This window comes from Inquilinus limosus, from assembly GCF_051487185.1.
Lineage (GTDB): Bacteria > Pseudomonadota > Alphaproteobacteria > DSM-16000 > Inquilinaceae > Inquilinus > Inquilinus limosus_F.
On the sequence record NZ_JAHVDK010000039.1, the window covers coordinates 1 to 53,877 of the forward strand.

Consider the following 53,877-nt stretch of genomic DNA (forward strand, 5'->3'; position numbering starts at 1 on the left):
TCGTCGGCATGGGCCGAACCGACCACGTTCTCGAAGCCGTTGACCAGCACGTCGCCGTCGGCGTCGCCGCCCCAGGCGCCGAGCAGGCCGAGCAGCAGATTGCCGAGATTGATGTGCACCCCGACATCGGATTCCGAGTAGCCGACGGTATCGGTACCGGTGCCGCCGGTGAGCAGGTCGAGCCCGCCCTTGCCTTCGACATAGTCGTTGCCGGCGCCGCCGCCGATGGTGCCGAGCAGGAAGTCGTCACCATACAGCACCTCGTCCTCTCCGTTCGAGGTGTCGATCCCCAGCAATTCCAGGAGTTCCGGAGACACAGCCATGGTGCTCCCCCTTTCCGAGAAGGAAATTGGCGCGTCATCGATGAAATCACGGTCTCTAAGCAATCATTCGCGATGCAGTCGTCGGATTCAAGAAGATAAATACCATGATATGGCGAATTCATCTCAACAGATGAAATGAAATTCAATTATTTCCTGATTTTTATATCCATTTACCTCAAATTTATTACTGCTAATCTGACTTGGGTTGGATGGGCGCCCAGGGGTGACCAGGGCGGCGAAAGGTGGCTTCGTCACGCTGACCATCGAGGCGGGGAATTTGGGGGAGGGGCCGGGTCACTCCTGATCCTCATGGCGCGCCCCTCGGACCTGGCCGAGGGGCGTGGCCATCCCGCGGCATCGCCCGGAATGCCGCTGTGTCCCGTCCATGGCGCTGCCGTCACCCCTCGGTCGCGGTGGCTACGAATGCGGCGAGCTCCCGTCCGAACCGGGACGGCTCCTCATAGAAGGGGCTGTGGCCGCTCTCCGCGTAGACCGAGAGGCGGCTGCCCGGATGCAGCGCCTTGATCCGCTCCGACATGGCCAGGCGGACCAGCCGGTCATGCGCCCCGTGCGTCAGCAGGATCGGGCCGGCATAGGCCTGGAAGACGGGCTCGAGATCCGTGGTCGCGGTCCGGACGAAGCCCTCGTTCACGGCGCGCGCCGTCATGCCGTTGACGACTAGCATGCGCTGCAGCTCGATCTCCGTCGGCGGCTGGTGGAAGCAGGCGGCGAGGAACTCGGCCGTGGCCGCAACCCGTTCCGCCAGATCATGCGAGGTGGTGGTGCGGGTGAAGGTGCCCGCCAATGGGGTGAGCAGATCGGGCGACAGCCTGGTGACGGCGTCCACCAGGTTGATCCCCGCGACCCGCGATCCTCCATGTTTCCGGAGATACGCGCCGGCCACATAGCCGCCGAGCGACCAGCCCACCAGCACGGGACGGCGGAGCTTGGCGCCGGCGATCACGGCGGCGACGTCGTCGGCCCATTGGTCGGCGTCGGAATAGGTGTCGAGCGCGGCGGGCTTGTCCGAATCCCCGTGGCCGCGAAGGTCGAACCGGACCATGCGGAAGCCCGCCAGGGCCGGGTCGGCGAACTGCTTGTCCCAGCTCAGCCGGCTCTGGCGCAGGCCGTGGATGAACAGGATCTCCGGCGCCTGTGGGTCGCCTTGGGCCTCGCCCGCCAGCATCGTGCCGTCGGCCGACCGGACGAAGAACGGCTCGCGTGTTGCCGTGGGGCCTCCGGCCGCAACCGGGCCGGTTCCTGCCGCGCCGGCAAAGGCGGTTCTCGCCTGGACGGCCAGGGCGGTGAGGCCGACCGCGCCGGCCAGGAATCTGCGTCGTGAGCGATCCATGAGCACCATCCATGTTGATTAGCGATCACTAATCAACCGGCTTGACGCCGCCTGTCAAGCCGTTGTTTAGTGACTGCTATGGAACTGGATGAGAAATCGCGCGGCGGGCGGCCGTGGAGCTTCGATCGGGACAAGGCGGTCGAAATCGCCATGCGGCTGTTCTGGCGGCACGGCTATGAAGGGGTGTCGGTCGGCGATCTGACCAAGGCGATCGGGATCGCGCCGCCGAGCCTGTACGCCGCCTTCGGCAGCAAGGCCGGGCTCTATCGCGAAGCGCTGGCCCGTTACGAGCAGGGGATCGGCGCTCTCGACGCGACCCCTGTCGACTCGGCGGCCTCGCTGGCGGAGGCGGTACGGCTGCTACTCGAGGCGGCGGTCCGGGCCGTCACCCATCCCGACCGTGAGCGGGGCTGCATGATCTCCAGCGGCATGATCGCCTGCCATCCGGAGCACGCCGGGCTCGCCCGCGTTCTGGCCGCGCGGCGCGACGCCATGCGCGAGAGGATCGCGCACACCCTCCAGCCCTTTGCCGACGCAGACGAGGTGCGCCGCCTGGCCCGGCATCTGGCGGCCGTCATGCAGGGCGTCTCGATCCAGGCCCGGGACGGGGCGAGCCCGGCGGAGCTGCAGGAGATCGTCGGCGACGTCGTCTCGGGGGTCGCGGCGCGGCTTCCGCAGCGGATCGGCTAGGCTGCGCCCTCGTCATTCCGGCCGATCTCGGCCTGACCGATCTGCTCGGCTGCCAGCGCGATGAACGCCCTGACCAGGGGCGAGAGGTGCTGGCCGCTCGGATAGACGGCATGGATTCCGCCGGCCGGCATCATGTGGTCGGCCAGCACGCGGCGCAGCCGCCCGTCTCGGATCGGGGTCTCGGCGATCCCGAAGGGCAGCCGGGCGATGCCGTAGCCCGCGATCGCGGCGGCGAGCACCGCCTGCATCTCATTCGCGGCGAAGCGTCCGGACACGGTGACCGTCTCCCGGCCGTCCGGCCCGTCCAGCACCCAGGACGCGCCGGCGGCTGACGGACCGGCGATGACGCAGTCATGGCCGGCGAGATCCGCCGGCGAGGCTGGCTCGCCCCGGCGCGCGAGATAGTCCGGGCTGGCGCACAGGATCCGGTGCGTGGTGCCGAGCCTGCGGGCGATCAGCGTGGAATCCGGCAGGACCCCGGTCCGGAAGGCGAGGTCGATGCCGTTCTCGACCAGGTTCAGCCTTTCATCGGTGAGGCGCAGCTCGACCTTGGCCTTCGGATAGGCCGCCAGGAAGTCGAACACCATGGCCGCCAGAGGGCCGCCGAAGCCGACGGGGGCCGAGATGCGGATCGTCCCCGACGGCTCTGCCCTCGCTTCCGCCAGCTTGAGATTCGCGTCCTCGATCGTCCGCAGGGCCCGGCTGCTCTGCTCATAGTAGAGACGCCCTGCATCCGTCAGGCCGAGGCTGCGCGTCGTCCGCTGCAGCAGCCGCGCGCCGACGGCCTGCTCCAACACGGCGATGCGGCGGCTGACCGTCGTCTTGGGCATGCCCAGCAGCCGCGCGGCCGCGGTGAAGCTGCCGGATTCCACGACGCGGGCGAACACCAGGATGTCGTTGAGGTCGAGCATTGTATTCGCTTGCGGGACAGCATTTCCCGATTATCGCCCATAATGGGCCAATGCGGAAACCCCCAACTCTGCTTCGTTGCAGACCAAGGGAGCAGACCCATGACCATCAAGCGAAGCGTGCTGGTGACCGGCGCCACGGGCCAGCAGGGAGGTGCCGTCGCGCGCGCCCTGCTGTCGCGGGGCCACCGCGTCAGGGCGTTGACCCGCAAGCCGGATGGCGATGCCGCGCGGAGCCTGGCGTCGGCCGGTGCCGAGGTCGTGGCCGGCGACCTCGGCGATGCGGCCTCCATTCGGCAGGCCGCCGGCGGCGTCGACACGATGTTCCTGATGACCAACACCTACGAGGCCGGGGCGGAGGAGGAGACGCGCCAGGGCATCCTGGCCGCCGATGCGGCGAAGGCCGCCGGAATAGGGCATCTGATCTACTCCTCGGTCGCCAGTGCCGACCGGAAGACCGGCGTTCCGCATTTCGAGGGCAAGCATCTGGTCGAGCGGCACATTGCCGGGCTCGGCATCCCCTACACCGTCAGCGCGCCGGTCGCGTTCATGGAGAATGCCGTCGCGCCATGGGCGATCGGCGGGCTGCGCCAGGGGGCGCACGCCTTTGCCCTGCCGCCCGGGCGCGAGATCCAGCTGGTGGCCGTCGCGGATATCGGGACTTTCGTCGCGGCTCTGGCAGAGCGGCGCGAGCAGGTGTTCGGAAAACGTTTCGACATCGCCGGTGACGAGCTGACCGGCGAGGCGCAGGCGAAGATCCTGTCGCAGGCCATCGGCCGCCCGGTCGCGTATCGGGAAATCCCGGTCGCCGTGATGCGCCAGCAGAGCGAGGATGCGGCGCTCATGTTCGAATGGTTCGATCGGGTCGGCTATTCCGCCGACATCGCCGCGCTGCGGCGGGACTTCCCCGAGATCCGCTGGCACAGCTTCGCCGATTGGGCGCGCGCATTCGACTGGAGCGTGCTGGATCGGACGCCATCCGCCTGAGGGGAGCCCCCAGCCGCCCCACCGTCATGCGAGGAGGCGAGGCCGACGAGGCGATCCATCGACCGCATGATCCGCGCCACGATGGCTTCGCCGCGCTCGCAATGACGGTTTGGGGGAGCGGCCCTCGCCACCTTCACCGTCATCGCGAGCCCCCGCAGGGCGTGGCGATCCAGCCCGTGGCCGCCCGCGCCGGCTGGGGGCGGGAGCCGGTATCACCCGCTCGCTGCGGCTGACCCTGCTGCTGGAGGATAGGCTCTCGCGCCCGCCCGCGGAGCCGCCGCAGGAGGCGCGATCGGTCGAGACGGCCGGCAAGGCGTGGCCGGAGCTGCGGGTGAGGCTGGCCATGGCGGCCGCGGCCTACGACGGCGCCGAGACCGAGGACGAAGAGGCAGAGGCCGGCCGGCTCTTCGGCGAGATCGGCGAACGGCTGGAGCGGCCGGAGCTGGCGGAGATGGTCGAGACCTGCCCGGCGCCGGCGGCCGTGGCCCGGCTGTGCCCGCGATTCGGCCTGCCGCCGGAGGAGGCGGAGCGCTGGGTCGCGGAGTCGGACCGGTTCCTGGCGACGCTGGACCCGCCGCCGGTGGACGACCCGCCGGACACAGGGTGAGGCCGTCGGTTGGGCTCGCCCCCGGGCGAACCCGACCTGCCGCCGCCCTCGCGGCTCCGATCCTGTTGGGTTCGCGTGCCGCGAACCCAGCCTACGAGACCGGCTGACGCAGCCTCCCCACTCTCCCTCCCTCGCCGGAGGGCAGAGGGGGCTGCGCGTCCGCGCGTTTGGCGTGATCTTGACCTCCGCCCACTCGGCTATGCCGAGCAAGGACTGGACGTCCGCGCCGGGCTGTCATCTGGCCCGGCCTTTTGTAGGATGTAAGAAAGCGCGGCCGAATCCCGGCCCCGCCGCGACGGGAGGACAGAGACATGGCCGATATCGCCTATCTCGGCCTCGGCCTGATGGGCCGGGGCATGGTGCGCAACCTGCTGCGGGCGGGGCATCGCGTCCACGCCTGGAACCGCAGCCCGGTCGAGCTGCCGGAGGAGATCACCGACCATCCCGGCTATGCCCGCGCCGCCTCGGTGGCGGCGGCGGTGTCGGGCCGCGACCGGGTCATGCTCTGCGTCACCGGGCCGGATGCCCAGCGCGCCGTGCTGCTCGGCCCCGAAGGTGCCTTCGCCCATGCGGCCAAGGGCGCGGTGGTCGTCGACAGCACCACCACCGACCCGGCGGTGTCGCGCGGCCTGGCCGCGGCGGCGGCTGAGGCCGGCCACGCCTATCTCGACGCCCCGGTCTATGGCAGCAAGGACCAGGCCTGGGACGGCAGCATCGGCTTCATCGTCGGCGGCGACGCGGCGGTGCTGCAGGCGGTGCGGCCGATCCTGGAGGCGGTCTCCGGCGGCGTGCATCATCTCGGGCCCAGCGGCGCCGGCGCGGTGATGAAGCTGGTCGGCAACCTGCTGTCGGCGGCGCAGATCGCGGCGCTCGGCGAGGGCCTGGCCCTGGCCCGCCGAAACGGCCTCGCCGCCGAGGGGGTGATCGAGGTGCTGGACCGCTTCGGCGGCTCCTCCGGCGTCATCCGCGGCGCCGCGCGCAAGACGCTCGCGAACGATTTCGAGCCGGCTTTTCACCTCAAGAACATGGCCAAGGACATCGGGTTGATGCTCGATCTCGGCCGCGCCGGCGGCGTGCCGATGCCCGGCACGGCGTTGACGGCGGAGCTGTACCGCGCCGCCCTGACCGCCGGCCATGGCGAGCTGCACGCCAACGCCGTCCACAAGGTGCAGCTCCGCCTCGCTGGCGTCGAGGAATGAGCTTCTCCGGCCCGTCGCATCCGGCCACGGCCGGCGGCGTCCGCACCGAGCAGGCGTTGCTGGCCGACGGCCGCCCGATCCGCTACCGCCGCATGGGCGCAGGCCGCGCCATCCCGATCGTGATGGTGCACGGCTTTGCCGGCGAGCTGCTGACCTGGGCCGCCAACCAGGTGCCGCTCTCTGCCGGGCGCCCCGTCTATGCGCTCGACCTGCCCGGCCATGGCGGCTCCTCGAAGGATCTTGGCGCGGGCGGCGTGCCCGGCCTGGCCGAGGCGCTGCTGGCCTTCCTCGACGCGGTCGGCGTCAGCCGCGCCCATCTGGTCGGCCATTCCCTGGGCGGGGCGGTGGTGTTGCAGGCGGCCCTGTCCCGCCCGGACCGCGCCGCTTCCCTGACCTTGATCGCCCCGGGCGGCCTCGGCGCCGAGGCCGACACCGGCTTCATCGACCGGCTGCTCGGCGCCAATGATCCGGCGGTCCTGGCGGCGGCGCTGCGGCCGCTCTACGCCGATCCCCGGCTGGTCACCCCGGCGCTGGGCGGGCTGGTGCTGGCGGCCCTGTCCGCCCCGGGCGCGCGCGAGACGCTGCGCCGCCTGGCCGACCAGTGCTTCGCCCCGGGTCGCCAGCGCCTGGTGCTGCGCGACCGGCTGGCGGAGCTGGCCATGCCGGTGCAGGTGCTGTGGGGCACGGATGATGCCATCGTGCCGGCTGCCCATGGCCGGGGCCTGCCGGCGGGGGTGGCGCTGCACCTGTTCCCCGGCCAAGGTCACATGCTGCCGATCGAGGCACCGACCGAGGTCAACCGTCTGATCGAAGGAATCGCGTCCGCTGGGTGACTCTGTCGCGGCCGGCGATGCTTGCCCCCGGCCGGGTGAACGGGATTGAGTGCGACGGCAGGCGCGACGCGGCGGAGGCCGATGGACACTCTCGAGCAAGCAAGCGATCTGATCGGCCGCATCTACGACGCCGGGACCGATCCCGCGGCGTGGCAGCCGATCCTCGTCGACATCTGCCGCTGGACCAATGGCGAGGTGGCCCAGATCCTGGTCCTGGAATCCGCCGCCCCGGCGCCCTTCTTCAACGTCGCCGTCGGCTACGACGCGGCCGTCCACGCCCGCTATCTGCGCGAATACGCGCTCGAGGATCCACGCCTGCCGCCCTGGCGGCGCCTGCCGCCGACCGTCCATCTCTGTCACCAGGTGGTCGACCCCGCCTGGTTCGACCGCCAGGATTTCGGCGCGTTCCTGGACGAGAACGGCTGCCGCTGGACCATGGCGGCGATCGACCCGGGCTTTGACGGGGTTTCGGGGATGAGCGTGCGCCGCCCGCGTCGGGCCGGGCCGTTCACGCCGGAGGAGGGGCGGCGCTTCGACCTTCTGGTGCCGCATATCCGCCGCTCGCTGGCGCTCGCCCAGCGGCTCGAAGGGCTGGCCGGCCGCGCCCGCCTGGCCGAGGACGTGCTCGACCGGCTCGATCGGGCCGTGGTCCTGCTGGCTGCCGGTGGCCGGGTGGTGCATGTCAACGCGGCGGCGGTCCGGCTGTTCGAGAGCGGCCGGCTGCTGTTGCGGAGCAACCGTCTGGATTCGGCCGATCCGGCCGAGGCCGCGGCGCTGCGCGGGCTGATCGCGGCGGTGCTGGACCCGGCCCCCCGCGCCGGCCTGGCCCGACTGTTGTCCGGCTCCGCCGGGGCGGCACTGATCGCCAGCGGCTGCCGCCTGCCGGACCGGCGGCCGGCCGCCGTGGCCGAGCCGCAGGCGGTGGCGGCGCTGTTCCTGACCCCGATCGGGTCGAGCCGGGACGATCTTGGCCAGGTGCTGCCAGCGCTGTTCGGCCTCAGCCGGGCGGAGGTGCGGCTGGCCATGGCGCTGCATGAAGGCTTCTCCCTGTCCGAGATCGCGGAGACGCTGCAGCTCAGCCGCGAGACGCTGCGCAGCCAGCTCCGCTCCGTCTTCGACAAGACCGGGACACGGCGGCAGGGGGCCCTGATCCGCCTGCTGGCCGACCTGGCCCGGGAGAGCCGGCTGATGCGACGGAAGACGTAGGCCGCGGGTGTGATGGCGGACACGGCGCGGCCACAATGATGCGGTTAGCATGCTGCCATTGTGACAGCACAAGCGAACCGTTTCATGTCCTCCACCATGGTCGTACGCAACACCGAGCGCAATTCAGGGCTCGACCTCGTCCAGCTCGCCGGCCGCCTCTGCCTGGCGCTGGTCTTCTTCGCCGCTGGCATCTCCAAGATCCCGGAATGGGCATCGATGCTGGCGATGATGCGCAGCCGCGGCCTGCCGGAGCCCGAGCTGCTGCTGGGCGCCGCCGCGGCGCTGCAGATCATCGCCGGCGCTCTGCTGCTGCTCGGCTGGCACACCCGGCTCGCGGCGCTGGCGCTGGCTGGCTTCACCGTCGTCGCCACCGTCCTGTTCCACGGCTTCTGGGACTCTCCGCCGAACCGGTTCGAGCTGGATTTTGCGATCTTCATGAGCAACCTCGCCGTGCTTGGCGGCCTGCTCTTCATCGCCGGCACCGGCGGCGGCCGCCACTCGCTCGACAGCGGCCCGGGCGACTGACCGGCCCACCAAGAAAAAGGCGCGTGACCCGCGGGTCACGCGCCCTCTGCCTGTCGGGGGCTTGCTCTTACCAGCCGGCGACGACCGCGCCCTTGAACCGGGTCGCGATGAACTGCTTCACCGCGTCGGTGTGGTAGCTGTCGACCAGGGTCTTGACCCAGGGCTCGTCCTTGCGCGCCGTCTGTACCGCGATGATGTTGACATAGGGGCCATCCGCCGCCTCGCGCAGGATCGCGTCCTTGGCTGGGTCCAGGCCGGCCTCGATCGCGTAGTTGGTGTTGATCGCCGAGATGTCGGTGTCGTCCAGCGACCGCGGCAGCTGCGCCGCGTCCAGCTCGATGATCTGCAGGTCCTTCGGGTTCGCAATAATATCGGCCACGCTGGGCTTCAGCCCGACGCCGTCGGCCAGCTTGATCAGGCCCGCCGACTGCAGCAGCAGGAGGACGCGGCCGCCATTGGTCGGGTCGTTCGGGATGCCGACGGTGGCGCCATCCTTCAGATCCTCGATCTTCTGGATCTTCCTGGAGTAGATGCCGATCGGGAAGGTGACGGTGTTGGCCACCTTGCTGATCTTGTAGCCGCGCTTCTCGATCTCGTTCACGAGGTACGGCTCGTGCTGGAAGGAGTTGGCGTCGAGCTCACCGGAATCGAGCGCCGCGTTGGGCACGACATAGTCCGAGAATTCGACGATCTCGATGTCCAGGCCCTTCTCATGCGCGATCGGCTTCACCTGTTCCAGGATCTCGGCATGCGGCCCCGGCGTGACCCCGATCTTCACGGTCTCGGCCACGGCCGGCTGCACGGCCAGGGCGAACACCGCCGCGGCCAGAATCGTCTTCAGGCTCATCACATCCCCCTCGGGTGGAAAGGCTCAGGCGGCGCGCTGCCGCTTGTTGACGCGGCGGGCCAGCCGGTCGCCGGCCATCTGCACCGCCTGCACGAACAGGATCAGCACGATCACGACCGCGGCCATCATCTCCGGCATGAAGCGCTGATAGCCGTAGCGGATGCCGAGGTCGCCCAAGCCCCCGCCGCCGACCGCGCCGACCATCGCGGAATAGCCGATCAGGCTGACCACGGTCAGGGTCAGGCCGGCCACGATCGCCGGCATCGCTTCGGGCACCAGCACCTTGCGCACGATCTGCAGCGACGAGGCACCCATCGCCTTCGCCGCCTCGACCAGGCTCTGGTCGACTTCGCGCACCGCCGTCTCGATGATCCGGGCGATGAAGGGGATGCAGGCGATGGTCAGCGGCACGATCGCCGCGGTGGTGCCGATCGAGGTGCCGGCGATCAGCCGGGTGAAGGGGATGATCGCCACCACCAGGATGATGAAGGGGGTGGAGCGGGTGGCGTTGACCACCAGGCCGACGATGCGGTTGGCGGCCGGCGCCGCGAACAGCTCGCCCTTGCCGCTGGTCGCCAGCCAGATGCCGATCGGGCCGCCCACCAGCGTGCCGATCGCGGCCGAGACCGCGACCATGTAGAGCGTCGCCCAGGCGGCGTCAGCCAGCAGCGCGAAGAGTTGCGGGGACATGGCCCAGGACCTCGACGGAAAGCTTGAGGGAGGAGAGGAAGTCGATCGCCGACCGCGCCGTGTCCGGCCCGCCCGGGATGGCGACGATCAGGGTGCCGAAGGGCGCACCTTGCACGCTGTCGACCCGGCCGTGCAGCAGCGCCGCGTCGATGCCGAGCCGGCGGGCCAGCTGGCCCAGCGCGGTGGTGCCGGTCTGCGATCCGGCGAAGACGAGGCGCAGCACGGTCTCGCCGCCGGCCAGGGGCTGTTCGGACAGCTTGGCGGCCAGCGCCTCCGGCAGCTCGGCGCCGGTGACGCTGGCGACGAAGGCGCGGGCCGTCGCCGTCTGCGGCCGGGTGAACAGGTCGAACACCCGCGCCTCCTCGATCACGCGGCCCTGCTCCAGCACCGCGACGCGGTGGCAGATCGCCTTGATCACCGCCATCTCGTGGGTGATCAGCACGATGGTGAGACCGAGTTCGCGGTTGATCTTCGCCAGCAGCTGCAGGATCGAGGCCGTGGTCTCGGGGTCGAGGGCGGAGGTCGCCTCGTCGCACAACAGCACGCTGGGCTCGCTGGCCAGCGCCCGGGCGATGCCGACGCGCTGCTTCTGCCCGCCCGACAGCTCGGCCGGGTAGCGGTCGCGCTTGTCGGCCAGGCCGACCATCTCCAGCAGCCGGTCGACCCGTGCGGCGATGCCGCGGCGGTCGAGGCCCGCCAGCTCCAGCGGCAGCGCGACATTGTCGAAGACGGTGCGGGAGGAGAGCAGGGCGAAATGCTGGAAGATCATGCCGATCTTCCGCCGCTCGGCCCTGAGATCCGCCTCCGGCAGCGCCGTCAGCTCGGTGCCGTCGACGGTGACGGTGCCGCTGGTCGGCCGCTCCAAGAGGTTGATCGCGCGGATCAGGGTCGATTTGCCGGCGCCGCTTGGCCCGATCACGCCGAAGATCTCGCCGCGCTCGATGGTCAGGGACACGTCGGACAGCGCCGCGACCTGGGCCTGGCCCGCGCGGGTGAAGGTCTTGGAGACGGAATCGAGGCGGATCATGGACGGGGCCGGATCAGTGGATCGGTGCGGGGACGAAGATGGCCGCCGCGGGCAGGGCGGCAGGGCCTGGAGCCCGGGTCAGGCGCGGCGACAGCGCATCGGCACCGCGGCCATGGGCCGGTGCGCGAAAGGGCTGTGGTGGGCCGTCCTGGTCATCGTCGCGTCCTCGTCTCTTCCGAGGGAACCACGACCTGCATCGTGGCGCTTTAGCGGTTGGTGATGCGGGCGCAAGCTGCTTCCCATCAAATCGCCGCGGGCCCGTCACGGTGGGCCGGTCCGTCGCCCTTTAGATATCGCGGCGCCCCGGGCAGGTCAATCAATCGCGGCATGCGGCCTGTGGATTGCTGAGTTTCACAACCGGATTGTGAGTTTTTGAGCCCGCATCTCCGGCCGTCTGGGCGGGGATCGTGGCAAATCCATGTCATGCATGCTTACCATTGCTGCGCTGCAAAAAGACCGATCCTGTCGCGGCGCGGACGTCCTACATTGGAGGGGCACAAGGGAAAACATGAGAGGCCGGTCTCGCCGGCAGTTGAGGTAAGCATGCATATCGACGTTCTGGACTTCGCTCCCGCCCCCGCCCGCCGCGCCGGCATCTTCGCCCGGATGCGCGACGCCGTCGCGCGCCGCGTCGCCGAGCGCCGCGAATACAACCGGATTTATGACGAGCTGCTGAAGCTCGACCGGCGCGAGATGGACGAGCTGGGCATCGGCCCGGCCGATTTCGACGCCATCGCCCGCGGCACCTATCGCCGCTGAGCCCGGCGCGGCCGCCTGTCGCAGGATCGGCCGCCGAACAGGACAGGGCGCCCGCCCGCCGCAGCCGGACGAACCGGCCAGCGGCGGGCCGGGGCGCCCTGTTTTCGTTTGGATCGACGCGCGTGTCATTTGGCGGATCGGCCGGACGGCGCTATATGAGCACCCCATGAGCAAGAGACCACGGGCCCACGGCCAGCCGACGGACTGGCGGATCGCGAAACGGATGATGCGCGAGCACATGAAGGGCCATTTCTGGCGCTTCATGCTGGCCTTCGTGTGCCTCTGGGCGACTGCTGCCGCGAGTTCCGCCATTCCGTTCGTGAGCCAGCATATCCTGGATGGCATCTTCACCGACCGGCGCGCGGACCTTCTGGTGCCGATCTCGCTGCTGGTGATCGGCGTCTTCTTCGTGCGTGGCGCCGCGAGCTATGGCTTCAGCGTGGTGATGAACAGCATCGGCCGGCGCATCGTCGCCGAGCTGCAGATGCGCATGTTCAGCAGAAAGATCTGGGACGATCTCGCCAGCTTCCACGCCGTCGCCTCCGGCCATCTGGTCAGCACCTTCACCTTCAACGTCCAGGCGGTGCTCGGCGCCGTCTCGACCAGCGCGGCGGCGATCGGCCGCGACGCGATGACCCTGGTCGGCCTCGTCGCCGCCATGTTCTACCAGGACTGGAAGCTGGCCCTCGTCGCCTCCATCACCTTTCCGCTCTCGGTCGTCCCTCTGATCAAGGTGGGCCGCGACCTGCGCAAGGTGACCCGCAAATCGCAGTTCGGCATGGGTGAGCTGACCAGCTATCTGACTCAGGTCTTCCAGGGCATCCGGCACGTCAAGGCCTATAACGCCGAGCAGCGCACGATCAAGGCGACCGAGACCTTCGTCCAGGCGGTCTCGAAGCTGTCGCAGCGGATGACCCGGATCAAATCCTACAACGCCCCCTTCATGGAGGCGCTTTCCGGCGTGGCGATCGCGCTGGTGATCTTCTACGGCGGGTCCGAGGTGATCAACGGCAACCGGACCACCGGCTCGTTTTTCGCCTTCGTCCTGGCCCTGATGCTGACCTACGACCCCCTGAAGCGGATCGTGAACACCTGGGGATCGATCCAGCAGGGGCTGACCGCGGCGGAAGGCATCTTCGCCATGATCGACAAGCAGCCGATGATCACCGACCGGCCCGGCGCCGCCGTGCTGGACCGGGTGACGGGCGCGATCCGGTTCGAGGACGTGCATTTCTCTTACGGCCCGGCCATCCCGGCGCTGCGCGGCATCACGGTCGAGATCCCGGCCGGCAAGACGGTGGCGCTGGTCGGCCCCTCGGGCGCCGGCAAGTCGACGCTGCTGAACCTGATACCGCGCTTCTACGACCCGTCCTCGGGCGCGGTCCGGATCGACGGCCACGACATCCGCGATGTTACCCAGCACTCGCTGCGCGAGCAGATCGGCCTAGTCAGCCAGGAGACGACGCTGTTCGATGCCACGGTGCGCGACAACATCGCCTATGCCCGGCCGGGGGCGGGCCAGGAGGAGATCGAGGCCGCGGCCCGCGCCGCGGCGGCGCACGACTTCATCCTCGCCCTGCCGCAAGGCTACGACACCCAGATCGGCGAGCATGGCGTGCGCCTCTCGGGTGGCCAGCGGCAGCGCCTCTCGATCGCCCGGGCCATGCTGAAGAACGCGCCGATCCTGCTGCTGGACGAGGCGACCTCGGCCCTCGACACCGAAAGCGAGCGCCAGGTGCAGGACGCGCTGAACCGCCTGATGGTCGGCCGCACCACGCTGATGATCGCGCACCGCCTGTCGACCGTGCGCGGCGCCGACCTGATCTACGTCATGGATCAGGGCCAGATCGTCGAGGCCGGCAGCCATGCCGAGCTGCTGCAGCACGGCGGCCTCTACGCCCGGCTGTGGGCGATGCAGACGGCCGAGGACGAGCAGCGGGCCGAGGCGCAGCCCGCCGTGGCGGTGGCGGGGTAGGATGGGCCTTGAGGGCCAATCGGCGGGAGGGCGGCCGCCGCGTCTGTTCTGCGACGTGACGCCGATCCTGGCGCATGCGCGCGGCCATACCACGGTGACCGGCGTGCAGCGCGTGGTGTTGCGCGTGGTCGGGCACCTGGTGGCGACGCACGGGCCGGACGCGATCCGCGGCATCGCCTGGCATCCGAAGCTGCGGCAGGTGGTCGAGATCGACCTGTCCTTTCTCGGGCCGGATTACCGCTTCGAGGCGCACCACGCCGAGTTCGTCCGCGACATGGCGATCCCCTATGACGCAGGGGGTGGGGATCGAGCGCCGCTGCGCCGGCTGGCGGCGAAGCTGGGCCGGTTGCGCTGGCGGCTGGGGAGCCGATCAGGCTTCGGCCGGCGCCTGTCGCGGCCTGCCCTCATGCCGGCGGATCGGATCTTCCTGCCAGTGCCGACGCTGCGCAACGATCCCTACATCGCCTTCCTCGCCGGCCGAAAGGCGGCGGGCAATGCCGTCTTCCAGCTGATTCACGACGTCATTCCGGTGAAGCTTCCGGCGTTAGCCAAGCCGGGGCACGAGCCCGAGTTCCGCCGCTTCCTTGGCCGCGCGCCGGAGTATGTCTCGAGCTTTCTCTGCGTCTCGGATCAGACGGAGGCGGATCTCCGGGAGGTGATGCCGGCCGCCGGGACGAAGATTCCCACCCGCGTCGTCCCGCTGGCCCATGAATTCGCCGGCGACCCGGCGGATGATGCAGCGGTAGGGCCGGCTGTGCGGGCGCTTGCCGAGTCGCCCTTCGTCCTGTGCGTCGGCACGATCGAGGTGCGTAAGAACGCCTATGCCCTCGTCCGGGTCTGGGACCGGTTGCGGTCGGAACTCGGTGAACGGATGCCCCGGCTGGTCCTGGCCGGCCAGCGCGGTTGGCGGACCGAGGATCTGTTCGACCTCCTGGCGCGGACGGCCAATCTCGGTGGCACGGTCGCGGTGGCCGAGACGCCGACGGATGCCGAACTGGCCTTCCTCTACCGGCACTGCCTCTTCACCGTGTTCCCCAGCCTTTACGAGGGCTGGGGCCTGCCGATCGGCGAAAGCTTGTGGTTCGGCAAGCTCTGCATCGCCTCGAAGACATCCTCCATGCCGCAGGTGGGGGGCGAGCTGGCCGAGTACGTCGATCCGAAAGACGATGACAGTCTACAGCGCACCGTCCTACAGACATTCCGGGAACCGAACTATGTCTCAGTGAAGGAGCATCGGATTCGGCAGGCGGAGCTCCGGCTTTGGTCCGATGTGGCCCGGGACATCTATGGGGCAGTGATGGCTGACGCATCGGCAGGCCGCCTCGCCCATGCCGCGAGCCGACGTTATCTCAGGCCAGTGCCAGGATAAGGGCGTGGTTCAGCAGGCATCATCGCGTCGCCCACATCTTGCCGCCTGTGCAGGGTTCGAGATGTACTCGTTCTGCTTGGGCACGGATGAATGCTAGGTCTCGGGGAATAAATGAAGGTCGCCATTGTTGCGCCAAGTTCGGTTCCATTCACTATCGGTGGAGCCGAAAACTTGTGGCTTGGCTTGTTGAGTCATATTAATAGGGAGACTCCGCATGATGCGGAGCTCATCAAATTGCCAAGTCCCGAACGTAACTTTCCGGAGCTCATTTCGAGTTACGAAAATTTCTCTCGTTTGGATCTGAGTCACTTTGATCTGGTCATCTCAACCAAATATCCGGCGTGGATGATAAAGCATGTCAATCATGTTTGCTATCTGCAGCATAGATTGCGGGGGCTGTACGACACGTATCCCGAGAGTCGATTTGATCGGCTGCCGGACTACGCGGATGCGGAGGTCACCTCACTGCAGCGGTTCATGCAGAAATGGCACGGGCAACGGGATGCGCTGCCCGAATTCTTTAGCAGGATCCGTGCCGTTATAGACCGGGGGGGAGAGGCTCTGGCATTTCCGGGGCCTTTCGCCCGAGAGGTCGTCCATTGGCTGGACGGGATTGGCCTGTCCCGTGACGCCGTCAGAAAATTCGCTGCGATCTCCGAGACCGTCGCCAGCCGTCAGGACTATTTCCCGGCCGGCGTGACCGTTGAAGCTATTCATCATCCCACGTCTCTCGGCGGCCTACACACGGGCAGTTACGATTACCTGTTCACGTGCAGCCGTCTCGATAGGCCCAAGCGCATCGACTTGATAATCAATGCGATGCGGCGAGCAAACACACGCATGCATCTGAAGATCGCCGGCATTGGCCCGGAAGAAGATCGGTTGCGAGATCTTGCCGGCAATGATCCGCGGATCGAATTTCTCGGCTTCGTGAGAGACGCCGAACTCGCCGAACTTTACGCGGGGGCGCGCGCCGTTGTGTTTGTGCCAAAGGACGAAGACTATGGGCTGATCACGGTCGAGGCAATGATGTGTGGAAAGCCCGTGATCACTACCGAAGATTCGGGTGGGCCGAATGAGTTGATCGAGTCAGGTCAGACTGGTTACTCGACGAAAGCCGACCCGAGGGAGCTTGCCAAGGCCATGACGGCTTTGGCGCAATCTCCTGATCTAGCGATGCAGATGGGGGCGGCTGCGAAGCAGCGCGTCAGTCGGATCACCTGGGAGAAAACGGTCGCCCCGCTTCTCGTACCACCGACCGTCTCGTCGCCGCGGAAAGTCCACCGGCCGAAGCTTTGTGTGGCTGTAACGTTCCCTATCTTTCCTCCCCGAGGAGGAGGGCAGAGTCGCGTATTCCATCTCTATCGGCATCTGGCGCAAAGCTGTGATGTCGATGTCGTATGCATTACAAACGCGAACGATCTTCCGTCCGATCGGCTGGTGGCGCCGGGGCTGAGGGAAATCCGAATCCCGAAATCGAGCGCGCACCGAGACGCGGAACTCGCGCTTACACGTGAAGTCGGAGCAGTGCCCATAACCGATGTGGCGATGCCGCGGCTCGTGCATTTGACTCCGGAATACCGGGAAGCCCTGTCCGGCTCCATGGCTGAGGCTGACGTCGTCATCGCGTCTCACCCCTATCTGTTTCCCTTGATCCGAGAGGTGAGTAGACAGCCGATCTGGTACGAGGCTCACAATGTCGAGATCGATCTTAAGCGTGCCATGCTGCCGGATACGGCGACCGCGCGAGACCTCCTCACAGATGCGGAAAGGGTAGAGCACGAGTGTTGTGATGCTGCCGAGCTCGTAGTCGTCTGCACGAGGACCGATCAGGAGGTGTTCGAGAGCAAGTTCGGAGTGCCGGCCGGGAAGTTTGTTGAGGTCCCGAACGGGGTCGATCTCCAATCAGTTTCCTATACAGGGCCGAAATCCCGTGCAGCTAACAAGGGGCGCCTGGGTATTGGAGACTGCTTCACGGTACTTTTCATGGGCAGTCGGCATCAACCAAACAATGAAGCCGTGGAGGAAATTCTTCGGTTTGCGCCCCAGTGCCCCGACATGAGATTCTTGCTTCTCGGAAGCGTGGCAGGACACTTCGCCGGCCGCGCGGTGCCAGAGAATGTGGGCTTCATGGGTGAGGTCGACGACGAAACGAAGGATGTGGTGCTGAGTTCGGTCGACTGTGCGATCAACCCGATGGCGACGGGATCGGGGACCAACCTGAAGATGCTTGATTACTTCGCGAGCGGGGTTCCCGTAATCTCGACTCCGCATGGTGCGCGAGGGATCGCTGTCGTTGACGGTGTTCACCTCCAATTGGCCAAGATCTCCCAGTTCCCTCACGCCCTGGCTCAGTTGAAAGGTGAAGTCGGCACTGCTGCGCTGGCCAAGCGCATCATCGCAGCCCGGCTTCTTGTACAAGAGCAGTACGATTGGTCTGTCATCGCCCGCAATTTCCTGTCACGAATCCATATTGAAGGCCTGGTGAGGGAAGGATGATGTCTGACCAAGCACTCGAACAGGGGGCTCTGTGATGGCATCTCCCGCCCATTTGCCCTCGGTCGACGAGATCATCACCCGCGTCAATGCGGAGGCGGAGCGACGGCGGCGGCAATCGCCAGGCGTCTCGACTCATCCCGGTGGATCGGCTTCCGTTCATTCGGGTGCCACTTCGGCATGGTCGTCCTCACCCGCGCCGATACAGGCTATTCCGGCCAAGAAGAAATATGCGCTTGATGAGTTTCTCCGGCTTGGCGACGAGACGTTTGTCCGTGCCGCCTATCAGGGATTGCTGCGTCGCGAACCCGACCCACAGGGGCTGGCACAATATCTTCGGCGTCTCAGGTCCGGTCGAGCGTCGAAGACGGATATTCTGATCAGCTTGCGATGGTCATCGGAGGGGCGGAGACACGGCGTCAAAGTCTCGGGCCTCAAGCGGTTGCGCAGATGGCGGTCTATCAGCCGGGTGCCGATTCTCGGCCCGGCTATACGATGGCTGTATATGCTCGGGCGTTTGCCGAAGTTGTGGCGTGAGGTCCTCCGTCAGGGGGCGCAAACCGAGCAAATGAGCTTGTCCTGGCAGCAGCTTGCAAGCCTGCTGCAGCAACGCAGCCAGAGTCAGGAGGATTCGATTCTGGCTCTTCGGGACCGTATCGAAGGGCTTCAGATGGCCTCGACGTCCGCAATCTCGGAGCTCCGGCGGCAGAATGCGGAAATCCTGAGACAATTTAAAGATCTTGCGGATCGCCAGATCATCGAACGGGATAAATCGAAGTACAGCGACAAACTCTAGACAAGAAAGCTCAGGAGACCAGGAGCCTACAGGAGCGGGAGAGGAGCTTCGGGCTGCCCACCTCCGACGCTGATTGGCTGTCGCCCAAAAAGATCTCCGACGGCATCCAGTAATGGCGATCCGGTCAGCCGGCCGGCTTTAGCTCCTCGGGCAACTCCACGCCATATTTTTCGGCGCCGCGGCGAAGATAGGCCCAGAAGAAGGGGTTGTGGCGCCACTGGCACTCCCGCCGGAACAACTGCAGATATCGGCTGGGATGCTTGCGGTACAGCAGCGCGTCTTTCTCGAAGAAGCGCGACCTCTCGGCAAGGGACTCGCGTTCAATGGACCGGGGATGGGGAGGATGAAACACCCAAGCCTCGTGCGAGAAGGGAATTCGCCCCAGTTCCAGAGCCCGCCAGCCGAGATCGGTATCTTCGCGGAAATGCGGGTTGTCGAACATGGGATCGAACCCGTTGAGGGCGTGGAACGTCTCGGTCCGGATAAAAAAGTTGGCCGTCATGAAGGCCATACCCTCGAAGCCTTCATTGGTGACCGGCCGCCACTCAGGGTCGTCCACCCTGTCGGACAGGATAAGCCCCTCCACGCCGACGACGCCGGGATCATCGAACAAGGGCCGTGCCGAGGCGAGCCAGTCCTGGCCAGGCTCGCAGTCATCGTCGGTGAAGGCGATGACATTTCCGATCGCCAGGTCGGCGCCGGCGTTTCGCGCGGGCACGGCGCCGCGGATGTCTGTGTGCACATATGTCAGGCGGAAGCCAAAGCGCTTGTCCCTGTCGGGCCACGGCTCCGCGCTCTGATCGATGACGATGACTTCGAAATCATCGCAGCTCTGGCTCTCCAGCCGCGCCATCAGCCGCGACAAATGCTCGTGTCGTTCATAGGTTGGAACGACGATCGAGAAGAAGACGGGGCGGCCCAGGACCTGATGGCGGTGCTGGAGCAGACGGCCGAGATCGCTTGAGATGCGTTCCCAGGAATAGCGCCGGTCAGCTTCCATCCTCGCGGCTTCCGACAGATCCTCTCGGGCTGTCGCATCAGCGGCTAGCCGCGATACCGCCGTCGAGAAATCGTCGGCCTCGGCGACGAGAAAGGCCGTGCCTGCCGTCTCGATGCCTCGCGCGCCCACCTTCGTGGTCACGATCGGTAGGCCCCAGGCCATGAACTCCAGCATCTTGATATTGGTGCCAGAGCCGCTGAACATCGGATTGATGCCGATATCGGCAACCGAAAGCCATTCCCGTTTGTCGTCCTCCGACAATCCGCCGGTGACGACGAGATTGGGGGCCTCGGGGCCGGACTTCCTGACCTCGTCGCCGGCGCCGCCGCCGATCACGAACAGAACCTGCGGAACCTGCCGCGCGAGCGTGGACGCGATGAACTGCGCCGCCTCGAGATTGGGGGTGTAGTGGCTGCCGAGGAAGAAGGCGATCGGGCGGTCTCCAGCGTTCAGCCGCTGCTTGATCTCCCGCCTCTCGGCGGCCGCGGGACGATGGATCTGTCGAGTGAAGGCACCGTTCGCAGCCACCCGGATCTTGTCTGGGGAGATATCATAGAGACGGGAGAACAGCAGCCGATCCTCATGTGAGCAGGCCAGGATCAGATCTGCCGCACGACACAGTCGGACCTCGACGTCCACCACGCCTCGGGCGATTTGCGTACCGGCGCCCTGGTCATCGAGCAGCTCCGTTCGCAGCAGGCCTTCGACATTGTGGGCATCGTAGACGATCGTCTGGCGCGACGGATCGAGGACGCCGCGCACGAGCGGGTAGACCCAGGGGTGCGAGAACACGACGACGTCCGCCTCTGCCGCGGCCCGGCAGGCTGCCGCGACGTAGTCCGGTGAGAGATGGGCCGTGGTGTGGAACGTGCTGTCGATGACGGTCTTTCCCCGGGCGGCTCTCCTCTGCCGCTTCGCCTCAGCGAAGTGGGCGTCGCTCAGCGGCACCATGATCTCGCGCAGCGTCGGCGAGAGCATCTGGTCGCGAAAGCCGGGGCCCGGCCAGTCGTAGCTGCCGACATAGGTCGCGGCGTGCTCGGCTCCGAGGCCGTGATAGAGCCCCAGAAGTCGCAGCCGTCCCCCGCCTACCGGAGGGTCTATCGGCTGCATGTCGAGGATCGTTATGCGCATGTCGGGTTCTGGTGACAGGATATTCAGTGCGAGAAAGGGGGAGTGATAAAGCCGAGAGCTCTGGCCAAACTATGGCCGATGCGCTCCCAGGTGATGTGCGCGACGGAGGATCGGCCGCGGCTGCCCATCGCCATCGCCATCCCAGGATCCTCGACCAGTCGTTCGAACCAGCCCGCGAGGGCCGAAGATTCGGGCTGGCTCACGAAGCCGGTCTCGCCATGCCGGACCAGACGCGACGGTTCGCCGGAATCGGTGCAGGTGACGACCGGCTTGCCGCTGCCGAATGCCTCGAGAGTGATCAGGCCGAGATCCTCCCGTTTGGGGACGAAGGCGACCGCCAGCGCGTCGGCGTAGAGGGCGCGCAACTCGTCCTCGCTCACACGCCCCAGGAAGCGGATCCGGGGATCACCATCGGCGATGGCCTCGAAATAGGCCCGGTCCTCGCCAGTCCCGGTGATCAGAAGCTGAACGGGCCGACGGACCAGCTTGATCGCGGAGATCACCAGGTCGACGCGCTTCCAGCGGTGGAGACGCCCCGGAAGGAGGATGTATTCGTATCTGCCCTGTCTGAGGCCGTCGAGAGTGCTCGGATGATGCAGCACCTCGGCATCGATGCCGTTGTAGTGCTTCAGCCTCTCCTTGACTTCGTGGCCGATTGTATAGAGTTGCCTCAGTCGCCGTGGTGTGAGGGCCGCCGTGTCCAGTTGATGGATCAGCTGGCGCTGTTCCAGCAGCGCGCCGGAAGGGTTCGGGAACTCGGCCTCGAACATGTCGTAGAAGACGCGCATCGTGTGCACCAGATACCCGACATGGTTCCGGTGGCGGATGGCGTAGCTGGGCGCTTTGGTGGAGACGACGCCGTCGAACGCATCGAGGTTCAGGTCATAGAAGCGAAGATAGCTTCTCTTGATCTGCTCGAAATTGCTCTCGTCGCTGACCTGCGACACGATCTCCGCCTGCAGCCCGGCATTCTCCAATGCGGCTTGGAGCCCGATATAGAGCCGCTCCACGCCGCCCACTTCGCCGGTCCCGGATCCGGCCGCGACGATCGCGACTTTCGCTCTGGTCATAAGGCGCAACCGATTCCGGAGACCGACAGCGCCCGGCGGATCCACGGCGACGTGATCACGATTCCTTCCACCCGATGATGCTGTAGTCCTGCGGACCGAACAGCTTGCGCTGCAGCAGGGCGAGCATCGGATCGTCGTAGTCCCGGTGCGCCCAATCCATCGGGTGCAGGTCCAGCACCTCGACCTTGCTGAACCCTCTGGCTGTCGCGATGAACGAGATCAGGTCCGACGGCAGCGGATTCAGATGGGTGGGATCCATGTAGAACCGTTCGGCCGCCACCTGCAGATTCGCGGGATTCGGCGTCTCGAAGATCACCATGCCGCCCGGCTTGAGCACGCGCAGCACCTCGTCGAACAAGGTGACGAGAACGTCGAACGGAAGGTGCTCGATGATGTGGAAGCCCGTGACCGCGCTGAGGCTGCGCTCCGGCAGCGACCGCAGGATCTCCAGCGCGTCCCCCAGCGTGGCCTTGAGGCCGCGGGCATGACATTCCTCCACCATGACCCGATTGAGGTCGATCCCCGAGGCGGCGAGGCCGTTCTCGCCGAGCAACTCGAGCCACTCGCCTCGCCCGCAGCCGATATCGATCAGCTCGCCCCCGGTGGCCTCCGCTGCCTTCCTGGCATGCGGAACATAGATCTTCTGGCGGTTTTTGATATCGTCCCGCGTGCCTCGGTAGCGGTCCTCGAACGAGACGTAGAAGGCATCGAGCAGATGGCTCCGCTCATCTGCGATCGTCTGGATCTGCGCGGCGTCGAAGGGCTCCGGCAACCGCTTGCGCGCTTCGGTGAGCAGCAATTCGAGCCGCAGCTTCTGGTCGACGACATTGCGCCAGTGGCTGTTGAGCCGGCCGCGCAACTCCTCGATCTCGGCCTGCAAGCGGCCCAGATCGGGGGTGACATCTCTGAGGCCGGACAGATTCGCCGCCAGCGAGGCGATCTTCTCTTTCAGCTCCGCGGAGGTCGCCTCCGCCTGCTCGAGCCGGTCCTTGCTGCCCGCGACAGTCGCGGCAACTGCGTCGATGCGCCTCGCGAGATCGGATGGAGCGCTGGCGAGCGGCTCGATCTGCCGGCGCAGCTTCTCGATCGAGGCTTTCATCGGTCCGGCCACTGCCTGCTGCTCGACACGCGCCTCGGCGGCGACCTGCTGGGCCGTCAGGGTCGCCAGCGCCTCGAAATTGCGGACCTCCCGCGCGATGCGCGGCAGTCGCGACAGATAGCGGATGCCGGTGCAGAAATTGACGATCGAGCGCAGGGGGGGTCTCCGCGCGGCCTTGTTCCAAGCCATCCGCCACCGGAGCCCACGGACACGGACTCCGCGCGCCCGCGCTTCCTCGGAATTGACCAGGCGCCGCAGCACGACCACGCGGTCCAGCCGTCCGTGGTTGAGGTGCTTCAGATAGTGTGCAAGACCGACGGGGTCCGGCTCCCGGCCCAGGATCTTCAGATAGGCCGAGCGGATGAAGCCCTCATGCCGCTTTCCCCGCAGCAGCTCCCGAGCGGTAAAGCTCCGGCGCCCGGACCCGGAGGGCGGCATCGGTTCAGAGGGCCGCGCTCCGTCCGCCGCCCGTTTCGCCGGCGTTCCGTCGGCGGGCGGTGCCGCCTTTGCTGCAATCTCGGCGCGGATGCGCTTCATCAACTCGTCGAGATCTGGAGTGTCCGTCATGGGCGCGTGTCGATATGAGGGGCGGGTTGATCCGAGCCAAACACCCGGAACCGGGCTGCGTTCCGGCGGAGATCTCGATCCGCGCGATCGCCCGCCTTGTCCTGTCAGTGTGCGATGGGCTTGACCGTCATGCTCGTCGTGGAGGCGACGCTTCGCTGCTCACCGCCGCGTCCCGACGGTCGACAAGACCGCAGAACTGCCTTGAAGCCGTGTCCTCGGCCGTTCCGAGTCCGAGCGGGACCATGCTTGCCTTAGCCGTTGGAAAACCATTAGGGTGCGGCCTCTTACCATAGGAATTCCGTTTGATGAAATCGGATTCGGCTGCCGTCAAGATGACAGCCTCTCAGAGTCAGGCTGAGAGGCCTGGTTCGCGACTCAAGTTTCTGGATGGCCTCAGGGCTATTGCCGCGTTGTTTGTCGTCGGGCAGCACGCGGGTGAGCTCCTCTCTCCGCAGTTTTTCGGATGGAGCATCACGGTGTGGCGGCCCGGCCAATTCGGGGTCTTCCTGTTCTTCATCATTAGCGGCTTTGTCATTCCATACACGATCGGCCGTTATCGGAGCGCGCTGTCCTTTGCGTTCGGTCGGTTCTTTCGAATTTTCCCGCTTCTGGCTGTGGCGACCGCTTTTGTCCTGCTCACGTCGAGGCAGGAATATTCTCTTGAGGTGATTGCGGCAAATTTATTTGCGGTGCATTTGTTTTTCACTAATATCAATATTGTCGGCTCATCTTGGACGCTCTACTATGAGTTGATCTTCTACATCCTCATCGGTGTGGCCTTTTTTTCAAACAGGCTTCCGAATGCGTTGCGTGTTGTCAGCGTTGTTCCGCTGCTTCCGCTGCTGTTGAACGGCAGCATCTCCGGTGATCTGCTGTTCGGCAGCGCGACGAAATTCATCCATAGCTGGGAGGCCCTCGCGGTCGTGCTCGCCTTCTCGATCATTCTGGCGATGGCGATAGCGGGCAATGCTTTGCCCAGCCTGTTGAAGGCGCTTCCTTTTACTATTATTGCTGGATTTTTGCTTTTTCACAACTATAGGGGCATATTTTATAATTTGACTCTCGTTCAATTTTTTGCGATCGGCGTGCTGTATTATTTTCATTATACAGGCCATCTCGCAACTAAGCATCTACTTATGCTTCTGTTTGCCAATGCGGTTATGATTCTGATCAATTTTCGGATCTTCTATTATCCTTTCGAATGGCCGGCTCCGCAGCCTTTGCACGACTGGTTGGCCCCGTATTTCGTCGATGCCGACAAGGTCGGACGTCTGGCGCCTTGGTGGACCGATCCGGTGACATATATCTGCGCGATCGGGGTGTTCAGCTTCGGTTATTTCTTCCGCTACGGCCTGGAAGGGCGAGTGATCACCTGGCTGGGGATGATCAGCTATTCGATCTACATCGTGCACTCGGTGATCATCCACCACCTGCCGCAGATCACCGGGTCGCGTATCGTCACGTTTTTCGGCTGGATGGCGATCAGCATCGCCGTATCCTGGGCGACCTACCGTTTGATCGAGGATCCGTTTCATCGGCTCGGGCGCTTGGCCGCGCGTTGGGCCGACACTCTGTCGGACCGTGCCTCGCGACACGAAGCTGTGGCGGAGATGACTGCACGGTGACGAGACTCGGATAGCGTCCGGAAAAGCCGTTCCTGCTTGCAACCATCAGCACCCCGGAGCCCCCATGAAAGGCATCATCCTCGCCGGCGGCAGCGGCACCCGGCTTCACCCGCTGACGCTCGCCACCTCCAAGCAGCTGATGCCGGTCTATGACAAGCCGATGGTCTATTACCCGCTCAGCGTGCTGATGCTGGCCGGGATCCGGGAGGTGCTGGTCATCTCCACCCCGCACGACATGCCGCAGTTCCAGCGGCTGCTCGGCGACGGCTCACAATGGGGCATGGCCTTCGACTATGCGGTACAGCCCAGCCCGGACGGGCTGGCCCAGGCCTATATCATCGGCGCCGACTTCGTCGCTGGCGGCCCCTCCGCCCTGATCCTCGGCGACAATATCTATCACGGCCACGGCCTGCCGGAGCTGCTGGCCTCGGCCTCCGGGCGGCCCTCCGGCGCCTCGGTCTTCGCCTATCACGTCGACGATCCTGAGCGCTACGGCGTGGTCAATTTCGGCGCCGACGGCCGGGCGGCGGCGATCGAGGAGAAGCCGCGCAACCCGACCTCCAACTGGGCGGTCACCGGCCTCTATTTCTACGACGCGGAGGTGGTCGACATCGCCGCGAACCTGAAGCCCTCCGCCCGCGGCGAGCTCGAGATCACCGACGTCAACCGCGCCTATCTCGAACGCGGCCGGCTGCATGTCGAGAAGATGGGCCGCGGCTTCGCCTGGTTCGACATGGGCACGCATGACAGCCTGCTCGAGGCCGCGAGCTACGTGCAGACGCTGGAGCGGCGCCAGGGCCTGCGCGTCGCCTGCCCGGAGGAGATCGCCTATCTCCAGGGCTTCATCGACCGCGAGCAACTCCTCGCCCAGGGCCGCAAGCTGGAGAAGAGCGGCTACGGCAAGTATCTGCTCAAGGTCGCGGAGATCGAGGAGCCCGGGGCGCTCGCCCACAGCCGCTCGGTCGGATGACACCGCGCTCCGCCTCGGTCACGCCCCGATCAGCTGCGCCGTGAGCAGGGCGGCGAGGTAGAGGCCGATCCCGAACGCCGCATGGGTCATCAGGCTGCGCAGCCGCGCGGCGGTCGGGTTCGGCGTCTTCGAGGCCGCGATGCCGATGCCCAGGGCCGGCTGCATCAGCAGGAACGGCGCGGCCACGGTGACGAGGCCGAAGGCCAGGGCCGGCGGCAGGGTCGGGTCGCGCGCCCAGCCCAGGCCGCAGATCGCCAGCAGCAGGGCGGCGAAGACGATGCCGGTGCCGTAATGGACGATCCAGCCGAGGGCGCGCTCGCCCGCGATCGGCTCCGCCCTGCCGATGCCGTCATGCATGAAGCGGCCGCGCGGGAAATGCCCGACCCAGCGGCCGACCATGGCCCAGTCCAGCCCCCGCACGCCGGTCAGCCGCGCCAGCAGCGCCGTCCACAGATCGGCGACGACCGTGGCGCCGGCCCCGATCGCGACCGCGCGCAGCCCGAATTCCAGCCCCTCATCCATTGGTCGGCTCCTTCGGCATCGGGTTCATTCAATGAATTGCTTGATTGATGAAGCGATGCTAGCCTCCTGTCAATGACCGACGCCCAGACCCTGATCTTCACCGAGCTGGCGGAGCTCGCCCGCACCCTCGGCCATGCCCACCGGCTGATGCTCCTGGAGCAGATCGGCCAGGGCGAGCGGCCGGTGGAGCGCCTGGCCGAGCTCTCCGGCCTCTCCGTCGCCAATGCCTCGCAGCATCTGCAGCATCTGCGGCGCGCCGGGCTGGTCGAATCGCGGCGCGACGGCAAGCGCGTGCTGTACCGGTTGGGCGGCGGCCCGATCGTGCCGCTGCTCGCCGCCCTGCGCCGCCAGGCCGAGCATCGGCGGGCGGAGATCCGGGACGTGCTCGCCGACAGCCTCGGCCGGCCGGAACGGCTGGAGGGCATCTCGCGCGAGGAGCTGCTGGAGCGGCTGCGCGAGAGCGGGGTGACGCTGCTCGATGTGCGGCCGGAGGAGGAGTTCGCGCTGGGCCACCTGCCCGGTGCCGTGAACATCCCGGTCGAGACGCTGGAGCGCCGCCTGGCCGAGCTGCCTCCGGGTCAGGAGATCGTCGCCTATTGCCGCGGCCCCTACTGCGTCCTCTCGGTCGAGGCGGTCGCCGCCCTGCGCGCCCGCGGCCTGAAGGCGCGGCGGCTGCGCGACGGCTTTCTCGACTGGAAGGCGGCGGGGCTGGAGGTGGAGACGGCGGGGCAGGGATAAAGGACGGTGTAAAATCGGGGAACGGACAAATTCATTTTCTCCCATTAAAAATAGATCTGATTGACAATTTCTGGAAATTTGCCGCTCTTGTCGTGTCGCCTCGATGAAATTGGAGATGGCGACGACCATGACGCACTTCCCCTATATCGGCTCCGGCCCCTATTGCTATGCGAATTCCTTCGCGATGATGTTCGGCGACCGCGCGCCGTCCGCCGCGGTGGTCGAATTCGCCACCGCCAGCCCCTTCGGCATGCAGCTGGTCGGCGGCACCCTGCCGTTCTTCGACCCCTATGGCTGGATGCCGGAGGCCGGCTTCGACGGCGCCCTGGACGCTCTGGGCTGGACCTCCTCGGTGCATCGCGGCGGCACGGCGGAGCAGGCGCTGGCCGCCCTTGAGGCGGCGCTGGCGGATGGACCCGTCTGGGTGGGGCCGGTGGAGATGGGGCATCTGCGTCACCAGCCGGAGATGACCGGGCCGATCGGCGCCGACCATTACGTCGTCGTGCTCGGCCTGGAGGAGGGGCGGGTGCTGATGCACGACCCGCAGGGCCATCCCTATGCCACGCTGCCGCACGACGACTTTCTCGCCGCCTGGCAGGCCGAGACGGTCGACTATGCCACGCCCTTCACCTTCCGCACCGGCTTCCGGCAGCTGCGGACGGTGGCGGAGGAGGAGGCGATCCGGGCCTCGCTCCCTGCCGCGGTGCGCTGGTTGTCGATGGCGGGCGGCGGCCATCCGCCCGCCGGCACCCTCGGCAACGGCGCGGCGGCGGAGCGCCTGGCCGAGCTGGTCGAGGCTGGCGGCGATCCCGGGCTGCGCGATCACCTGATCCATTTCGCCGTCCGGGTGGGCGCCCGCCGCGCGGACGATGCGGCCGTCTGCCTGGCGCGGATCGGCTGGGACGCGGCGGCGCGGATCATGGACCGCCAGGCCCGCCTGATCGGCGCGCTGCAGCACCCGCTGGTGGTTGGCGACGACGCCGTGGCCGCCGGCCTGCTGCGGCGTCTGGCTCCGAGCTATGCCGAGCTGCTGGCGGCGCTGGAGCATGAGGGCTGAGCCGCTACCGGAAGCCGCCGACGCCGGCTTGGCGGCGGCGCTCCGGAAACGATCCGCGCGGGCAGCACCCTGTCTGGCACGGCCGCTTCCGCGGCGGCGAGGGCCGCGGCCTCGCGGAATAGCCGGCGCCCAGCGTATCAGGCCTGTTCGGTCGGATCGGTTAAGGCAACCGCCGCACTGGCGCATGACGCCCGCCCGGCCGCGGCGGCACGGTCCTGCTGGCCCCGGGTTGGGCCACCGCCTGGCGGAATGGCCGAGCCCTATCCAGGCGGTCGGCCCAGGAAGGCGAAGAGCCCGGACGCCAGCACGAGGCCGATGCCGGCGAGCGCGACGCCGTCTGGAATCTCGGCGAAGAACACCGCGCCGATCACCACCGCCCAGACGATCTGGCTGTACTGCGCGGGACCGACGCGGTGCGCCGGGGCGAAGCGGGTCGCCTGGATCAGCCCGATCTGGGCGGCGGCCGCCAGCAGGCCGGCCAACGCCAGGAACCCGAACTCGATCGGCTCCGGCCAGCGGAAATCCAGCAGCATCAAGGGGCCGGTCACGAGCTTACCGGTCAGGATCGGATAGGCGAGGAGCGTCACCCGGCTCTCGACTGGTGCGATCACCCTCAGCACCAGCACGGTCGTCGCCATCGCCAACGCCGTGCCCAGGGCGGCCAGATGCGCCGGATGCAGGTCCTGGAAGCCGGGGCGGACGACCAGGAGTACCCCGCCGAAGCCGAGGGCGATGGCGACTAGGCGCTGCCAGGCCACATACTCCTTCAGAATGAGGATGGAGAGGATCGTGACGAAGGACGGCGCCAGGAAGATGATGGCATAGGCCTCAGCGAAGGGGAGGTTGGTGAACGCGACCATGCCCAGCAGTCCGGCGCAAATGCCGCTGGCCACGCGCACGGCAACCAGCCCGGGGCGCTTCGGTCGGAAGGCTTCGCGCCAGGGCTCGCCCAGCCTGCGGATGAACGGCAGCATGACGAGGGCGAAGATGCCGACGAAAAAGCCGATCTCGAACACCGAGAGGCGGCCCGACAGAGCCTTCACATTGGCGTCGCCGAAGGTGAACAGGGCGTAGGCGAGAAAGCCGAGCGCCACGCCCTTGGCCATTCGCGCCGCCGCGACGCGTCCGGTCGCCTGCTCCACCGCCGGCCCGCCGGTCAGGTGCCAGGCGTCACCGGCACCAGCCCGTAGCGCAGCATGACCTCCTTCATCCGCGCCGGGTCGGGTGCGCCGCCGGCGGCCAGGGCGGCGACCTCGCGGAAATAGGCGGGGCCGAGCACGCCGGGCATCAGCACCGACAGGCAGGTCGCCGGTTCCTGCGTGTCGTTGCGGAAGCCGTGCACGACACCGCGCCGGATGAAGACGGAGTCCCCCGGCCTAAGGGGCATGTCCCGGCCGTCGACCTGGAAGGTCAGGATGCCGGCCAGGCCGTAGGCGACCTCGTCCCAGCTCTCGTGATAATGCGGCACCGGCATCCGGGCGTTGGGCTGCACCGTCATCCGGAACATGTCGAGGCTGCCGTCCGTGCCGTCTTTGTCGTGCAGGAACTCCAGCAGCAGCCCGCCGATCGTGATCGTCTCCGCCATTATGTCCTCCCGTGGGGTCGCTCCCGCGTCCGCCCGCCTCCTGGGCAGGGTGCGCGTTCCCGCGGGCGGCGGCAATGGGCGGGCCGAACCGGATCCCTCGTACCGGCTTGAGGGCACGGCCGTAGGACGGGCTCCCGAATCGAAGGCCGCCGGCCGCACGGATGGAGATGGCGTGAGAGCGAGGTTGTCTCGGCGGGAGGCCTAAAATTTAGGCAAGAGCTGCACGCTTTCCGGGCGGTCGCCGGCCTCGACGCCTTTCAGTCCTGGCTCAGGGCGATGCGAAGGAGCCGTTCCTTCACGCATTCCAGAGCGCCGATCATGGCGTATCCGGAGACCGGGCCTGCGTAGGAATAGCCGGCAACCCGATCCTTGTGCAGATAGGCTCCTGTGAATCCGACGATCTCGCCGGCCTTTGCCGCTTCTAGCAGTCGCTCCAGCTCCTCCACGACCGTTGGATTTGCTGCGGGCGTCTCCTCCGCCGCCGGGGGTACATAGGCGCCGCGCAGACCGATCACGTTGTCCGACATTGACCTCACCATCGTCGCCAACACGGCCGACGCGATGCAAAGGCCATGCCAGAGGTCCTGCCGACTCCGTTGAACAGCAAGACGGGCGCCCCGAAGGGCGCCCGTCGATCACGTCTAAAGCTCCGTGGCCGACCGCCGGCTGGAGGAACTGGTCCTGCTGCCCGTGCTCGTGCCGGCCCGACTGCCGGTCGTCCCCTGACCGGAGATGGTCTGGCTGACGCCTTGCTCCTCCTTCTTGACCCGCAGGTTGTTCTGGACATGGTCGACCCCGGACACCTGCTCGGCGCAATCCTCGGCGCGCCGGCGCTGGTCGCGGCTGTTGACCATGCCGGTGAGGGTCACCTCGGAATTGGAAACCGTGACCTCGATCTCGGATGCGTCGACGGCGGGATCATCGGTCAGCCTGTCGCAGACATCCTCGCGGATGCGCTCGTCGGACCGGGTGTAGCCGCGCGGTCCTCGACCGCGAAATCCCTCCATGCCGCGGCCGAAGCCCTCACCCGTGGTGCCATAGCCGGTTTCGCCACGCATCCAGTCCCCGCCCTGGGTCCACTGGCCGCCATAGCCGCGCCCACCATAGCCTTCCTGCCCGGCCCAGCTCCGGCCGTAGCCGCCTTCACCCCAGCTTTGACCGCCATAGCCCTGGCCGCCGGACCAGCGGGTGCGCTCATCCTGGCCCTCCCAGCCCCGGCCGCGATAGCCGTATTCGCCCTCGCCCTGATGGCCGGGACCGCCCATATACCCGCCCTCACGCATCTCCTCGCCGCGGCCATAGTACCCTTCGCCGCGTCCGTAATCGCGACCGCGGCCGTACTGCCCGTATTCACCCTCCTCGTCGGAGCGGCCGCTGCGGTAACCCTCGTCACGCCGTTCCCGGCGCTGCCAGTCCTCGCGTTCGCGCTCCTGATATCTGCGTCGCTCGTTGGCCATCTCAAGTCTCCCTTTTGCCGCCGACGTTCTGTCGGCTTTGAGGAGAAAATTTGCCGGATTAAAGGCCGGTTCCGGGCTCGGTTCGCAGCGACGCAGAAAGAATTTATCTGTCCGGCCACCCCTGATGAGGCCAGCGTCCGGCCGGTGCTCAGGTCCGCTCACGGCGCATTTCCGTCGCGGGCTCCGCTTGGTCATCCCGGCACCGCGGCAGTATCCTGCCGGGCCGAAACAGCCGGAGGATCCCGCGATGCCCGAGGACCGCAAGGCCCGCGCGATCGGGTTCAACCACATCGCGCTCGAGGTCGGTGACATCGACGAGGCGCTGGCCTTCTACGGCCGGCTGTTCGATTTCACCCTGCGCGGCCGCTCCGAAGGCATGGCCTTCATCGACCTCGGCGACCAGTTCCTGGCGCTACAGCAGGGCCGCCGGCAAGGACCGGACGATGGGCGGCACTTCGGGCTGGTGGTGGACGACAAGGACGCGGTGCGAAGGGCGCTGGCCGAGGCCGGCGTCGAGGTGCTGCCCGGCCCGTTCCTCGACTTCCGCGACCCCTGGGGCAACCGGATCGAGATCGTCGGCTACGATAACATCCAGTTCACCAAGGTCCCGCATGTGCTGCGCGGCATGGGCCTGTCCCATCTCGGCAAGACCGAGCAGGCGATCCGGGAGCTGACGGAGAAGGGGATGGGGCCGGGGTGAGTGTGTTTCAGTGATTGAGACGCGGCCGGCCTGAAGCGGCTGGAGAGAGAGGATACGATCTCCACGGTATAGAACGCATGGATTTCAAGGCGTATCCATGGCTCTCTATCTCTATGCCGCGATATTTCTCATCGTGACTGCTTCAGTGCATTGGCTTCCCGGCTCGGAAGATCCTCAGTTCTGGCTCCCGATGTGGGCCATCTGTCTTACGCTCGTTCTCGGCCTCGTGCTGCGTCGGCTGTGGGTGCAGCATGTGCTGCAGGGCATCGCGATCGTCTTTAGTGTGGCCTGGACGGCGACAGTCGTCGCGATCGCCTGGAAGGGCTGGCCGTATTCCGATCTATTGTCTTCGATCGTGTCCCTCATCCCTGGGCTCGCCGCGATCGCGTTCTCGTGGGGGATGTTCCTGTTGGTCAGACAGTCCTTCCGCCGCTTGCCATAGGCCGGCACATCACAATCCGAACGCATAGGCTGGTCTGCTCCCGGTCGGCGCTTACGCGCCGACAGCGATCCACCGCCTCTCCGCCGCCGACCGGCCGATCGCCTCGCTCACCCGCTCCAGGGCCGCGGCCGCGGCGAAGTCCGGATAGGCGGCCGGGCCGCCGGCGATGGCGTCGAGGATCTGCGCGACCTCGATCACCTTGAGGTCGTTGAAGCCGAGGCCGTGGCCGGCGGCGGGGCTGAAGGCGCTGTAATGCGGGTGGGCCGGTCCGGTCAGCAGGGTGCGGAAGCCGTTGCGGTCGCCCGGCGCGGCGGCGGGCTGGTACAGCTGCAGCTCGTTCATCCGCTCCTGGTCGAACAGGATCGCGCCCTCGGTGCCGAACACCTCGAAGGCCAGGTGGTTCTTGCGGCCCCACGCGACGCGGCTCGTCGCCACCGTGCCGATGGTGCCGTCGGCGAAGCGCAGCAGGGCGTGAGTCTGGTCCTCGTTCTCCACCCTGGCCATCTCCGACGTGACCGCGGCGGCGCCGTCGCGGCGCTCACGACCCTCGCCGGCGGCGGGCAGGGGGCGCTCGGCGATCACCGTGCGCTGGTCGGCCGAGACCTCGGCGATCGGGCCGATCAGGGACAGCGCGACGCTGAGGATATGCGAGCCGATGTCGCCCAGCGCACCGCTGCCCGCCTGGTCGCGCCGGCAGCGCCAGGACATCGGCACGGCCGGGTCGGCCATGTAATCCTCGTCGCTGACTCCGCGGAAATAGGTGACGCGGCCGATGGCGCCGTCGCGGATCAGCTGCGCGGCGAAGGAGACGGCCGGGCTGCGCAGGTAGTTGTAGCCGACCAGCGTCACCGTGCCGGCCTTGGCGGCGGCCGACGCCATCTCCGCGGCGTCGGCGGCGTTGAGCGCCAGCGGCTTCTCGCAATAGACGTGCTTGCCGGCCTCGAGCGCCGCCAGCGCCATCGGCTTGTGCAGCAGGTTGGGGGAGGTGATGGCGACGAGACCGACCTTCGGGTCGGCGACGAGCTCCCGCCAGTCGCCGGTGGCGCGGGCGAAGCCGAAGCGGTCGGCGGCCTGCTGCGCCGCGCCGGCGTCGATGTCGGCCACCACCTCGAGCCGGGCGCCGAGCTTTGTCCGGAACACCGCGGGCGCGGCGCGGAAGGCCAGGGCATGGCATTCGCCCATGAAGCCGGTGCCGATCAGCCCGACGCCGATGCTGGTGGTCATGTCTGGCTCTTGCTCCCTTCCATCCTCCCCCTCCCCCCGCGGGAGGGGGGCAGGGGGAGGGGGTGTCGATGCCGGGAACGATCCGGCCGGTTTCGCTCTTGCTGTGCCGACCCCTCCCCCTACCCCCTCCCGCAAGGGGAGGGGGAGGGTAGAAGGGCAGGCCGGCGATTGTTGTCGGATCCTTATGCCGCGGCGTCGCTGCGTTCGAACTCGGCCAGCTCGGCGGTCAGGCTGGCCAGCTCCTGGCCGCCGGCCATCATCTCCAGCACCTGCTCGCGGCTGATCTCGCTCTTGGCGAAGGTGCCCAGGCAGCGGCCGCGGTTCAGCAGGGTGAAGGTGTCGGCCACCGGATAGGCGTGGTGCACGTTGTGGGTGATGAAGATCACCCCGAGGCCGCGCGCCCGCGCCTGCACGATGTAGCGCAGCACCACCGACGCCTGCTTGACGCCGAGGGCCGAGGTCGGCTCGTCCAGGATCAGCACCTTGGCGCCGAAATGCACGGCCCGGGCGATGGCGACGCATTGCCGCTCGCCGCCCGACAGGGTGCCGACCGCCTGGCCCGGGTCGCGCACGTCGATGCCGATCTCGCGCATCGCCTCGCGCGCGATGGCGTTCGCCTTGTCCATGTCGATGCGCCGGGTCGGGCCCCAGCCCACCGTCGGCTCACGGCCCATGAAGAAGTTCCGGGTGATGCTCATCAGCGGCACCATCGCCAGGTCCTGGTAGACGGTGGCGATGCCGTGGTCGAGCGCGTCGCGCGGCGAGGCGAACCGGACCTCGCGGCCCTCGACCAGCATCTGCCCTTCGTTCGGCTGGTGCACGCCGGCCAGGGTCTTGATTAGGGTCGACTTGCCGGCGCCGTTGTCGCCGAGCAGGGCCAGCACCTCGCCGGCGCGGACCGACATGGTGATGTCCTTCAGCGCCACCACCGAGCCGAAATACTTGGAGACGCCCTGTAGCTCGACGAGCGGGATGGATTGAGGGTTCACGACCGGCCTCCCGTCACCTTGCGGCGGATGTAGTTGTTCACCATCACGGCCAAGAGCAGCATCACCCCGAGGAAGACCTTGAACCAGTCGGTGTTCACGCCGGAGTAGAAGATGCCCATCTGCACCACGCCGAAGATCAGCGCGCCGAAGGCGGCGCCGATCACCGAGCCGTAGCCGCCGGTCAGCAGCGTGCCGCCGATCACCGCGGCGATGATCGCCTCGAACTCCTTCAAGAGGCCGCGGTCGGCGGCGGCGGAGCCGAATTCCATCACCTGGCAGGCGGCGAAGACGGTGGAGCAGAAGGCGGTGCCCATGAACAGCAGCACCTTCACCCGGCCGACCGGCACGCCCATGTTGCGGGCCGCCACGTTGTCGCCGCCGACGGCGAAGATCCAGTTACCGAAGCGGGTGCGCAGCAGCAGCCAGGCGCCGATCGCGGTCAGCACCACCCACCACACCACCAGCACCGGCAGGCCGGGCACTACCGGGGTGCCGTCCGGGAAGGTCGCGATCAGCCCCAGGCTGCCGGCCCAGCGGTACAGCCCGTCCAGCACGGTGCCGTAGAACAGCGGCGCCAGCCAGTCCGTCTCGGCCGGCCCCTTCAGCCCGCCGACGATGGTGCGGTTGGTGAACAGGATCGACAGCGCGATGGTCATGCCGCGCAGGATGAACAGGAAGGCCAGGCTGACGATGAAGCTGGGCAGGCCGGTGCGCACCACCAGCCAGCCGTTCAGCGCGCCGATGGCGAGGGCGCCGGCGAAGGCGAAGGCCAGCGACAGCCAGACCGGCCAGCCGAAGAACACGGTCGGGATCGCGATCATCATCCCGGCGAAGCCGATCATCGAGCCGATCGACAGGTCGAACTCGCCGGCGATCATCAGGAGGCTGGCGCCGACCGCGAGGATGCCGAGCTGGGCCGAGACCACCAGCCAGTTCGACACGCCGTCGGCGCTGAACATGCCGGAGCTGCCGGCGGCGATGGCGAAGAAGACGAAGACCAGCACGGTGCCGGCCATGGCGCCGAGCTCGGGGCGGGAGAGCAGGCGCGAGGCGAGGGAGACGGAGCGCAACCGCTCGTCCTGGGCCGGGCGCGGGGCACCGCCGGGGCGCGGACCCCTGGTGTCTGTCTGGATGGTGGTCATGGCGTCTTCCGGGCTTGTGGGCGGGAAGAGGGAAGGGCTGCCTGGCCTTCGGCCGGCGCTTCCGTTTCTTCTTGTCGGGTCAGGGGGAGCGCCGCCGCAGCGGCGCTCCCGTGCCGCTTACCGGTATTCGCCGGCCAGCTTCTCGACCAGGCCGATATTGTCCTTGGTGATGAAGCCGGGGCCGGAGTTGATGTTGTTGCTGGGGATCACGCCGTAGCGGGCGTAGTTCGCCAGCAGCACCACCGGCAGGTAGCCCTGGAGATAGGGCTGCTGGTCGATGGCGAAGGTCACGGTGCCGTCCTTGACGCCGGCGGCGATCGCCGGGCTCAGGTCGAAGGTGGCGAAGAACACCTTGCCGGCCTGCTTGTTGGCCTGCAGCACGGCGATGGTCGGCTCAGCCGAGTTGGGGCCCAGCGTCAGGATGCCGTTGGTGTCAGGGTTGGCGCGCAGATAGGCCGAGACCTTGGTCTGCACCTCGCCCGGGTCCATGCCCGAATCGATCATCTGGTTGCCCAGCGGCACGCCGAGCGCGTCGGCGAAGCCCTGGCAGCGCTCCACCGAGGCCGGGTTGGTGATGTAATGGTTGACGCACAGGAACTTGGTGACGCCGGCGGCCTTGGCCTTCTCGCCCGCGCCCTTGCCGGCGTCGTATTCCGGCTGGCCGATATGCATCAGCGCGCCGAGCTGTTTGCTCTGCTCCGCCGTGCCGGAATTGATGGTGATGACCGGGATCCCGCGCTTCACCGCATCGGTGATCGGGCCCTTCAGCACATCGAAATCGGCGATGGTGATGATGATGCCGGCGGGCTTCGACGCGGTGGCCTGCTGCAGGATGCGGGCCATGTCGGCGAGGTCGCCGGTCGACGGGTTCTGGTAGTCCACAGTGGCGCCGATCTGCTGGCCCGCGTCGCGGATCGCGGTCTTGATCGTGTTCCACCAGCTGTCGGAATCGGGCGCGTGGCTGATCAGCACGAAGCGCTCATTGGCCGCTTGCGCCGGCTGGGGCGCCGCCGCCAGGCCCAGCGCCATGGCGGCCGCCATGGCCGCACCGCACAGCAATGTCCGAAGCATTCCTGGTCCTCCCTCGGTTTCGTCGCCCGATTCGTCGGGGCCGGGAGAGGGGCGTGTGCCCGGATCCGGCGCCGGTGTCGGTCGATCACTGGAATTGAACAGGATTTTTAATCGGAAGGCAATTCAGAATTTCTGTTCCATTTCCGGTCCGGCCGTTTCACGACGGCCGCGCCAGCAGCCCGGCCTCCAGGATCGCCGCGGCCCGGTCGGCCAGGGCGTCCAGCCCGCCATCCCGCACCAGCTCCTCCGCCAGCTGGCCGGAGATGAGCAGCAGCGCCAGGCCGTGCAGCTGCGCCCAGGCGGTCACCACGGCGGCCCGGTCCGCCGTCGGCGCCAGGCGGCGGACGGCGCGGCGCAGCCCGTCATAGGCGCGCTCCGATGCTTCCCACAGCGCCGGGTCGGACGATTTCTCCAGGGTGCCGTCGAACATCAGCCGAAACAGCCCCGGCTGCTCCCGGGCGAAACCGAGATAGGCGCGGAACCCGGCCGCCAGCCCGGGCGCGGCCGGTGCCGAGTCCCGGAGGGCCTCCAGACAGGCGGAGAGGGCGACGAAGCCCTCCGCCGCCACTGCCGCCAGCAATGCCTGGCGGGTCGGGAAATGGCGGTAGGGCGCGTTGTGCGAAACGCCGACCCGGCGGGCGACGTCGCGCAGGCTCAGCGCCTCCGGCCCGGATTCCTCCAGCAGCGTGCGGGCCGCCGCCACCAGCGCCCGGCGTAGGTCGCCATGGTGGTAGGGCTGGTCCGGTCCGCTTCGCTCTGATGTTGACACAGCCCACATCCGTCCTTATGTTGCTGACGCCAACATCGGCCGGAAAAGTCGTCCTTGTAAAGGGTGACATTCGGGGCCCAACCGGGGGACGATATCCGATGCTCTCTCTCATCCTCGCCGCGCTGTTCTGGGTGGTGCTGCATCTCGGCGTCGCCGGCCCGCTCCGCCCGGCCCTGGTGGGTCGGCTGGGGGAGAACGGCTATCGCGGGCTGTTCTCGGCGCTCAGCGCCGTCGGCCTCGTCTGGCTGATCCTGGCCTATCGCGACGCGCCTTACGAGCCGCTGTGGACTCCGGCGCCCTTCTGGGTCTCGGCGGTGCTGGTGTTCCTCGGCTTCGTGCTGCTGGCCTACAGCCTGGGCCCGTCCAACCCGACCCAGGTGGGGGCGGAGCGGATGGGCAGCGAGCTGCCGGTCCACGGCATCACCCGCATCACCCGCCACCCGATGCTGTGGGCCTTCGCCCTCTGGGCGGCGGCGCATCTGGCGGTCAACGGCCATTGGGCCGGGCTGCTGCTGTTCGGCGCCGTCCTGGTCACGGCGCTGAACGGCATGGTCTCGATCGACCGCAAGCGGGCGGCGCGGCTCGGCCCCGCCTGGGACGCTTTCGCCCGTCGCACCTCGCGCCTGCCCTTCGCCGCCGTGCTGGCCGGTCGCGGCGAGCTCAAGCTCGGCGAGCTGGCGCTGTGGCGGCTCGGCCTCGGGATCGTCCTGTTCGTCGCCGCGCTGTGGCTGCACGGCTTCCTGTGATCCGGCCTCAGTTGAGCACTTCGCGCAGCGCCTCGACCACCCGATCGACGTCGCCGTCCTGCATGCCGGGGAACAGCGGCAGCGACAGGCAGCGGGCGTAGAAGGCCTCGGCGCCGGGCAGGGGGCGGCGGCCGTAGATCTCCTCGTAATAGGGCTGCCGGTTCACCGGGATGTAGTGCACCTGGGTGCCGATTCCTTTGGCGTGCAGGGCGCGCACCACCTGGCCGCGGGTCTGGCCGATCGTGGCGAAGTCGATCAGCACCTCGTAGAGATGCAGCACCGGGTCGCAGCCGGGCGCCTTGGCGATCGGCCGCACGGCAGGGGCCAGCGGCGCCAGCGCTTCGTCGTAGCGCGCCGCCAGCGCCCGGCGCCGGGCCTTGAACCAGTCCAGCTTGCGCAGCTGGCTGATCCCGAGCGCCGCCTGGATGTCGGTCAGCCGGTAGTTGAAGCCGATCTCCTGCATCTCGTAGTACCAGGGGTTCACCCCGGCCTGGGCAGGATCGACCGCCAGATCGGTGTTGATGAAGGCGTCCGGGTCCCGGGTCATGCCGTGGGAGCGCTGCCGGGCCAGCTTCCGCTGCAGCTCCGGATCGGCCGCGGTGACCATGCCGCCTTCGCCCAGCGCGATGGTCTTGACCGGGTGGAAGGAGAAGCAGGCGAGGTCGGAATGGGTGCAGGTGCCGACCTGGACTCGGCCCTCCGCCGTCTCGTATTCGGTGCCCAGCGCGTGGCAGGCGTCCTCGATCACGAAGGCGCCGTGCCGCCGGGCGATCTCGGCGATCGGGGCCAGGGCGACGGTCTGGCCGGCCAGATGCACCGGCAGCACGGCACGGAACCGGCCCTCCGGATGGATCTGCGGGATGCGGGCGATCGCCGCCTCCAGATCGTCGGGCCGCATCAGCCCGGTCTCCGGATCGACATCAGCGAAGACCACGTCGGCCCCGACGAATCGGGCGCAGTTGGCGGTGGCCAGGAAGGTCACCGCCGGGACGACGCAGACATCGCCCGGGCCGAGGCCCAGCGCCAGCGCCGCCAGATGCAGCGCCGCGGTGCCGTTCGAGCAGGCGGCGGCGAAGGGCGCGCCGGTGGCGGCGCAGAAGGCGCGCTCGAACTCGCCGACCGTCGGGCCGGTGGTCAGGTAATCGGCCTGCAGCGCCCGGGCGACGGCGTCGATGTCGTCCTGGTCGATGTATTGGCGGCCATAGGGCAGGAAGGTCACGGTCATCGCCTCCGAACCGCGCGGACCTGGACAGGGCAATGGATCGACGGACCGGCCGTCAGTTCGCGTGCCGCTCGAGGATCTCCAGGAGCTCGCGGTTGTCCAGCCACTCGGTGTTGTTGTCGCTGCAGTAGCTGAAGCGGTCGGCCACCGGCTTGCCACCGCCGTCCTCGGCGAAGGAGGTGCGGGTGTATTCGCCGAATTGCGGCTCGATCACATAGCGGTCCGGCAGCTCCACCGTCGCATACGCGTCATCGACCGCGATCATCGCCTCGTGCAGCTTCTCGCCCGGGCGGATGCCGACGGTCCGGTGCGGCAGGTCCGGCGCCAGGGCGCGCGCCAGTTCGGTGATCTTCATGCTCGGGATCTTCGGCACGAAGATCTCGCCGCCGCGCATGATCTCGAAATTCGACAGCACGAAGTTCACGCCCTGCTGCAGCGTGATCCAGAACCGGGTCATGCGGTCGTCGGTGATCGGCAGGTATTCCGCCTTCTGCTCCAGCAGCTGGCGGAAGAACGGCACGACGCTGCCGCGCGAGCCGACGACGTTGCCGTAGCGGACCACGGCGAATCGGGTGCCGATGTCGCCCGACAGGTTGTTGGCGGCGACGAAGGTCTTGTCCGAGGCCAGCTTGGTGGCGCCGTACAGGTTGACCGGGTTGCAGGCCTTGTCGGTCGACAGGGCGATCACCTTCTTGACCCGGTTCTGCAGCGCCGCCCAGACCACGTTCTCGGCGCCCGTGATGTTGGTGTGGATGCATTCCGACGGATTGTGCTCCGCCGCCGGAACCTGCTTCAGCGCCGCCGCATGGATGATGTAGTCGACGCCGCGGGTGGCCAGCGCCAGCCGCTCGCGGTCGCGCACGTCGCCGATGAAGAAGCGCATGCAGCCGTGCACCTCCGGCGGATAGGCCGCCCGCACGGCGTTCTGCATGTCGAACTGCTTCAGCTCGTCGCGCGAGAAGATGATCAGCTTCCGCGGGCGATAGCGCTGCAGGATGGTGGAGACGAATTTGCGCCCGAAGGAACCGGTGCCGCCCGTCACAAAAAGGACTTTGCCGTTCAGGTCGACGAGGTTGTCGCCAAAAGTGCGGTACATGAATCACCAGCGCTGTTGAAAAGGACGGACAGCCACATGAAAGCTTGGGGAAGACCGGCCCGAAACCGCCCCGGTCCCCCCGTGCGCGAACACCTCAGCCTATAACCATATGCATAGTGATTTGCAACGCAGTCCGGTGGGGTGATTTGCGACGCGGTCCGGTGGGCCGTCGGCCGATGCTATCGCTTTGGGACGCCATCACTATTTTTTATGCCGGACCTCCCGTTTGGCGGGTGAGATCCGGCACAGGCGAGGGATTTAATCTGTAGGCCGAACCTCTCGGATCTGCGTGCCGAACGCCTCCAGCCGCCGGACCATCTCGGCCGGGTCGAGCAGCGTCTCCGGCAGATGCAGCCCAGGGGTCGCGGGCGTACCGCCGGCCAAGCCGAGCAGGCGTTCCACCGCGGAGGCGATGCCCAGCGCCGTCAGCGGCGCCTGGCCCTCGGGATGGACCAGCTCGTGCCGGCTGCGCCCGATCGCGCCATCCGGGCGTTCGCCCGTCATCTCGATCGTGATCTCGGTCGAGAAGGGCTCGCCGCGCCGGCGGCTGGCCGACTGGGCATAGGCGAGATCGAGGCGGATCGAGCGGGCATCGGTCGCGGCCGCGAGGCTGACCACATCCATCGGCGAATAGGCCTGGGCGGGCAGCTCGACGCCGTCGACGCTGCGGTAGGTGGCGGCCGCCTCCTCGCCGCCGATCCAGCTCCAGTGACCATCCTGCCGCACCTGGACCCGGGTGGTGGCGGTGACGATGCGGTCGTAATCGGCATAGGCGGCCGGTCCGCCCATGTCCTGCTCGTCCAGCAGGGCGCCGATCCGGATCCCGTCGATCCGCCGATACGCCCGGCCGAAATGCAAGGCCGGCAGCAGTGCCGCTCCGGCCAGCCAATGGCTGGCCAGCAGCACCGGCGCGGTCGGCCGATGGATCGCCTGCGCCACCTCCGGCCCGATCTCGAACACGCCGCTGGAGGTGCTGACATAGGGCACGCCGCGGGCCTGTGCGGCGCGCAGCGAGTTCAGGGTCGCGTCCTTGACGAAGACAGCGACGGCACCGAATTCCCGGCCCGGCTGGCCCAGATCGGGCCGTTCCAGGTCGATTGCCGCCGCGTCGGCGCCGCCGATCTTGCGGGCCACCGCCTCGGCCTTGGCCAGGTCGCGGCCGCCGATGGTGATCGGCAGCTGCGGCTGCAGCCGACGCAGCGTCGTGGCAGCACGGGCGCCGACCACGCCGGATCCGCCGATGATGAGAACTGGTTTCTGCTGGGTCGCGGGCATTACCATGGCTCCTGATGAGGCGCGGATCGGATGGCTCGCTGCCGTCCCAACCACGCGAACTTACATTTGGTAAGTTACCAATGGTAATTTCAAGGTCGGCGAGAGATGCTCGGCTCGGGAGTGCGGATCAGGAGATGAGCCCAGCCCCTGCGAGGAAGCTGTCGAAGGCGGAGCGGCGCGATCAGCTGCTCGACACCGCGCTCGCGATCGTGCGCGAGGAGGGGACCGATGCCCTGACCCTCGGCCATCTCGCCGAGCGCGCCGGCGTCAGCAAGCCGATCGCCTATGAGCATTTCGGCACCCGCTCCGGGCTGCTGATCGCGCTTTACGAGCGCATCGACGACCGCCAGGTCGCGGCGCTGCTGCAGGCCCTCGAGCGCACGCCGCGGCGGCTCGAGGACGTCGCCCGGGTGATGAGCGACGCCTACATGACCTGCTACCTGACGGTCGGGCCGGAGGCGCATGCCATCACTGCGGCGCTGAGCGGCGACGGGCAGATGGAGGCGTTTCACCAGCGGCTGCTCGACCGCTACGTCACCTTCTACCAGGACGCGTTGGCGCCCTATTCCGAGCTGCCTTCCGACGAGCTGCACCTGCGCTGCGTCGGCATCATCGGCGCGGCGGAGGCGATCTCGCGCGACATGCTGCGCGGCCGGGTGGACGAGGCCGGGGCGACGGCGGCCCTGGCCGCGCTGATCGTCGGCGGGCTGAGGGCTTAGGGTATCAGCCGCGCTCGCCGGCGCGATCCGCCCCCAGCAGCCGGATCGAGCTGGCCTGCGGCCCCATCGGGCCCTCGCCGGTGGCCGGGGTCAGATGGACCATCATGCCGACGGCCAGCTCGTCGAATCGGCCGTCGACCACGGCGTTGCGTGTGAAATACAGGCTGCCGGCGTCCTTCGCCTCGACGAAACCGTAGTTCTGCTCAGGGAACAGGCGGGTGATCGTGCCGGTCTCGCCCGCCGCCTCATGCGTCTTCACCTCGCCCTGGACGACGCTGGCGACGTCGTCCAGCTTGCGCTCGACCACGTCGAAGCTGTGGTTGACGACGGCGGCATGGTCCCGCGAGGTGCGCCGCTCCTCCGTCTCCTTGACCACGATCTTGGGCTTGGCCGGGATCTCGACCTCGACCGAGATGCCCAGCGGCGGCCTCGCGCCCCCTCGGCCGGGGCGATGGGGGGCTTCGATCACCACCCGGCACCCGATCAGGTTTGGATAGAGGCGATCGAGCCGCCCGACCCGCTGGTGCACGATCGCCTTCATCGCCTCCGAACCATCGATGTTCTTGAAGGAGAGCTGCAACGGCTTCTGCATTTTCGCGCCTCCATCTCGGTCGGGTCATCCGGGGCCGGCGGGCCGCCACCCCCATGATCGAACCGTTCCGGGCGGCTGCAGGTTCCCCGGCGGGCGTCATGCCGGGCCGGTAGCGGGCCAGCGCCAGGCGAGGGTAAAGCAGGCGGCCGCCAGCAGGGCCGCCGCAGTGCGCACATGGTTCCAGGCGGTCCAGCGGTCAATATAACGCGTCCAGAAGGCGGCCGCCTCGGTGCTGTTCGGATCGAGCGGCGCCAGCGCGTCGTTCAGCGGCACGTTGAACACCATGGTCACCGCGATGGTCCCCACGACGTAGAGTGCCGCGCCGGCCAGGACCAGGGCAGGCTGTGGGCCGGCCCAGCCGAACAGGGCGCCGACCGCCACGACGACGCAGAGGACCGCCGTGCCGAGAAAGACGCCGAGAAAGATCGGATTGATCACCACGATATTGATCGACTGCATGGCGGCCGCCCCCTGCGCCGCCGGCAGGCGGGCCAGGGCGCCCATCACGAAGGTCGAAAAGGCGAAGAAGATGCCGGCGACAAGTCCGGACCCCAGCGCCGACAGCAAGACCAGGATCGACATCAGGCGATCGCCCATCTCGGCTCTCCATGATCAGGAATTGGGGGACGGGGGCGGTTCAGCCGGGGCCGGTCTTGCCAGTCCCGCCGACGACCAGGATCGGTTCTTGCCTCGAATGCGGGGACAGGGCCATGATCTCCTCCCAATGTGAGAGTTTATCATGTTTTGTAAATGTGATAGTCTCTCATATTTTCTACGTCAAGCGGAATCGCCAAGGAGTCGTCATGGCCGCTGCCACCCCCGTTACCACCTCCGAGCTGGCAGGCCCGCTGCGCCGCGCGCCGAGCCAGCGCCGCAGCCGCGAGCGGGTGGAACGGATCCTGACGGTGGCGAGCGAGCTGATCGCCGCGCAGGGCAGCGACGCGCTGCGCATGGGCGAGGTGGCGGCGAAGGCCGGCATCTCGATCGGCTCGCTGTACCAGTATTTCCCGGACAAGGCGGCGATCATCCGTACCCTGGCCGAGCGCTATAATGCCGAGGGCCGGGCCTGCATCGAGGAGGGGCTGAGGGACGTGCGCGACGCCGCCGGGCTGCGCCGGGCCCTCGGCCGGCTGATCGACACCTATTACGGGCTGTTCCTGGCCGAGCCGGTGATGCGCGACATCTGGTCGGGTCTGCAGGCCGACAAGGGCCTGCGCCAGATCGACCTGGAGGACAGCCGGATCAACGGCCGGGTGCTGACCGAGGCCCTGGCCCGGATCGACCCGAAGGCCGACCGGGCCGATCTCTTCACCCGCGCCTTCCTGGTGATGCAGCTGGGCGAAGCGACGATGCGGCTCGCCATCTCCGTCGCCCGCGCCGAGGGCGACGCGCTGGTCGAGGCCTACAAGCGCATGGCGCTGAGGGAGCTGGCTCCGGAGTAGGGGCGACGGCGTTTCGCCCGTTCAGCCGGAATCGCCCAGGCGCGTTTCCGACCGGTGAATGCCGAGCCGCTCCGACAGACGGGCGGTCACGGCCCGCATGAGGCCCGGCGTCCCGCGATCGAGCCCATAGACGAAACCCGGGAAATCCAGGGGCTTCTGCAGCGCCCAGATGGCATCGTGGCGGTCCGGCGGCAGGATCTGGGCCGGATCGCCGACCGCGACCCAGCCGATCGGCACGGTCGCGCCTGCTTCGAGCCGGCTGCGGAGATGGACGGTGCCGTTGACCCTGATTTCCGCCCCGGCGCCGACGATCGCGCCGTGAAAGACAGCGGCCCCGGTGGCGATGAAGACCTCGTCGCCGATATCGGCGCCGACCACATGGCTGTTCGGCCCGACGAGGCAGTGGTCGCCGATCGTGCAGGGGTGCATGGCCGTGGCGCGGATAACGGCGTTCTCGAGCACAATGCCGTTGCGGCCGATCCGGATCGATCCCCCGGCCTCGGCCACCAGCCGGGCTCCATGCATGATCCGGGATCCCGCGCCGATCGTCACGTCGCCACAGACCGTTGCGTCCGGCGCGACCCATGCTTCAGGGTCGAGGTGGGGCCTGTGCTCTCCATATCCGGTGATCATCGCGTGCCTCCTTGATGGCCGGCATTCACCTGCGCGTCCTTCCCGACCGGGCAGCATCTTCGATGTGAGGAGAGGTGGTGCGGGCGGTCGGGGTCGAACCGACACTCTGTCACCAGAACTGGATTTTGAGTCCAGCGCGTCTGCCAATTCCGCCACGCCCGCGCGGGGCCGCATCATAGGGGGCGGCGGACTCCCGTCAACGAAATTGCGCGGGCGCTCACCCTTCGGCGCCGGCGGTCGGCAGGGCCAGGCCCGTCTTCACCGCGTCGAACACGAAATGGGTGTCGAAGCGCTTGATGTTCGGGTCGGTCATGAACAGCCGGTCGACCGCCTCGCGGCAGGCCCGCATGCCGGTGACGGCGAGGATCACCAGATAGTCCCGGCTGCCGGCCAGGTCGTAGCATTGCTGCACCTCCGGCGCCGCCCGCATGCGGTCCTGGAAGGCGCGGTGCAGGGCGACCGATTCCTGCTGCAGCGTCACGAACACCGCGGCCAGCACAACGCCGTCGAGGCGGCCGGGGTCGAGCACCGCAATCTGCCGCTGCAGCAGCCCGTCGGCGCGGTAGCGGGCGATGCGGCGCTGCACCGCGCTGGGCGACAGGCCGATGGTGTCGCCGAGCTCCTCCAGCGTCCGGCCGCTGTCGGCCTGCAGCAGGGCCAGCAGCTTGTGGTCGAGGCGGTCGAGGACGGGGGCGGGTTTGGGGCTCATGCAAGAATTTTGCGTTCACGTGCATGAGATTTCAACAACAGCCGGGGCGGCGCCGGCTAGAGTCCGGGCGGGTCAGCCAAGGAGACGCAGCATGGACACACAGGCCGCCACGCCGATCACGCCGCAGCAGATTCTCGCCGCCCGGGCCACGATCGACCCGGCGTTCCTCGACTCCCCGGCGATGCGGCACGGCGCGCTGGACGAGGCGCTGGGCTGCGCCTGCACGCTGAAGGTGGAGACGCTGAACCCGATCCGCTCCTTCAAGGGACGCGGCACCGAGGCGGTGATGGCCGCGCTGGAGCCGCGGCCTGCCGCCGTGGTCACCACCTCCAGCGGCAATTTCGGCCAGGGGCTGGCGCGGGCCGCCACCCGGCGCGGCATCGCCGCCACCATCCTGGCGCCGGCTGGGGCCAATCCGCTGAAGCTCGAGGCGATGCGCCGGCTCGGCGCCACGGTCCGGCTGGTCGACCCGGCCGAGGGCGACGGCAAGGATCTGGCCCGCCGCCTCGCCGCCGAGACCGGAGCGCTGTTCGTCGAGGATGGCGGCCATCCGATCATCGCCGCCGGCGCCGGGGTGATCGGGCAGGAGCTGACCGCCGCCGGCCATGAGGTCGACGACCTCGTGGTCCAGATCGGCGATGGCGCTTTGGCGACCGGCATCGGCTCTTGGTTCAAGGCCCAGGCGCCCGCGGTGCGCGTGGTCGGCGTGGTCGCCAGCGGCGCGCCGGCGATGGCGCAGTCCATCGCCGCCGGCCGGGCGATCGACACGCCGGGCACGGACACCATCGCCGACGGAATGGCGATCAGCCGGCCGGTGCCCTCGGCCGTAACGCAGCTGCGCGCCTGCGTCGACGAGATCCTGCTGGTCGACGACGACGCCATTCTCGCGGCGGCGCGGCTCTTGCTGCGCACCGCCGGGGTGGTGGCGGAACCCTCCGGCGCCGCCGGCCTGGCCGCGGTGATGACCAACCGCGACCGCTTCGCCGGCCGCCGGGTGGCGACGGTGGTCACCGGCAGCAATCTCGACGCTGCCTTCCAGGCCCGGCTGTTGGGGGCCTGATCGCGACATTTCTGCACTGGGCGGCGCCTCGGCCGCGCGGCATGATCCGCGCCATGTTGCGCCGCCTCGATCTCCTCTCCTGGCTCACCGCTGCCCTCGGCATCGTGGTGCTGGGCACTGTCCTTGCCTCGCAGTATCTCGGCGGGCTGCAGCCCTGTGAGCTCTGCCTCTATCAGCGCTGGCCCTGGGGGGCGGCGATCGTGCTCGGGGTGCTGGCCGCAGCGATTCGTCCCGCGCGCCGCGTCCTAGTGCTGCTCGCCGGCGCCGTGATCCTGCTCGGTGGGCTGCTGGCGGCCTACCATGCCGGGGTCGAGTACGGCTGGTTTCCGGGCTTCACCGCCTGCACCAGCGCCATCTCTCTCGGCAATGGCGACGTGTCGGCCTTGCGCGACCAGCTGCTGAACGCGCCGGTGGTGCGCTGCGACGTGCCGGGCTTCGTCCTGTTCGGGATCTCGATGGCGGGGTATAACGCCATCCTGTCGCTGGTCGCGGGGCTGGTCCTGCTGACCGCCGCGATCCGCCCGGGCAGCTCGAGGTCCGCATGACCGTCTCCCGCCGCCGCGCCCTGCCGGGCGACCTGCCCCGCCGCGAGCGGATCGCCCGGATGATCCGGGTCGACCATGCCGGGGAATACGGCGCCAAGCGCATCTACGAAGGCCAGCTCGCCGTGCTCGGCCGCGGCCCCAAGGGGCCGGTGATCGAGCATATGGCGGAGCAGGAGCGCGAGCATCTCGACACCTTCGACCGGCTGGTGGTCGAGCGCGGCGTGCGCCCGACCCTGCTGCACCCGCTCTGGCATGTCGGCGCCTTCGCCATGGGCGCGGCCACGGCGCTGCTCGGCGAGCGCGCGGCGATGGCCTGCACCGTCGCGGTCGAGGAGGTGATCGACGACCACTATGCCCGCCAGGCCGAGGCGCTGGGCGGGGATGAGCCGGAGCTGAAGGCGGTGATCGAGCGCTTCCGGGCGGAGGAGCTGGAGCATCGTGACATCGGGCTCGAGCACGAGGCCGAGCAGGCGCCGGCCTATCGTCTGCTCTCCGGCGCGGTGAAGGCGGCGACGCGCACCGCGATCTGGCTGTCCGAACGGGTCTGACGGCGATGCGGCTGCCTGCGTTTCTTGCCGCCGCAGCGGCGCTGCTGGCCGCGGCCGGCGCCCGGGCCGAGGATGTCGGCTGCGTCAACACCGCCTTCAAGCTGATCGGCCCGGACCACAAGGTCTGCGTCGAGGCCTTCACCGACCCCGATATCCCGGGCGTCGCCTGCTATCTCAGCCAGGCCCGCACCGGCGGCGTCTCCGGCTGGCTCGGCCTGGCCGAGGACCCGTCGCGCTTCGCCCTGGCCTGCCGCCAGGTCGGCCCGATCACCCTGCCGGAGCGCATCGACCGGCAGAAGGAGGTGTTCGATAGCTCGACCTCGATCCTGTTCAAGGAGACGCAGGTGGTGCGGATGTATGACCGGCCGCGCAACACGCTGGTCTACCTGTCCTATTCGACCAAGCTGATTGATGGCTCGCCGATGAACAGCGTCTCGGCGGTTCCGGTGATGCCCTGGGCGCAGTAGGAGACGGCGACCGAACCGGCCTCAGTGCTCCAGCTCGGTGTCCCAGTACAGGAAGTCGCGCCAGCTCTGATGAAGGAAATTGGGCGGGAAAGCCCGCCCATTCTCCTGAAGCTCGTAGGTCGTCGGCTGCTGCGGCGGCGTCAAAGGATGCATGCCGCAGTGGTCGGGCATCTGGTGCCCCTTGCGCAGGTTGCAGACGGAACAGGCCGCGACCACGTTGGTCCAGCTGGTGCGCCCGCCGCGGGAGCGCGGGATGACGTGGTCGAAGGTCAGCTCCTGCGACGGGAAACGCCCGCCGCAGTACTGGCAGCTGAAGCGGTCGCGCAGGAACACGTTGAACCGGGTGAAGGCCGGCCGCCGCGCCGAGGGGATGTACTCCTTCAGCGAGATGACGCTGGGCAGCCGCATCTCGAAGGAGGGGCTGCGCACCACCCGGTCGTATTCGGCGATGATGTTCACCCGGTCGAGGAAGACCGCCTTGATCGCCTCGTACCAGGGCCACAGGGACAGCGGGAAGTAGCTCAACGGACGGAAGTCAGCGTTGAGGACGAGTGCCGGGCAACTGTCGGGTGGGGGAGACACCATCCCACTCCTTCGCCATCACCTCGTGTCCCGCGGGGCCGCGGATGCGCCATGGATATACGCAGAAACCCGCTTGACGCAATATCCTGCGCCCAAACCCCAGGAAATGTCACGATCTCGTCACGCCGCTCCGCTCCGCCGTCTGGGGCAGGTGCCGGCGCAGCGCAGCGAGGCCGGCGGCGAGGCCCTCCGGATCGATGCCATGGCCGAGGCCGGGGCGCGCCAGGGTCTCCACCGCCACCCCGGCGCCTTGCAGCGCCTGGGCCGCCGCGGCCATGGCGGCGAAGGGCACCACCGGGTCCTCCTCGCCATGCACCAGCAGCACCGGCGGGCGCGAGCGGATGTCGCGGGCCAGGGTCGACGCGCCCAGCAGCGCGCCGGAATAGCCGATCACCGCGGCGCAGGGTCGCGGCCGGCGCAGCGCGGTGTAGAGCGAGGTCATGGTGCCCTGGCTGAAGCCGACCAGCGCCAGGTCGGCGTCGGTCAGGCCGCGCTCGGCCAGAGCCTGGTCGAGGAAGCCGTTCAGGACCGGCACCGTGACCTGCAACCCCGTCTCCATCACTGACGCCGTCCGGTCCTGCAGGCTGAACCATTGCCGGCCGAACGGCGCCATGTCGCAAGGCTCGGGCCCGTCCGGCGCCAGGAACTCGGCCTCGGGCAGCTGCTGGGCCCAGTAGGGCGCCAGGCCGATCAGGTCCTGGCCGTCGGCCCCGACGCCGTGCAGTAGGACGATCAGGGCCTTGGGGGCGCGGCCGCTGGCCGGGGCGAGGCGGGGGCCGAAGAGGGGGCGCATCGTGTCCATGCGCCATCTGTCCCGACCCCCGCCCGGCCTGTCAACCAGGCGCCTTCACGTCTGTCGGCCCCGGACGGGCATCTGGACTCATGGAAAAATGGGATCTGGACCCATCGGGAGGGCATCTGGCACCACCGGTTACCCCCATCTGGACCTACCGGGTTATGCGCGGCTGGATAGATTGGGGCCGTTCCTGCAGCGCGACGCCAGTCCCGGCCCGACCGGGGCGGCGGCATCGGGGGGAGGCGATCATGGCGGTGGTCGAGGGAACGGCGTGCATCCAGGTGGAGCCCGCGGTGGACGGCACGGCGTCGGCGCGGCAGCGGGAGCGGACGGCACGGGTCGCCGTGCTGGCGGTGATCCCGACGCTGGCCGTCACCGCCTGGTCCGTCCTGGCCTCGAACTCCCTGGCCTTGGCCGCCGACCTGCTGCTGACCGTGCTCGACACCGCCTGCGTGCTGGTGGCCTGGATCGTGGCGCGGCGGGCGCTGGCCGAGCGGCCGGCGGGGCTCGACTACGGCACCGGCAAGCTGGAGAGCCTGGCCAGCGCCGTGGTCGGGGTGTTCATGGTCGCCTCGCTCTGCCTCGTCACCACCCTGGCGGCGCTGCGGCTCTGGCAGGGCGGCGCCGCGGTCGCGGGCAGCGGCGTCTTCGCCGGCCTGGCGATCAACCTGGTCTATGGCCTGGTCAACGGCGCCATCCTGCTGCGTTACCGCGCGCAGCGGCGGCACGACCCGTCGCCGCTGGTGCAGTCGCAGATCCGCCTGTTCATCGACAAGGTGACCTCGAACCTGCTGATGGCGGCGGCCCTCGGCGGCGCCGTGCTGTTCCGCGACACAGCGATCGGCCCCTATATCGACCCGGTCGCCAGCCTGCTGGTGGCCTTGTCCATGGCGTTCTGGGCGGTCCAGATCATCCGCAGCAGCATCGGCGAGCTGATCGATGCCGCCTGCGGCGAGGACGTGCGCCGGCCGCTGGCGGCCGCGCTGGCCCGCTGCGCCGGCGGCTTCGGCGATCCCGGCGTCATCCGCACCCGCCGGGCGGGCGGGGTGGTCTATGTCGAGATCGAGCTGGGCTGCGCGCAGGAGATTTCAGTGGCCGCCATCGAACGGCTCCGGATCGAGCTGATGGCCATGCTGCGGCCGCTGATCCCGGCCCTGTCCGTCGCCATCCTGCCGCGGCCCCTGGCGGCGCCGGCCGGACCTCGCCTGATGGCCGCCGCAGCCTAGTGCGGCCGCGGGCCTGACGCGGCGGCGGGGACTCCTTCTCTGTTCCCGCATGACCGTCGTGACCCGCTTCGCCCCCAGCCCGACCGGCTTCCCGCATCTCGGCTGGCGCCGGTTGTGTCAACCGGACGTGCCGCCATGCCGGCTCAGCTGAGCGCCCGCCAATCGGCGCTGGCCGTGCCAGCAGCTTTCCACCAGGCCTTTGTCGTTGTGTTCAGATATTCGTCTCCGATCCATCGTGGAATGATGCCGGCTGTCCCTGGATCCACGGTCCCGGACCGCACGTCCGGGGCAGAACCGAGGACAATTCCGAACCATACGGTGCCGTCCGGCGTCCACAGATAGAGGTCGACGGGGCCAGTACCCCAGGCCGGTGGCGTCCCGCCCCGCCAGGTTACCGGCGGGTGGCCCGTCGTGGCTTGGGCGAAGAAGGGTTGCCCGCCGACGCCCGCTGCAGGGTTGGTGATCCTCAGGTACAGTTCTGCGCCAGGTGGAGAGTAGGTCGTCAGGGAGTCCGGATCAGTGCTGGAAGCGCTCGGCAGCATCAACTGCCCGTTCGTGATCAGGCTGAACGATTGGTGCCTGCCGTTCTCAAGCAGGATCGGAACTTTCCTGCCGGTCGCACCCCGATCATAGATTCCGTCCCGGCTCATCGCGACCAGCGCACTGTTCGACAGGCGGTACAGTGTCCCCTGCGACGTGTCCGGAGTCTCGGCGATGAACAGATCCTGGCTGAGGATATTCGGCAAGGTGATGCTGCGGACCAGCCTGAAGGGCATCGCGGCGGCAATGCGATGCGGGGACCGGACCCGAATCTGCCGCGCAAGGATTGCGGGCCGTTGCGCCAGGTTGATGTCGCAGACGCCGACCAAGCCGGCTGCCAGCAGCGTGCGATAGGTCTTGGCGACCGTTTGACCGACCTCGTCGTCGCCAACCTTGAGCGCGACCCCGCCATCGGGTGGGACAACCATGCCCGGGCCTGGCCGCACCACCACGAATTGCGGTCCGGTTGCCGGTTTCAGCACGGACAGAATCCGGGCAAAACCGCCTTGCCAGGTCAAAATCGTGTTCTCCGCCAGCGCGACAGACCCATCGACCAGCAGGTAGTCGCTGTTGCGGGCGATCTCGACGACTTCATCGCGGAACAGGATGTCCGCGGTGACACTGGTGGCCGCGGGATGAAGCTCCACCAGCGCCCCCGACGCAGCCTTGTAGTCGGAATCCGGTTCGATGGTCATTCGGGTCGTGCTGGCCTGACCGAGAATCAGGCCGCGCTCCCACTCGCCGGCGATATAGGCGTTGCCGATCAGCAACTCGCCGAAATTCTGTCCCCAAGGCGATCCCTGGTTGACGACGTTGCCGTCCGCATCCTGGGCGGCGTAGGCGGCGACCTGCGGTCCGGCCGAGGCGAACAGAGATCCGATGTTGAGAAAGCCCCCGGCGATCCAGAGCGCCTCGGCTTTCGATTCCTGGACGCGGACCGATGCCAGAAAGCAATCGTCCGTGGCGGTCAACTGGGACCGGATCGCGTTCTTCGACGATCTGGCGAAGAGCTTCCGCACGGTCATTCCCACGCCGGCCGCGCAGTAAGCCGTGGTGCGGAGATATTGCCAGCCGATGTGGTCGTTAGCGCCGACCCTGATGTTGCCGACATGCGTGGGCGGTGTCGGATTGAGCTGATAGCTGCTCATGCCGGCATCGAGCGTGACGCGGTATGTGCGCCCGTCGTGGACGACGAACCACCCATCCAGGACGAAGCGACCTGCCGAATGGCGGACCACCACCGGGTCTTTGCTGTTTGAGTCCTTCAACTGCCCATCGGGCAGGAACTGGTTGTCGGGCGTGGGATCCACTTCGTAGTTGAGCAGGTACTCCAGATAGGAGGCTCTGTTCATGACGTATCTTGGCGCGTCGGCGGCGGCTGCCGCGGCGCCCGAGGAGACATAAACGCGTCGGTTGTGGGATACGACGGTGCCGGGGGCGTAGGTCTGGCCTTTGTTCCAGATCGTGCCCTGGTCTGGGGTGTAGATCGCGTAGTCCAGCCCCTGCGTGTGGATTGCGTCCCAACTGCTGTTGCTTCCGCCCATACCGGGGATGTTCGGAACCGTCGTTCCGTCCGGCGTGGTCAGGATTCCCCAGCTGGCGCCGTAGGCTGCCAGACCGGCGCCCGATGTCGCCGTCTCGCTCTGCACCAGAACAGTGCCGTTGAAGTTGGACTGACCGCCCCGGCGATTGTCGAGGACGCATTTGACAGGCGTGCCATCGACCGAGCTCGCAGCGCCGTTCCAATCCGGGACATTGGTGAACGAGCTGGTCTCGGCGGCTGCGATGATCGTCGCGTCGAACCTGACGGACATGAAAGGCCGCTTGAACGTCAGCGAACGCGTCGTCCTGAATTTGCCGATGATCGAGACCTCGACAGGGTTGCCAGCATCGATCCTCGCCGCGGCGTAGTCCAGCATCGAGGCGAGAGCCG

General features: G+C 67.9%; 54 protein-coding genes, 1 tRNA gene and 1 pseudogene (1 of these 56 only partly in view). 26 read left to right on the forward strand and 30 right to left on the reverse strand.

Annotation, left to right across the window (positions count from 1 at the left end; all coding sequences use genetic code 11):
* Together KXR53_RS31915 and KXR53_RS31920 are read right to left on the reverse strand one after the other, a co-directional pair.
* Nucleotides 1-323: pseudogene (locus KXR53_RS31915) on the reverse strand (hypothetical protein); the annotation flags it as partial.
* A 397-nt stretch (nucleotides 324-720) separates the two neighbouring features.
* A complete protein-coding gene (locus tag KXR53_RS31920) occupies nucleotides 721-1,674 on the reverse strand; it encodes an alpha/beta fold hydrolase (RefSeq protein WP_437379655.1) in 954 nt (317 codons plus the stop codon).
* 78 nt (nucleotides 1,675-1,752) lie between these two features.
* Here KXR53_RS31920 and KXR53_RS31925 point away from each other — a divergent pair, with 78 nt between their 5' ends.
* Nucleotides 1,753-2,364, forward strand: coding sequence for a TetR/AcrR family transcriptional regulator (locus KXR53_RS31925; protein ID WP_437379656.1), 612 nt, complete (start codon nucleotides 1,753-1,755; stop codon nucleotides 2,362-2,364).
* Here the strand turns inward: KXR53_RS31925 and KXR53_RS31930 are convergent.
* Nucleotides 2,361-3,275, reverse strand: a complete 915-nt coding sequence (locus KXR53_RS31930; protein ID WP_437379657.1) for a LysR substrate-binding domain-containing protein — start codon at nucleotides 3,273-3,275, stop codon at nucleotides 2,361-2,363. The two genes, KXR53_RS31925 and KXR53_RS31930, sit on opposite strands and share 4 nt — an antisense overlap.
* A gap of 99 nt (nucleotides 3,276-3,374) precedes the next feature.
* Here KXR53_RS31930 and KXR53_RS31935 point away from each other — a divergent pair, with 99 nt between their 5' ends.
* The 6 genes from KXR53_RS31935 to KXR53_RS31960 all read left to right on the forward strand — a co-directional run bounded on the left by KXR53_RS31935 (nucleotide 3,375) and on the right by KXR53_RS31960 (nucleotide 8,629).
* Nucleotides 3,375-4,259, forward strand: a complete 885-nt coding sequence (locus KXR53_RS31935) for an NmrA/HSCARG family protein (protein WP_437379658.1) — start codon at nucleotides 3,375-3,377, stop codon at nucleotides 4,257-4,259.
* Nucleotides 4,260-4,602: 343 nt separating this feature from the next.
* Complete coding sequence (locus KXR53_RS31940) at nucleotides 4,603-4,866, forward strand: hypothetical protein (protein WP_437379659.1); 264 nt, start codon at nucleotides 4,603-4,605, stop codon at nucleotides 4,864-4,866.
* A gap of 311 nt (nucleotides 4,867-5,177) precedes the next feature.
* Nucleotides 5,178-6,065: an NAD(P)-dependent oxidoreductase gene (locus KXR53_RS31945; RefSeq protein WP_437379660.1), complete on the forward strand. Its 888-nt coding sequence runs from the start codon at nucleotides 5,178-5,180 to the stop codon at nucleotides 6,063-6,065.
* On the forward strand, nucleotides 6,062-6,898 hold the full coding sequence (locus KXR53_RS31950) for an alpha/beta fold hydrolase (RefSeq protein ID WP_437379661.1): 837 nt from the start codon (nucleotides 6,062-6,064) through the stop codon (nucleotides 6,896-6,898). Before KXR53_RS31945 ends, KXR53_RS31950 begins: the two co-directional genes overlap by 4 nt.
* A gap of 81 nt (nucleotides 6,899-6,979) precedes the next feature.
* A complete protein-coding gene (locus tag KXR53_RS31955) occupies nucleotides 6,980-8,104 on the forward strand; it encodes a helix-turn-helix transcriptional regulator (protein WP_437379662.1) in 1,125 nt (374 codons plus the stop codon).
* Between the two features lie 84 nt (nucleotides 8,105-8,188).
* The gene (locus tag KXR53_RS31960; protein WP_437379663.1) at nucleotides 8,189-8,629 is read left to right on the forward strand and encodes a DoxX family protein; all 441 of its coding nucleotides are present in this window, start codon (nucleotides 8,189-8,191) and stop codon (nucleotides 8,627-8,629) included.
* 67 nt (nucleotides 8,630-8,696) lie between these two features.
* On the opposite strand, the gene KXR53_RS31965 is transcribed toward KXR53_RS31960, so the two are convergent.
* The 3 genes from KXR53_RS31965 to KXR53_RS31975 are packed head-to-tail and all read right to left on the reverse strand — an operon-like array spanning nucleotide 8,697 to nucleotide 11,193.
* A complete protein-coding gene (locus KXR53_RS31965; protein ID WP_437379664.1) occupies nucleotides 8,697-9,476 on the reverse strand; it encodes a MetQ/NlpA family ABC transporter substrate-binding protein in 780 nt (259 codons plus the stop codon).
* Between the two features lie 24 nt (nucleotides 9,477-9,500).
* Nucleotides 9,501-10,166 carry a methionine ABC transporter permease gene (locus tag KXR53_RS31970; RefSeq protein ID WP_437379665.1) on the reverse strand — a complete coding sequence of 222 codons (666 nt, stop codon included), beginning with the start codon at nucleotides 10,164-10,166 and terminating at the stop codon, nucleotides 9,501-9,503.
* The gene (locus KXR53_RS31975) at nucleotides 10,135-11,193 is read right to left on the reverse strand and encodes a methionine ABC transporter ATP-binding protein (protein ID WP_437379666.1); all 1,059 of its coding nucleotides are present in this window, start codon (nucleotides 11,191-11,193) and stop codon (nucleotides 10,135-10,137) included. Before KXR53_RS31975 ends, KXR53_RS31970 begins: the two co-directional genes overlap by 32 nt.
* Before the next feature lie 543 nt (nucleotides 11,194-11,736).
* Here KXR53_RS31975 and KXR53_RS31980 point away from each other — a divergent pair.
* From KXR53_RS31980 to KXR53_RS32000, 5 genes are all read left to right on the forward strand, one after another.
* Entirely contained in the window at nucleotides 11,737-11,952 is a 216-nt protein-coding gene (locus KXR53_RS31980; protein WP_437379667.1) for a hypothetical protein, read from the forward strand.
* Between the two features lie 166 nt (nucleotides 11,953-12,118).
* Nucleotides 12,119-13,927, forward strand: coding sequence for an ABC transporter ATP-binding protein (locus KXR53_RS31985; RefSeq protein ID WP_437379668.1), 1,809 nt, complete (start codon nucleotides 12,119-12,121; stop codon nucleotides 13,925-13,927).
* 1 nt (nucleotide 13,928) lies between these two features.
* A complete protein-coding gene (locus KXR53_RS31990) occupies nucleotides 13,929-15,296 on the forward strand; it encodes a glycosyltransferase family 4 protein (RefSeq protein WP_437379669.1) in 1,368 nt (455 codons plus the stop codon).
* A gap of 111 nt (nucleotides 15,297-15,407) precedes the next feature.
* The gene (locus KXR53_RS31995; protein ID WP_437379670.1) at nucleotides 15,408-17,795 is read left to right on the forward strand and encodes a glycosyltransferase family 4 protein; all 2,388 of its coding nucleotides are present in this window, start codon (nucleotides 15,408-15,410) and stop codon (nucleotides 17,793-17,795) included.
* A 34-nt stretch (nucleotides 17,796-17,829) separates the two neighbouring features.
* Nucleotides 17,830-18,588 (forward strand): DUF4214 domain-containing protein, encoded by a 759-nt coding sequence (locus KXR53_RS32000; RefSeq protein WP_437379671.1) that lies wholly within the window; start codon nucleotides 17,830-17,832, stop codon nucleotides 18,586-18,588.
* A 124-nt stretch (nucleotides 18,589-18,712) separates the two neighbouring features.
* Here the strand turns inward: KXR53_RS32000 and KXR53_RS32005 are convergent, their stop codons facing one another.
* The 3 genes from KXR53_RS32005 to KXR53_RS32015 form a co-directional block, all read right to left on the reverse strand.
* Nucleotides 18,713-20,719: a glycosyltransferase gene (locus tag KXR53_RS32005; protein ID WP_437379672.1), complete on the reverse strand. Its 2,007-nt coding sequence runs from the start codon at nucleotides 20,717-20,719 to the stop codon at nucleotides 18,713-18,715.
* Between the two features lie 23 nt (nucleotides 20,720-20,742).
* A complete protein-coding gene (locus KXR53_RS32010) occupies nucleotides 20,743-21,729 on the reverse strand; it encodes a glycosyltransferase family 4 protein (protein ID WP_437379673.1) in 987 nt (328 codons plus the stop codon).
* A gap of 115 nt (nucleotides 21,730-21,844) precedes the next feature.
* Entirely contained in the window at nucleotides 21,845-23,425 is a 1,581-nt protein-coding gene (locus KXR53_RS32015; protein WP_437379674.1) for a methyltransferase domain-containing protein, read from the reverse strand.
* A gap of 335 nt (nucleotides 23,426-23,760) precedes the next feature.
* On the opposite strand from KXR53_RS32015, the gene KXR53_RS32020 reads away from it, so the two are divergent.
* Nucleotides 23,761-25,080, forward strand: coding sequence for an acyltransferase family protein (locus tag KXR53_RS32020; RefSeq protein WP_437379675.1), 1,320 nt, complete (start codon nucleotides 23,761-23,763; stop codon nucleotides 25,078-25,080).
* Nucleotides 25,081-25,144: 64 nt separating this feature from the next.
* The gene (gene rfbA, locus KXR53_RS32025) at nucleotides 25,145-26,050 is read left to right on the forward strand and encodes a glucose-1-phosphate thymidylyltransferase RfbA (RefSeq protein ID WP_437379676.1); all 906 of its coding nucleotides are present in this window, start codon (nucleotides 25,145-25,147) and stop codon (nucleotides 26,048-26,050) included.
* Between the two features lie 18 nt (nucleotides 26,051-26,068).
* Here rfbA and KXR53_RS32030 read toward each other — a convergent pair whose 3' ends face one another.
* Nucleotides 26,069-26,572, reverse strand: coding sequence for a DUF2938 domain-containing protein (locus KXR53_RS32030; RefSeq protein WP_437379677.1), 504 nt, complete (start codon nucleotides 26,570-26,572; stop codon nucleotides 26,069-26,071).
* Between the two features lie 72 nt (nucleotides 26,573-26,644).
* On the opposite strand from KXR53_RS32030, the gene KXR53_RS32035 reads away from it, so the two are divergent.
* Complete coding sequence (locus KXR53_RS32035; RefSeq protein WP_437379678.1) at nucleotides 26,645-27,310, forward strand: ArsR/SmtB family transcription factor; 666 nt, start codon at nucleotides 26,645-26,647, stop codon at nucleotides 27,308-27,310.
* Nucleotides 27,311-27,425: 115 nt separating this feature from the next.
* Nucleotides 27,426-28,367: a hypothetical protein gene (locus KXR53_RS32040; RefSeq protein ID WP_437379679.1), complete on the forward strand. Its 942-nt coding sequence runs from the start codon at nucleotides 27,426-27,428 to the stop codon at nucleotides 28,365-28,367.
* Nucleotides 28,368-28,627: 260 nt separating this feature from the next.
* On the opposite strand, the gene KXR53_RS32045 is transcribed toward KXR53_RS32040, so the two are convergent.
* The 4 genes from KXR53_RS32045 to KXR53_RS32060 all read right to left on the reverse strand — a co-directional run bounded on the left by KXR53_RS32045 (nucleotide 28,628) and on the right by KXR53_RS32060 (nucleotide 31,409).
* The gene (locus KXR53_RS32045) at nucleotides 28,628-29,509 is read right to left on the reverse strand and encodes a DMT family transporter (RefSeq protein ID WP_437379680.1); all 882 of its coding nucleotides are present in this window, start codon (nucleotides 29,507-29,509) and stop codon (nucleotides 28,628-28,630) included.
* A gap of 14 nt (nucleotides 29,510-29,523) precedes the next feature.
* A complete protein-coding gene (locus KXR53_RS32050; protein WP_437379681.1) occupies nucleotides 29,524-29,952 on the reverse strand; it encodes a cupin domain-containing protein in 429 nt (142 codons plus the stop codon).
* Nucleotides 29,953-30,209: 257 nt separating this feature from the next.
* On the reverse strand, nucleotides 30,210-30,479 hold the full coding sequence (locus KXR53_RS32055) for a hypothetical protein (protein ID WP_437379682.1): 270 nt from the start codon (nucleotides 30,477-30,479) through the stop codon (nucleotides 30,210-30,212).
* Nucleotides 30,480-30,593: 114 nt separating this feature from the next.
* Nucleotides 30,594-31,409 carry a BON domain-containing protein gene (locus KXR53_RS32060; protein ID WP_437379683.1) on the reverse strand — a complete coding sequence of 272 codons (816 nt, stop codon included), beginning with the start codon at nucleotides 31,407-31,409 and terminating at the stop codon, nucleotides 30,594-30,596.
* Nucleotides 31,410-31,656: 247 nt separating this feature from the next.
* Between KXR53_RS32060 and KXR53_RS32065 the strand changes: the two genes are divergently transcribed.
* Both KXR53_RS32065 and KXR53_RS32070 read left to right on the forward strand, forming a co-directional pair.
* Nucleotides 31,657-32,109, forward strand: coding sequence for a VOC family protein (locus KXR53_RS32065; RefSeq protein WP_437379684.1), 453 nt, complete (start codon nucleotides 31,657-31,659; stop codon nucleotides 32,107-32,109).
* A 97-nt stretch (nucleotides 32,110-32,206) separates the two neighbouring features.
* Nucleotides 32,207-32,551: a hypothetical protein gene (locus KXR53_RS32070; RefSeq protein ID WP_437379685.1), complete on the forward strand. Its 345-nt coding sequence runs from the start codon at nucleotides 32,207-32,209 to the stop codon at nucleotides 32,549-32,551.
* A gap of 51 nt (nucleotides 32,552-32,602) precedes the next feature.
* Here the strand turns inward: KXR53_RS32070 and KXR53_RS32075 are convergent, their stop codons facing one another.
* The 5 genes from KXR53_RS32075 to KXR53_RS32095 all read right to left on the reverse strand — a co-directional run bounded on the left by KXR53_RS32075 (nucleotide 32,603) and on the right by KXR53_RS32095 (nucleotide 37,746).
* Nucleotides 32,603-33,775 carry a Gfo/Idh/MocA family protein gene (locus tag KXR53_RS32075; protein WP_437379686.1) on the reverse strand — a complete coding sequence of 391 codons (1,173 nt, stop codon included), beginning with the start codon at nucleotides 33,773-33,775 and terminating at the stop codon, nucleotides 32,603-32,605.
* Nucleotides 33,776-33,957: 182 nt separating this feature from the next.
* Complete coding sequence (locus tag KXR53_RS32080) at nucleotides 33,958-34,764, reverse strand: ATP-binding cassette domain-containing protein (RefSeq protein ID WP_437379687.1); 807 nt, start codon at nucleotides 34,762-34,764, stop codon at nucleotides 33,958-33,960.
* Complete coding sequence (locus KXR53_RS32085; protein ID WP_437379688.1) at nucleotides 34,761-35,906, reverse strand: ABC transporter permease; 1,146 nt, start codon at nucleotides 35,904-35,906, stop codon at nucleotides 34,761-34,763. Before KXR53_RS32085 ends, KXR53_RS32080 begins: the two co-directional genes overlap by 4 nt.
* Before the next feature lie 117 nt (nucleotides 35,907-36,023).
* Nucleotides 36,024-36,977 (reverse strand): sugar ABC transporter substrate-binding protein, encoded by a 954-nt coding sequence (locus KXR53_RS32090; RefSeq protein WP_437379689.1) that lies wholly within the window; start codon nucleotides 36,975-36,977, stop codon nucleotides 36,024-36,026.
* A gap of 157 nt (nucleotides 36,978-37,134) precedes the next feature.
* Nucleotides 37,135-37,746 (reverse strand): TetR/AcrR family transcriptional regulator, encoded by a 612-nt coding sequence (locus tag KXR53_RS32095; protein WP_437379690.1) that lies wholly within the window; start codon nucleotides 37,744-37,746, stop codon nucleotides 37,135-37,137.
* 98 nt (nucleotides 37,747-37,844) lie between these two features.
* Here KXR53_RS32095 and KXR53_RS32100 point away from each other — a divergent pair, with 98 nt between their 5' ends.
* A complete protein-coding gene (locus tag KXR53_RS32100) occupies nucleotides 37,845-38,492 on the forward strand; it encodes an NnrU family protein (protein WP_437379691.1) in 648 nt (215 codons plus the stop codon).
* A gap of 7 nt (nucleotides 38,493-38,499) precedes the next feature.
* Here KXR53_RS32100 and pseC read toward each other — a convergent pair whose 3' ends face one another.
* The 3 genes from pseC to KXR53_RS32115 form a co-directional block, all read right to left on the reverse strand.
* Nucleotides 38,500-39,717: a UDP-4-amino-4,6-dideoxy-N-acetyl-beta-L-altrosamine transaminase gene (gene pseC / locus KXR53_RS32105; protein ID WP_437379692.1), complete on the reverse strand. Its 1,218-nt coding sequence runs from the start codon at nucleotides 39,715-39,717 to the stop codon at nucleotides 38,500-38,502.
* A gap of 52 nt (nucleotides 39,718-39,769) precedes the next feature.
* Nucleotides 39,770-40,810, reverse strand: coding sequence for a UDP-N-acetylglucosamine 4,6-dehydratase (inverting) (pseB, locus tag KXR53_RS32110; protein WP_437379693.1), 1,041 nt, complete (start codon nucleotides 40,808-40,810; stop codon nucleotides 39,770-39,772).
* 258 nt (nucleotides 40,811-41,068) lie between these two features.
* Nucleotides 41,069-42,085, reverse strand: coding sequence for a hypothetical protein (locus KXR53_RS32115; protein WP_437379694.1), 1,017 nt, complete (start codon nucleotides 42,083-42,085; stop codon nucleotides 41,069-41,071).
* A 134-nt stretch (nucleotides 42,086-42,219) separates the two neighbouring features.
* Between KXR53_RS32115 and KXR53_RS32120 the strand changes: the two genes are divergently transcribed.
* Complete coding sequence (locus tag KXR53_RS32120) at nucleotides 42,220-42,804, forward strand: TetR/AcrR family transcriptional regulator (protein WP_437379695.1); 585 nt, start codon at nucleotides 42,220-42,222, stop codon at nucleotides 42,802-42,804.
* A 4-nt stretch (nucleotides 42,805-42,808) separates the two neighbouring features.
* Here KXR53_RS32120 and KXR53_RS32125 read toward each other — a convergent pair whose 3' ends face one another.
* Complete coding sequence (locus KXR53_RS32125) at nucleotides 42,809-43,396, reverse strand: HPF/RaiA family ribosome-associated protein (RefSeq protein WP_437379696.1); 588 nt, start codon at nucleotides 43,394-43,396, stop codon at nucleotides 42,809-42,811.
* A 96-nt stretch (nucleotides 43,397-43,492) separates the two neighbouring features.
* Nucleotides 43,493-43,993, reverse strand: coding sequence for an anthrone oxygenase family protein (locus KXR53_RS32130; RefSeq protein WP_437379697.1), 501 nt, complete (start codon nucleotides 43,991-43,993; stop codon nucleotides 43,493-43,495).
* A gap of 206 nt (nucleotides 43,994-44,199) precedes the next feature.
* Here KXR53_RS32130 and KXR53_RS32135 point away from each other — a divergent pair, with 206 nt between their 5' ends.
* A complete protein-coding gene (locus KXR53_RS32135) occupies nucleotides 44,200-44,838 on the forward strand; it encodes a TetR/AcrR family transcriptional regulator (RefSeq protein ID WP_437379698.1) in 639 nt (212 codons plus the stop codon).
* Between the two features lie 21 nt (nucleotides 44,839-44,859).
* On the opposite strand, the gene KXR53_RS32140 is transcribed toward KXR53_RS32135, so the two are convergent.
* The 3 genes from KXR53_RS32140 to KXR53_RS32150 form a co-directional block, all read right to left on the reverse strand.
* Complete coding sequence (locus KXR53_RS32140) at nucleotides 44,860-45,528, reverse strand: gamma carbonic anhydrase family protein (RefSeq protein WP_437379699.1); 669 nt, start codon at nucleotides 45,526-45,528, stop codon at nucleotides 44,860-44,862.
* An 18-nt stretch (nucleotides 45,529-45,546) separates the two neighbouring features.
* A tRNA-Leu gene (locus KXR53_RS32145) sits at nucleotides 45,547-45,633 on the reverse strand.
* A gap of 55 nt (nucleotides 45,634-45,688) precedes the next feature.
* Nucleotides 45,689-46,180 carry an Lrp/AsnC family transcriptional regulator gene (locus KXR53_RS32150; RefSeq protein ID WP_437379700.1) on the reverse strand — a complete coding sequence of 164 codons (492 nt, stop codon included), beginning with the start codon at nucleotides 46,178-46,180 and terminating at the stop codon, nucleotides 45,689-45,691.
* Between the two features lie 91 nt (nucleotides 46,181-46,271).
* On the opposite strand from KXR53_RS32150, the gene KXR53_RS32155 reads away from it, so the two are divergent.
* Genes KXR53_RS32155 through KXR53_RS32170 form a run of 4 tightly spaced genes read left to right on the forward strand, consistent with a single transcriptional unit; the run spans nucleotide 46,272 to nucleotide 48,800 of the window.
* Nucleotides 46,272-47,240 (forward strand): threonine ammonia-lyase, encoded by a 969-nt coding sequence (locus tag KXR53_RS32155; RefSeq protein ID WP_437379701.1) that lies wholly within the window; start codon nucleotides 46,272-46,274, stop codon nucleotides 47,238-47,240.
* A 53-nt stretch (nucleotides 47,241-47,293) separates the two neighbouring features.
* Nucleotides 47,294-47,785, forward strand: coding sequence for a disulfide bond formation protein B (locus KXR53_RS32160; protein WP_437379702.1), 492 nt, complete (start codon nucleotides 47,294-47,296; stop codon nucleotides 47,783-47,785).
* Entirely contained in the window at nucleotides 47,782-48,333 is a 552-nt protein-coding gene (locus tag KXR53_RS32165; RefSeq protein WP_437379703.1) for a demethoxyubiquinone hydroxylase family protein, read from the forward strand. Before KXR53_RS32160 ends, KXR53_RS32165 begins: the two co-directional genes overlap by 4 nt.
* Before the next feature lie 5 nt (nucleotides 48,334-48,338).
* Complete coding sequence (locus KXR53_RS32170; protein ID WP_437379704.1) at nucleotides 48,339-48,800, forward strand: CreA family protein; 462 nt, start codon at nucleotides 48,339-48,341, stop codon at nucleotides 48,798-48,800.
* Between the two features lie 21 nt (nucleotides 48,801-48,821).
* Here KXR53_RS32170 and KXR53_RS32175 read toward each other — a convergent pair whose 3' ends face one another.
* Complete coding sequence (locus tag KXR53_RS32175) at nucleotides 48,822-49,385, reverse strand: HNH endonuclease (RefSeq protein ID WP_437379705.1); 564 nt, start codon at nucleotides 49,383-49,385, stop codon at nucleotides 48,822-48,824.
* 106 nt (nucleotides 49,386-49,491) lie between these two features.
* Nucleotides 49,492-50,184: an alpha/beta hydrolase gene (locus tag KXR53_RS32180; RefSeq protein ID WP_437379706.1), complete on the reverse strand. Its 693-nt coding sequence runs from the start codon at nucleotides 50,182-50,184 to the stop codon at nucleotides 49,492-49,494.
* Between the two features lie 242 nt (nucleotides 50,185-50,426).
* Here KXR53_RS32180 and KXR53_RS32185 point away from each other — a divergent pair, with 242 nt between their 5' ends.
* A complete protein-coding gene (locus KXR53_RS32185) occupies nucleotides 50,427-51,404 on the forward strand; it encodes a cation diffusion facilitator family transporter (protein ID WP_437379707.1) in 978 nt (325 codons plus the stop codon).
* 143 nt (nucleotides 51,405-51,547) lie between these two features.
* On the opposite strand, the gene KXR53_RS32190 is transcribed toward KXR53_RS32185, so the two are convergent.
* Nucleotides 51,548-53,877, reverse strand: the 3' portion of a protein-coding gene (locus KXR53_RS32190; RefSeq protein WP_437379708.1) for a hypothetical protein. It continues 298 nt past the right edge of the window; 2,330 of the gene's 2,628 nt are visible here — the last part of the coding sequence; the start codon falls outside the window, past its right edge — the gene reads right to left on this strand; it ends in the stop codon at nucleotides 51,548-51,550.

Bases quoted from the DNA above. Each gene is read 5' to 3' on its own strand.
- KXR53_RS32170 (WP_437379704.1), top strand. From the start codon at position 48,339: ATGCGGCTGCCTGCGTTTCTTGCCGCCGCAGCGGCGCTGCTGGCCGCG.
- KXR53_RS31980 (WP_437379667.1), top strand. From the start codon at position 11,737: ATGCATATCGACGTTCTGGACTTCGCTCCCGCCCCCGCCCGCCGCGCC.
- KXR53_RS31950 (WP_437379661.1), top strand. From the start codon at position 6,062: ATGAGCTTCTCCGGCCCGTCGCATCCGGCCACGGCCGGCGGCGTCCGC.
- KXR53_RS32020 (WP_437379675.1), top strand. From the start codon at position 23,761: ATGAAATCGGATTCGGCTGCCGTCAAGATGACAGCCTCTCAGAGTCAG.
- KXR53_RS31960 (WP_437379663.1), top strand. From the start codon at position 8,189: ATGTCCTCCACCATGGTCGTACGCAACACCGAGCGCAATTCAGGGCTC.
- KXR53_RS32050 (WP_437379681.1), bottom strand. From the start codon at position 29,952: ATGGCGGAGACGATCACGATCGGCGGGCTGCTGCTGGAGTTCCTGCAC.
- KXR53_RS31975 (WP_437379666.1), bottom strand. From the start codon at position 11,193: ATGATCCGCCTCGATTCCGTCTCCAAGACCTTCACCCGCGCGGGCCAG.
- KXR53_RS31970 (WP_437379665.1), bottom strand. From the start codon at position 10,166: ATGTCCCCGCAACTCTTCGCGCTGCTGGCTGACGCCGCCTGGGCGACG.
- KXR53_RS31955 (WP_437379662.1), top strand. From the start codon at position 6,980: ATGGACACTCTCGAGCAAGCAAGCGATCTGATCGGCCGCATCTACGAC.
- KXR53_RS32185 (WP_437379707.1), top strand. From the start codon at position 50,427: ATGGCGGTGGTCGAGGGAACGGCGTGCATCCAGGTGGAGCCCGCGGTG.
- KXR53_RS32150 (WP_437379700.1), bottom strand. From the start codon at position 46,180: ATGAGCCCCAAACCCGCCCCCGTCCTCGACCGCCTCGACCACAAGCTG.
- KXR53_RS32130 (WP_437379697.1), bottom strand. From the start codon at position 43,993: ATGGGCGATCGCCTGATGTCGATCCTGGTCTTGCTGTCGGCGCTGGGG.
- KXR53_RS32155 (WP_437379701.1), top strand. From the start codon at position 46,272: ATGGACACACAGGCCGCCACGCCGATCACGCCGCAGCAGATTCTCGCC.
- KXR53_RS32055 (WP_437379682.1), bottom strand. From the start codon at position 30,479: ATGTCGGACAACGTGATCGGTCTGCGCGGCGCCTATGTACCCCCGGCG.
- pseB (WP_437379693.1), bottom strand. From the start codon at position 40,810: ATGTACCGCACTTTTGGCGACAACCTCGTCGACCTGAACGGCAAAGTC.
- KXR53_RS32065 (WP_437379684.1), top strand. From the start codon at position 31,657: ATGCCCGAGGACCGCAAGGCCCGCGCGATCGGGTTCAACCACATCGCG.
- KXR53_RS31995 (WP_437379670.1), top strand. From the start codon at position 15,408: ATGAAGGTCGCCATTGTTGCGCCAAGTTCGGTTCCATTCACTATCGGT.
- KXR53_RS32120 (WP_437379695.1), top strand. From the start codon at position 42,220: ATGAGCCCAGCCCCTGCGAGGAAGCTGTCGAAGGCGGAGCGGCGCGAT.
- KXR53_RS31920 (WP_437379655.1), bottom strand. From the start codon at position 1,674: ATGGATCGCTCACGACGCAGATTCCTGGCCGGCGCGGTCGGCCTCACC.
- KXR53_RS32005 (WP_437379672.1), bottom strand. From the start codon at position 20,719: ATGCGCATAACGATCCTCGACATGCAGCCGATAGACCCTCCGGTAGGC.
- KXR53_RS32090 (WP_437379689.1), bottom strand. From the start codon at position 36,977: ATGCTTCGGACATTGCTGTGCGGTGCGGCCATGGCGGCCGCCATGGCG.
- rfbA (WP_437379676.1), top strand. From the start codon at position 25,145: ATGAAAGGCATCATCCTCGCCGGCGGCAGCGGCACCCGGCTTCACCCG.
- KXR53_RS32035 (WP_437379678.1), top strand. From the start codon at position 26,645: ATGACCGACGCCCAGACCCTGATCTTCACCGAGCTGGCGGAGCTCGCC.
- KXR53_RS31945 (WP_437379660.1), top strand. From the start codon at position 5,178: ATGGCCGATATCGCCTATCTCGGCCTCGGCCTGATGGGCCGGGGCATG.
- KXR53_RS32075 (WP_437379686.1), bottom strand. From the start codon at position 33,775: ATGACCACCAGCATCGGCGTCGGGCTGATCGGCACCGGCTTCATGGGC.
- KXR53_RS32165 (WP_437379703.1), top strand. From the start codon at position 47,782: ATGACCGTCTCCCGCCGCCGCGCCCTGCCGGGCGACCTGCCCCGCCGC.
- KXR53_RS32160 (WP_437379702.1), top strand. From the start codon at position 47,294: ATGTTGCGCCGCCTCGATCTCCTCTCCTGGCTCACCGCTGCCCTCGGC.
- KXR53_RS32000 (WP_437379671.1), top strand. From the start codon at position 17,830: ATGGCATCTCCCGCCCATTTGCCCTCGGTCGACGAGATCATCACCCGC.
- KXR53_RS32100 (WP_437379691.1), top strand. From the start codon at position 37,845: ATGCTCTCTCTCATCCTCGCCGCGCTGTTCTGGGTGGTGCTGCATCTC.
- KXR53_RS31985 (WP_437379668.1), top strand. From the start codon at position 12,119: ATGAGCAAGAGACCACGGGCCCACGGCCAGCCGACGGACTGGCGGATC.
- KXR53_RS32175 (WP_437379705.1), bottom strand. From the start codon at position 49,385: ATGGTGTCTCCCCCACCCGACAGTTGCCCGGCACTCGTCCTCAACGCT.
- KXR53_RS31935 (WP_437379658.1), top strand. From the start codon at position 3,375: ATGACCATCAAGCGAAGCGTGCTGGTGACCGGCGCCACGGGCCAGCAG.
- KXR53_RS31965 (WP_437379664.1), bottom strand. From the start codon at position 9,476: ATGAGCCTGAAGACGATTCTGGCCGCGGCGGTGTTCGCCCTGGCCGTG.
- KXR53_RS32115 (WP_437379694.1), bottom strand. From the start codon at position 42,085: ATGCCCGCGACCCAGCAGAAACCAGTTCTCATCATCGGCGGATCCGGC.
- KXR53_RS32085 (WP_437379688.1), bottom strand. From the start codon at position 35,906: ATGACCACCATCCAGACAGACACCAGGGGTCCGCGCCCCGGCGGTGCC.
- KXR53_RS31930 (WP_437379657.1), bottom strand. From the start codon at position 3,275: ATGCTCGACCTCAACGACATCCTGGTGTTCGCCCGCGTCGTGGAATCC.
- KXR53_RS32180 (WP_437379706.1), bottom strand. From the start codon at position 50,184: ATGGACACGATGCGCCCCCTCTTCGGCCCCCGCCTCGCCCCGGCCAGC.
- KXR53_RS32030 (WP_437379677.1), bottom strand. From the start codon at position 26,572: ATGGATGAGGGGCTGGAATTCGGGCTGCGCGCGGTCGCGATCGGGGCC.
- KXR53_RS31925 (WP_437379656.1), top strand. From the start codon at position 1,753: ATGGAACTGGATGAGAAATCGCGCGGCGGGCGGCCGTGGAGCTTCGAT.
- KXR53_RS31990 (WP_437379669.1), top strand. From the start codon at position 13,929: ATGGGCCTTGAGGGCCAATCGGCGGGAGGGCGGCCGCCGCGTCTGTTC.
- KXR53_RS32060 (WP_437379683.1), bottom strand. From the start codon at position 31,409: ATGGCCAACGAGCGACGCAGATATCAGGAGCGCGAACGCGAGGACTGG.
- KXR53_RS32015 (WP_437379674.1), bottom strand. From the start codon at position 23,425: ATGAAGCGCATCCGCGCCGAGATTGCAGCAAAGGCGGCACCGCCCGCC.
- pseC (WP_437379692.1), bottom strand. From the start codon at position 39,717: ATGACCGTGACCTTCCTGCCCTATGGCCGCCAATACATCGACCAGGAC.
- KXR53_RS32140 (WP_437379699.1), bottom strand. From the start codon at position 45,528: ATGCTGCCCGGTCGGGAAGGACGCGCAGGTGAATGCCGGCCATCAAGG.
- KXR53_RS32125 (WP_437379696.1), bottom strand. From the start codon at position 43,396: ATGCAGAAGCCGTTGCAGCTCTCCTTCAAGAACATCGATGGTTCGGAG.
- KXR53_RS32135 (WP_437379698.1), top strand. From the start codon at position 44,200: ATGGCCGCTGCCACCCCCGTTACCACCTCCGAGCTGGCAGGCCCGCTG.
- KXR53_RS32070 (WP_437379685.1), top strand. From the start codon at position 32,207: ATGGCTCTCTATCTCTATGCCGCGATATTTCTCATCGTGACTGCTTCA.
- KXR53_RS31940 (WP_437379659.1), top strand. From the start codon at position 4,603: ATGGCGGCCGCGGCCTACGACGGCGCCGAGACCGAGGACGAAGAGGCA.
- KXR53_RS32040 (WP_437379679.1), top strand. From the start codon at position 27,426: ATGGCGACGACCATGACGCACTTCCCCTATATCGGCTCCGGCCCCTAT.